Raw genomic sequence first — 57671 nt, 5'->3', positions numbered from 1 at the left:
CGCAAGCTTTTTGCGCGGCCATCAGTGGCGTCCGATCACGTTTCGGAGAAAGGCCTTCGAATGGGTTTCCGGCCAGCGACACAGCGGACGCTTCTGTTATTGCTGTGTCATGGATGTGTGGCAGGCCGGGAAAACGCACGATGATGCAAACGCTTGAGGCCGGTATGGCGCGTTCGATCCACCTTCGCGGCGTGACGCGCCGCTTCCCGAACGGGCCTGCCGCGCTGGATGACGTGTCGCTCGACATCCAGGCGGGCGAGTTCCTGGCTCTGCTCGGGCCGTCGGGCTGCGGCAAGACGACGCTGCTTCGGCTGATCGCCGGGTTCGAGGCGCCGACCGACGGCACGCTCGCTTTCGACGAACGGCTTGTCGCCGGGCCGGGCTGTTTCGTGCAGCCCGAAGCGCGGCAGGTCGCCATCGTGTTTCAGTCCTATGCGCTCTGGCCGCATATGAGCGTCGGCGAGAATGTCGGCTATCCCCTGCGCGTCAAAGGCCTGCGTGGGGCCGAGCGAGCGCGCAAGGTGGCCGAGGCGCTGGCGGCGGTGGATCTCTCCGGCTTCGAAGGGCGGCGTCCGGCCGATCTGTCGGGCGGCCAGCGCCAGCGCGTGGCGCTCGCCCGGTGCCTCGCGATGGAGCCCGGCATCGTGCTTCTGGACGAGCCGCTCGCCAATCTCGACATGCATCTGCGCGCCTCGATGGAGGAAACCTTCCGCGCCTTCCACCGGCGCACGGGCGCGACCATGGTCTATGTCACCCATGATCAGGCCGAGGCCATGGCGATGGCGGACCGGGTCGCGGTGATGGAGCGCGGGCGCATTCTTCAGGTCAGCGCCCCGGCGACCCTGTACCGCGAGCCTGCAACCGAGGCGGTCGCCCGCTTCATCGGCCATGGTCATGTGGTCGAGGCCGATATCCTTCTCTCGCCGGGACAGGGCCATGCCCGTGCCCGGCTGCTCGGTGTCGAAGCCGATCTGCGCTGCCGCCCCGGCCTGCGCCTGCCAGCCGGCGCGCGCGGACGCGTCTGCCTGCGGGCCGAGGATCTGGAAGCCGACGCGCCGGGCGGGTTCCTCGCCCGTGTCCTGTCCTCGACCTTCAAGGGCGCGCATTCGCGCCTTGTGGTGGAGCCGCTCGCCGCTCCCGGCCTGCGCTTGGCCGTCCATGCCGACGCGCCTTATGCGGAAGGCGAGAGCCTGCGCGTCGGCCTCAAGGGCGGTTGGTTGCTGCCGGAGGGCGGCGAGGCGGCGACCCTGCCGGTGCGGGAAGCCGCGCTCGCCTGATCGGCGGGGCTCGAAGAGCCGGCGCTCAATCGGTCCAGGGCAGCGCGCCCTTGGGCAGACGCGGGGCGAGCATCGAGCCGAGCGCCATGACGGCGAGGATCACCACCACGGTCACGCTGGCGAGCGCGGCGGCCAGCGGCGCGCGGCCGGCATCGTCCAGATTGAACACCGCGACGCCCAGCGTCTCGTTTCCGGCCGACCAGAGCAGCGCCGAAACGGTCAGCTCGTTGAAGGCCGTCATGAAGACGAGAATGGCCCCCGCCGCCGCCATGGGCGCGACGAGGGGCAGAACGATGGTGCGCAGGCGAAACAGGAAGCCTGCCCCGGTCATGCGCGCGGCCTCGTCCAGCGCGGGATCGAGCTGGCTGACGCCGGCCACCACCGGGCGCAGTTCCAGCACCAGAAAGCGCGCGAGATAGGCGAGGAAGATGATCCAGATCGTGTTGTAGAGGCTGAAGTTCAGAAGCGGCAAGGGCTTCAGAAACAGAAGGATCGCCGCGATGCCGAGCACGATGCCGGGCAGGGCATAGGGAATGTCGGCAGCCGCTGAGACGAGGCGCAGAAGCCGGCTTTTCCGCCAGACGAGAAGCACGCCGAGCGGGACGGTGAGGCAGGACAGAAGCAGCGCCGCGCCCAGCGACATCGCCGCAGAGTTGCGGAAGGCGCGGATCGTCATGTCCTGGCGCAGCAGCACTTCGGCATAGTTGCCGAGCGTCGCCGTGGCCGGGCCGAGCGGCACGCCGTAGGCCGTGACGAGGGAGGTCGCCAGCAGCCCGACGAGGGGCGCTGCGACCATCACCAGCATGAGGGCGACCACCAGCGCCTCCACCGCCCCGCGCCATCGGCCGAGGCGGAATGGCTCCAACGCCGCGCCCGAGCCGGACAGGCGATAGTCCCGCCCGCGCAGGGCCAGCCCTTGGAGTGCCAGCCCGCTGAAGGCGACGAGACCGACGATAACGGACAGAACCGCCGTTTCGCCGATGATCGCGGGGCCGAAGCCGGCAAGGCGCTGGTAGATCAGCGTCGGCAGGACGGTGTAGCCGGCGGGAATGCCGAGAAGCGCGGGAATGCCGAAATTGCCGACCGCCGAAACGAAGGCGATGGCAGCGCCCGCCACCAGCGGCGGCATCATGACCGGCAGGATGATCGTGGCGAGCACGCGGCCCCGGCCGGCCCCGCAGGCGCGCGCCGCCTCCACGAGATCGCGCGGCAGGGCGCGCAGGCCCGCGCGCAGCGACAGGAAGACCAGCGGCGCGTGCTGGACGCCGAGCAGCACCATGATGCCGCCCGCGCTGTAGAGCGGGTTGGGCGAGCCAAGCTCCGGGGCGAGACCCAGCGTGTTGAGAAGTGGGCTGGCCGGGCCGAACAGCTGCGCCCAGGCGAGCGCCGTCACCTGCGGCGGGATCATCGCCGGCAGAAGCGCGCAGAAGGTCAGCGCCTTGCGCCCGCGAATGTCCGTCAGCCCGACAAGAAGCGCCAGCGTCAGGCCGATCAGGACGGCGATCAGCGTGCCGACAGAGGCCGTCGCCAGCGTGTGGCCGGTGGCGATCCAGGTCGAGCGCGCTTTGAGCACGCCGAGCGCGGGGCCGAGATCCACCTGCCCACCGGGCAGAACGGCTTCCATCGCCAGCCGAACGAGCGGCAAGATTGACAGAAGGGCGACGATCAGGGCGAGCGCCCCGATCGTCCAGCGCTCAGTGGGCGTGGCTCTCAACGCGTCGTGCCTCAGCCGCCGAAGAGTTCGGAAAAGCGCTTCTTGTTCTCGGCCTCGTCGGCCAGCGCCTTGGCCGGGTCGAAGGGCAGGAGCTTGATCGTGTCGCGCGCGGGGAAGCCCGCCGGGCCTTCGATGCCGCTGCGCGCGGGCAGATAGCCTTGGCGAGCCGCCAGCTTCTGGCCGGCTTCGCTGAGCAGGAAGTTGACGAAGAGCTTGGCGCCGTCCGGGTTCTGGGCGGTCTTCAGGATGGCGACGGGCTCGGTCACCGCCGACACGCCTTCAGTCGGGAACACGAAGCTCACCGGCGCGCCCTTGGCCGCTTCCCGGATGGCGAGATAATCGACGATCACGCCGTAAGCCTTTTCGCCGCCGGCCACCGACTTCATCACCGCGCCATTGCCACCGCTGGCGCTCGTGCCCTCCTTGGCGAGCGTTTCCAGATAGGGCCAGCCGAACTCGGAATTCTGCGCCAGCGTCGCGACATGCACCAGCGCCGCGCCCGAGGTGAGCGGGCTCGGCATGGTGGTCTTGGCGGCGATCTCGGGCTTGAGCAGATCCTTCCAGGCGCGCGGCGCTTCGCCAGCCCGCATGTTGGCCACCAGGCCGGTGGTGATCAGCTTGGTGGAGAAATAGGTATGGTCCTTGTCTACCAGCGCGGCGTCGAAGCCCTTGGTGTCGGCCTCGGGGAAGGGCAGGAGCCGCCCGTCCCGCTTCAGGCCTTCCATGGTCACGCTGTCGGCGATCAGAAGCACGTCGGGCTGCGGCGCGCCGGCGGCGAACTCGGCCTGGAGCTTCGCCATCACCTTGGTCGTGCCCTCGCGCACCCATTCCACCGTGATGTCGGGATGCGCGGCTTTGAAGGCATCGACGGTCGCCTGCGCGTCCTCGTTCGGCTGGCTCGTGTAGAGCGTGAGCTTGCTCTCGGCCAAGGCGGGGCCGGCAAGAGCGAGGGCGGCAAGAGACAGGCTGGCGGCAAGGCCGAAGAGGCGTGACATGGACAAGTCCCCCATAGGTCGAATGCGCCCGGAAAGCGGGGGCAAACGGATCGTTTCGGCGGCCTTACGCAGCCCGCATGACATCAGCGTGAACCTCACGCGGGCGTGATCGACGCGCTGTGGGTCCATTCGAAGGCCAGAGATAGCACGCGGAAAGGCCATTGGGTCTGGCTGCATCCGATTACACACAGCATGGTCGGGGCGCTCGACCGCGCCGGCATGGGTTAAAGCGCGCTGCTCATGCTTGAAAGGGTTTGCCGAACCACCCGCGGTCCCGCGAAGGGCGCCGCCACGCGCCGGTCACCTTCAGCCGACAAGAAAAACATCGGACCACAGACAGTTGGAATGATTCAGGAATAGGTGTAATGGCGGGTACGCCCACCCGGGCACAGGAGGTTTTCATGCCCGCATATCGTTCCCGCACGACCACCCATGGCCGCAACATGGCCGGGGCCCGTGGCCTCTGGCGCGCCACGGGCATGAAGGATTCCGACTTCGGCAAGCCGATCATCGCCGTGGTCAATTCCTTCACGCAGTTCGTGCCGGGCCATGTGCATCTGAAGGACCTCGGCCAGCTCGTCGCCCGCGAGATCGAGGCGGCCGGCGGCGTCGCGAAGGAGTTCAACACGATCGCCGTCGATGACGGCATCGCGATGGGCCATGACGGCATGCTCTACTCGCTGCCCTCGCGCGAGCTGATCGCCGACTCGGTCGAATACATGGTCAACGCGCATTGCGCCGACGCCATGGTCTGCATCTCGAACTGCGACAAGATCACGCCGGGCATGTTGATGGCCGCCATGCGCCTCAACATCCCCGCCGTCTTCGTCTCGGGCGGTCCGATGGAAGCGGGCAAGGTCGTCTGGCCCGACATGACCGAGAAGAAGCTCGACCTCGTGGACGCGATGATCGCGGCCGCCGACGACCGCATCTCGGACGAGGACGTCAAGACCATCGAGCGCTCGGCCTGCCCGACCTGCGGCTCCTGCTCGGGCATGTTCACCGCCAATTCGATGAATTGCCTGACCGAAGCCCTCGGCCTGTCGCTGCCGGGCAATGGCTCGACGCTCGCCACCCATGCCGAGCGCAAGCGCCTCTTCGTCGAGGCCGGCCATCTCGTGGTCGATCTCGCGCGCCGCTATTACGAGCAGGACGACGCCTCGGTTCTGCCGCGCTCCATCGCGAGCTTTGCCGCCTTCGAGAACGCCATGACGCTCGACATCGCCATGGGCGGCTCGACCAACACGGTGCTGCATCTCTTGGCCGCCGCGCACGAGGCCGAGGTGGATTTCACCATGGCCGATATCGACCGCCTGTCGCGCCGCGTTCCCGTTCTCTGCAAGGTCGCGCCCTCGATCGCCAACGTCCATATGGAGGACGTCCATCGCGCCGGCGGTATCATGGGCATTCTGGGCGAACTCGATCGCGCCGGCCTTCTCGACACCTCGGTCGGCTCCGTCCATGCCGAAAATCTCGGCGCCGCGCTGGACCGCTGGGACATCAAGCGCACCGAAAGCCAGACCGTTCGCGACTTCTTCCGCGCCGCGCCCGGCGGCGTGCCGACGCAGGTCGCCTTCAGCCAGGATCGCCGTTTTGATACGGTGGACGACGACCGCGACGCCGGCGTCATCCGCAATCTGGAACACGCCTTCTCGCGCGACGGCGGCCTCGCGGTGCTTTATGGCAATCTCGCCGAGGACGGCTGCATCGTGAAGACGGCGGGCGTCGATGAATCGATCCTGAAATTCACCGGCCGCGCCCGCGTGTTCGAAAGCCAGGACGCCTCGGTGAAGGCGATCCTGTCCGGCCAGATCGAGCCGGGCGATGTCGTCCTGATCCGCTACGAGGGACCGCGTGGCGGGCCGGGCATGCAGGAAATGCTCTATCCCACGAGCTATCTGAAGTCGAAGGGCCTCGGCAAAGCCTGTGCGCTTGTCACCGATGGGCGCTTCTCGGGCGGCTCGTCGGGTCTGTCGATCGGCCACGTGTCGCCGGAAGCGGCGGAAGGCGGCTTGATCGCGCTCGCCGAGGAAGGCGACCGGATCGAGATCGACATTCCGAACCGCTCCATTCACCTCGCCGTGGACGACGCGGAACTCGCGCGCCGCCGCGCCGAGATGGAGGCCAAGGGCCGCGACGCCTGGAAGCCCGCCGAGATCCGCAAGCGCAAGGTGACGACCGCGCTCAAGGCCTATGCCTCGATGACCACCAGCGCGGCCAAGGGCGCGGTGCGCCAGCTCGACTAGCCCCTTGAAGCCGCGCCGACAGAGCGTGGCTTACCTTGAGATATGCGAAAGGGCCGGTCCGCCGCGAGTGGACCGGCCCTTTCGCATGACATAGGTCTGCGTCGATCAGGCGCTGACGCAGGCCCCTTGTTCGGTGGCATTGGCTTCGAGGGCCGCCGATGCGACCGCTGCGCTCGGCAGGGCTGCATCTGATCGACGAGGATGCACGAAGACACGCGTCACTTCGCGATAGGCCGCGATCTGATGGTGCCGGATGCCGCCCTCGGCCTGGTTGCGTTCCCAGACGGTGGACGGACGATGAACGATGCGAACAGTTCGTGACATGAGTTCCAAGGCTCCTTCTGAATCCCTAACCTCATGATGTCCTAACGAAAACGCCGCCCGATCGTTGCGATCCGAGACGGTGGCTGGCCACCGATTACAAGCTCTCGGTGTGACGTCGCGTCAGCTTGAGATCCGCCATGCGGTAGACCCTGCCGGCGCCATGCGAGCCGTTGATGTGCCGTTTTGTGTTGCGGATGTCGATGACGTCGCGATAGCCGCGCCTGTCGCTGAGGCCGTGCTCACCAATGTCGTGTACGGCCACTGAAAATCTGTTGGCGCCGCCGCGAAGCGAAAGCGGAGATCGCGGACGCGGACCTGCTCTTCGAATCGAACATCCCGCTGCGGATCGTATCATCCGCCCAGGCTGCGACGTATCGTGCGGGATGATGGACGGGCTTTCGCCTTGCGGTCCGGGGCGGTTGTGATCTCGGCGTCGAGAGGAGCATAAGCCCGGCCTATGGCGCGACGGTCGGTCAGGCTCGCCACGTGTTCAACTCGGCGCCGCGGAGAACCATTCAATCCGGTCTGGTGCATAAGACGCGCTGCCTCCTGCGTCGAAGCGGGCGCTCCCGTCCAACGGCATCTTGCGCAACGCGTACATGCTGAAACGGCGAGCGCATCGAAGCGCTCGCCGCTTATGGAGAGGCCGTTAGCCGGCTTCGTCTCTTTGATCCGCCTTAGCCCGCAGCGCGGGTCAGAACGCGGGCGAGACGGGCGGAGAAGCCGCGCGGGTCGAGGGGCGCTTCGCCGTCCGCGATGCGCGCCTCGTCGAACAGGAGATGGGCCGCGTCCTCGCGAAGGCTTGTCTCGCTTTCGCTGAGCCGGCTCAGTCGCTCCACCAGCTCGTGGCGCGGGTTGATCTCCAGGACGGGCTTCGACGGGGCGGGCGCGCGCCCGGCGCTCGCCAGAAGGCGCTCCAACTGCCGGTCCATCCCCGTGTCGGGCGCAACAAGGCAGACCGCGCTTTCGCGCAGGCGTTCGGACGCGCGCACATCCGACACGCTGTCGCCGAGCACCGTCTTGGCGAAGGCGATGAAGCCGCCGACCTCGTCGGACACATCGGCGCTGTCCGCCTCGCCCTCGGTCAGCTTGATCTTGCCGAGATCGGCAAGACCCTGCGTCACCGAGCGGAAGGGCTTGCCCTCGTATTCGATGCCGCCCGTGACCCAGAAACTATCGACATGATCGGGCAGGAGCAGAACGTCGATGCCGCGCGCCCGGAAGCCCTCCAGCTGCGGCGAGGCGAGAAGCCGGTCGAGATCGGTGCCGACCGCGTAGTAGATCGCGTCCTGACCTTCTTTCAGGTTGGCGACGTAATCCTTCAGCGAGCGCCATTCGCTCCCCGAACCCGTGGTCTTGAAGCGGGCGAGCGACAGCAGCGCCGCGCGGCGGCCGTAATCCTCGTAAAGGCCTTCCTTCAGCACCGGGCCGAATGTGTCCCAGATCTTCAAGTAGCGCTCGGGCTCCTTGTCGGCGAGCTTCTCCAGCTCCGACAGGACGCGGTTGGTGACGCCCTTTTTGATGGCGGCGAGCGCCGGGCTTTCCTGGATCATCTCGCGCGAGACGTTGAGCGGCAGGTCGGCCGAGTCCACGAGGCCGCGCACGAAGCGCAGATAGCGCGGCAGGATCTCCGCCTCGTCGGTGATGAAGACGCGCCGGACATAGAGCTTCAAGCGCCCGGCGCGGTCCGGGTCGAACAGGTCGAAGGGCTTCGATTCCGGCACGAAGGCGAGCACGGAATATTCGTGCAGGCCTTCGGCGCGGTAATGCAGCGTCAGCGCGGGCTCGTCGTATTGTCCAGCGAAGGAGCGGTAGAAGTCGGTGTAATCCTCCGGCTTCAATTCGGATTTGGGGCGCATCCAAAGCGCCGCGCCATCCGCGATCTGGCGCGGCTCGGCATCGGGCTTCTCCTTCAGCCAAATGGGCACCGGCACATGGCCGGACTGCGACTTGATCGTGGATTCGGCCGTGTAGGCGTCCGCGTAGGTCGCCGCGTCGTCTTTCAGATGCAGCGTGACGCGGGTGCCGCGCGCAGGCGCCTCCGCCACGTCCACCGGCTGGATCGTGTAGGTGCCGAGCCCGTCCGAGCGCCAGCGCCACGCCTGATCGGAGCCCGCGCGCCGCGTCACGACCTCCACCTCGTCCGCCACCATGAAGGCGGAATAGAAGCCGACCCCGAACTGGCCGATGAAATGGCTGCCTTCCGCCTCTTTCGAGCCGGCGACGCGCTCCATGAAGGCCTTGGTACCCGAGCGCGCGATCGTGCCGAGCGCCTCCGACAGGTCCGCCTCGCTCATGCCGATGCCATTGTCCTCGATGGTCAACTGCTTGGCCTCGGGGTCAAGCGTGACATCGATCCGGAACGGCGCTTCGCCCGGCATCAGGGAGGCGTCGCTCAGGGCCTCGAAGCGCAGCTTCTCGCAGGCATCGGCCGCATTGGAGATCAGTTCGCGAAAGAAGACGTCCTTGTCGGAATAGACCGAGTGCACCATGAGGTGCAGCAGCTTGGCGACATCGGCCTCGAACGGGCGGGTTTCGGGCGCAGCGGTTTCAACAGTCATGGTCGAGTTCCAATAGCCTCCGAATGGGGGGTCGTGGCGCGAGATGGCGGTACGGAGCGCGCTTTTCAAGCGGGGGCGCGGGGCGCGGCCCGCGTCGTCGCGCCGAAAGGCCTATGCTGCAGGGGCGGCGCGGGCTTCCCATTCTGGGGAAATGGCGCTCGGGCCCGCTTGGATTCAGGAAAATTTCAAGCCTGCTGTTGAAATTATCGAACGCTCTCTAGACCTCGAAGGTGGTATGCCGCTCGGCCCTTCCCGCAAGTCCGTATCGTTGAAGAGATGGCTTCGGCTGTCGCTGTCGGGCTTTGCGGCCAGTCTCATCCTGGCTATGGCTTGGGGCGTTTGGCCCCTTCTGCTGAAATTTCAGGAGGGCGAACGCAATCTCCATGCCATCAAAGCCTACCATCTGCTTCTGACGACCGCCAATCGCATCTCGGCCGAGCGCGGTCCATCCAACGTTGTCATGTCGATCGAACCGGGATCGGACGCCGCCGCAACCCGTCGACTGACCGAGTTTCGCGCCGTGACCGATCTGTCGCTGGACACTGCGCTCGGTATGGATCGGCAGTGGGCGAAGCCCTTCATCTTCCAAGCGATCGCCCAGACCATTTCAGACGCCCATGACGAACTGGTGGCCGCCCGTGCCGAGGTCGATCGAATCGCCGCCATGCCAGCCGGCAGCCGCTCGCGCGAGGGCGTGCGCCAGGCCGTGGATGGCATGATCGAGGTGGTGGACCATTACCAGGCCGCGCTCGACACGGGGGCGCAAGCCCTCGCGCTTCTGGGACCGATCGTGGCCGGTTCCACGATGGTGGCCCAAAGCGTCAGCGACCTGCGCGAGTTCGGCGGGCGCATCGCCTCCCATATCATTCCATCCGTCTCCCGCGGCGAAAGGCTGACGGAAGACGAGATCGAACGCTTCTATCGCACTGAGGGACGGCTTCTGGAGATCAATCGCCTGCTCGGTACGCAAAGGCTGTTTTCTGCCGATCCCGAGTTTCAGCCGCTGGCCCAGGACATCGGCCAGCAGTTCTTCGGGCAAGGGTTGGGACTTCTGCGCCGGATCGTGGCGGAAGGGAAGGCGGGGGCGTCCTATTCCATCGAACCGAGCCAGTTGACGGCGCTTTACGTGCCGCATCTCAAACCGCTCGAAGACATGCGCAATCTCTACCTGTCGCACATGATCGGCATGTTCGAGGAGCGCCGCGCGACGGCTTTGAGCCGCCTCGGCTTGACCCTTCTGGGTTCGCTCTTGTGCCTTGGCGCGGCATTCTGGTTCCTGGGTTCGGTTCGGCGCAAGATCCTGCTGCCGCTTCTGACCGCGCAGGAGGCGGTCGTCTCGCTGGCCGGCAATCGTTCGATCGAACGCATGAGCCTCGACAGTTCGATCAGCGAGATGCGCACGCTCTTTTCAGCCGTGTCCGTGCTGGCCACCAAGATCAACGAGCGTCGGCGGTTGATGGAGGATCTGCGCGTTCAGGCCGAAACGGATCGGCTGACGGAACTTGCCAACCGCCGGGGCTTCGACACCATGACGGAAGATGCGCTGCGCCATGGCAGGGCGGGGCATCTCGGGATCATGTATTTCGATCTCGATCACTTCAAGAGCGTCAACGACAAGCTGGGGCATCAAGCCGGCGACGCGCTTCTGGTCGAAGTGGCGAACCGGCTGCGTAGCCAGTGCGATGCCCGCGTGTGCCTGGCTCGCCTCGGCGGGGACGAGTTCGCCGCCCTCGTTCAAGGACTGGACGAGGGCGAGCAGCGCGGGCTCGCCAAGCGCATCGTCGGCCGACTGGCCGAAGCGTTCGAGATCGACGGCCATCGCACGCATATCGGCGTCAGCATCGGCATCGCCATCTGGCGCGATGCGCATCTCGATTTCGAAACGCTCTGTCGGCAGGCCGATATGGCGCTCTACGAGGCCAAGGCACAGGGGCGCAACGGGTTCCGCGTCTTCCATCCGCGCATGGAGATGGCCTTTCGCGAACGAGCGATCGAACAGGCGGCACGAATGGAGCACGAGCGTGGCGGCCTCGACGCCGCCGCGTGACGCTTGGCCCCGATCAGTGTCGAACAGGATTGCATCGGGTTCGTCGACACTCCCCGGACCTGCCCGAACGCGTCTCCCCGACCGGACGGCGAAAGGCGGCGCTCGACGTCGGCGTCCTCTTTCCGGCCCGTTGCCGAGCGTTTCCGCCGCTCTCGAACGAAGCCGTGATCGGGCCGCGCTTTGCGCCGCGCGGCCTCTGGGATAGAGCCTGCCGGGTGAGAGGCATCACTCGGCTTCGCTCATCCGACCCGGCTCTGCGCCGACCGACCCCCAGCGCCGAAAGGATCGGCTTCCCAGAGATTCTTTCGCGACCCCCCCTTATGGCTTCGATCCCGTTGATGCTGCGGTTCCCCCATGCGGCGTCCGTCTGCGTTGGGCAAGTTTCTCGCCGAAGGCGTGGTCTCCTCGCACCGAGCAGGGGCTTGCAATGTTATAATATAACATCGTAAAGCCCTTTTGCCGGTCGAGGTTCATTCCTCGCACCCAGCCTCACCCCCCTGTTCGTCCCTGACGCGCTCCCGTTCAGGCTCGAAAATCTGAAGTTCGCAGTGCCATGTCATCCAGCCCGCTCGCGCCCGGTCGCATCGATCTCGCCGGTATCGACTTCTGCGCGCGGGACGGGCGCGGCATCCTGCAAGGTCTCGATCTCGCGATCGAACCGGGCGAGCGGCTGGCCGTGGTCGGGCCCAACGGCGCGGGCAAGACCTCGCTTCTGCGCCTCGTCTTTGCGCGCCTTCAGCCGACGCGAGGCCGAGTTTCGATCGACGGGCGCGACCTCCAGGCGATCGCACCGCTCGAGCGGGCGCGTCGGATCGCGGTGGTCGGCCAGAGCGACCTACCGGACGGGAGGCTGACCCTCACCGACTATATCGGGCTCGGCCGCATCCCCCATCGTGCTCGCGCCACGGCGCGCGAGGATCGGGCGGCCGCGGGCGATGCCATGGCGCTGGTCGGCTTGTCCGGTCTCGAGAGCCGGCGGCTGGACAGCCTGTCGGGTGGCGAGCGCCAGCGCGCCGGCATCGCGCGGGCGATGGCCCAGCGCCCGTCGATCCTCGTTCTGGACGAGCCGACCAACCATCTCGACCCCCGCGCGCGGGCCGACATGCTGGCGCTGGCGCGCGGCCTCGGCATCACCGTGGTCGCCGTTCTGCACGATCTCGCGCTTGTCTCGCCCTTTGCCGATCGGGTTGCCGTTCTGAGCGCCGGGCGGCTCGTCGCCCATGGTCCTCCCATGCAGGCGCTGTCGGCCGAGACGGTGCGCGCCGTCTTCGCCATGGACTGCTTTCCCTTCACCAATCCCGCGACGGGCCGGTCGCTCCTCGTGTTCGACACCCCGCCCGACGCTTCCTCACGATAGGACGACGCATGAAGATTTCCGCCCTTCTGACCGGCCTTGCCGCCGCGCTCGCCGCCACCTCTGCCTACGCCTTTCCTGTGAGCGTCGAGAATTGCGGGCGCACGCTGACATTCGACAAGGCGCCGACGCGCGCCGTCGTCCACGATCTCAACATGAGCGAGATGGCCTTCGCCCTGGGTCTCCAGCCCAATATGGCTGGCGTCACCGGCGTTTCGGGCTGGTACAAGACGACGCCGGCCTTCGACGCCGCCAAGGGCTCGATCCCCGAACTCGCGCCCAAATATCCGACGATGGAGACCCTTCTGGCGGCCCAGGCCGATTTCTTCTTCGCGGGCTGGTACTACGGCATGAAACCCGGCGGGGAGGTGACGCCCGACACGCTGAGCGCCAAGGGCATTCCGACCTATGTCCTGACCGAAAGCTGCGCGCAGGTGGACAAGGCCCGGCCCCGTGCCTCGATGGACCTTCTCTACACCGACGAACTCGCCCTCGGTACGATCTTCGGCAAGGATGCCAAGGCGAAGGAACTCGTTGACGGCTGGGAAGCGCGCATCAGTAAGGTGAAGGAGGCTGTGAAGGGCGAAGCGCCGGTCTCGGTCTTCCTTTACGATTCCGGCGAGGACAAGCCGTTCACGGCGGGCAAGTTCGCCATGCCGACCGCGCTGATCGAGGCGGCGGGCGGCACCAATATTCTCGGCGATCTCGACATGAGCTGGGGCACGACCTCCTGGGAGGATGTCGCCGTCAAGAATCCGCAATTCCTGATCCTTCTCGATTACCAGGACGGCGCGGGCTACCGAAAGCTTTTGGACTTCCTCAAGGCTCATCCGGCGATGAAGGAAACCGACGCGGTGAAGAACGAGCGCTTCCTGCCGCTGCGCTACGAGCAGATCACGCCGGGTCCCGCCAATATCGACGCGGTGGAGGCGCTGGCCAAGGCGCTGCATCCCGCGCGCTTCCCCGCGAAATGACGCGCCGGGTCATCGGCCTCTGGAGCGTCGGAACGGCGCTCCTCCTCGCCCTGGCGCTCGCCGGCATCGCCTATGGCTCGACGCCGCTGCCGATCGCGCAGGTCGCGCACGCGCTGGCCGGCGCAGTCGGGCTCGGGCCCGAGGCGTCGGGGCCGGTGGCGCGCATCGTTCTCGACCTGCGCCTGCCGCGCGTGCTTCTGGCGATCTGTGTTGGCGCGGGATTGGCGGTGGTCGGGGCGCTGCTTCAGACCACGACCCGCAACGATCTGGCCGACCCGTTCCTGTTCGGCCTGTCGTCGGGGGCGGCAGCTGGCGCGGTCTCGGTCATCACCCTGTTCGGGGATCGGCTCGGCGTCTGGACGCTGCCGGTCGCCGCCTTTGCCGGCGCGCTTCTCTCGGCCGCCGCGGTTCTAGCGCTTCTGGCGCGCGAGGGCGGCAAGGCGCCCGAGCGGCTGGTGATCGCGGGCCTTGCCGTCTCCTTCCTCTTCGGCGCGCTCACCACCTGGCTCGTCTTTGCCGGAGACCAGCGCGCGGCCTATTCCGTTCTGTTCTGGACGGCGGGCGGCCTGGGGCTCGCAAGCTGGAGCAATCTGCCGCTGGGGTTTTTCGGCGCCGCGCTGGCGCTCGGAACCGGCTTGGCCTGCCGCAACCGACTGGACGCGCTTCTGGCCGGCGAGGAAACGGCCCATTCGCTCGGGATCGATGTGGCGCGCCTGCGCCTCACCATCTTCGCGCTTTCGGCGCTCTCCACCGCCGCGCTGGTCGCCCTATCCGGCGTCATCGGCTTCGTCGGGCTGATGGTGCCCCATCTCGCTCGCGCCTTGGTGGGCCTGCGCCATACCTGCCTGATTACGACCTCCGCGCTGATCGGTGCCATCCTGCTTCTGGCGAGCGATCTCGCCAGCCGCGTCGTTCTCGCGCCGCAGGAATTGCCGGTCGGCATCGTCACCTCGGCGCTGGGTGCGGCGTTCGTACTGGTTCTTGTCCTAAGACGATAGGCGGGTCGCCTTTTGTTTCACGTGAAACGCGCCGGTGGCTCCTTTCAGACAGCCTTGGCTTTCGTTCGCTTCGGCTTGGGCGGCGTCTTTGGCTTGCTTGCCGCGTCGGCCCGCTCCGCCGCGCATAATTCTTCGACCGTGCGCTCATAGGCCGTGGCGTCGATCTTGCGGATCGAGTTCTCGCTTTGATAGCGCACCGTTCCGAAGATCGGTCGCCGTGCCCATGGCCGGTCGTGCAGCCCATAGACCCAGGCGACATTGGTGAAGGAATTGGCGTCGCGCCCGTCGAGGAAGTAGCGGTTGTTGAGGCGCAGCGTGCGCTGGAAGCCCTCCTCCGGCGTCTTCGACCATTCGAGGATCTTCTTGCCCCAGTACATGCGCAGGTGATTGTGCATAAAGCCGGTCTCGCGCATCTCGGCCATCGCGACGTTCCAGGCATGGTCGTGCGTGCGCCCCTCCGCCAGCTCGTCGTCGCTGTAGAGATGGGGCCTGATGTCGCCGCTCTTTTCCTCCAGCGTCTGGCGCGCCCAGGCGGGCACCGCGCTCTCGTAGCGGTCGTAATGCTCGGTGTGGTGGACGTGGTTCATCGCCAGTTCGCGCCGCACCACGATCTCCTCGAGATAGGCGTCTTTGTCCTCGGCGCTGCCGGTCTTGGCGGCCCGCACGGCGAGCGCGATCTCGACCGGCGAAATCTGGCCGAAATGGAGATAGGGACTCATATGCGAGGCCGCGCCCGCTTCCGGCTTGCCGCGCTCGGCTCCATAGCGCGCGAACGGGCCGTCGAGATAGGCCTTGAGCCGCCGCCGCGCCTCGCTCTCGCCGCCGCGAAAGCGCTTCACCGGCGGCACGGAACGGTCGAGGCTCATGCCGGCCAGAACCTGCTCGGGGTCCGAGATGTCGATGGCGTGGGCGAAGCTCAAGCCCTCGGCGGAGTGCTTCACCTTGTGATGCGGCAGGGGGTTCACGAACTCGTCCAGCTGCTTGCGGATTTTGGGGCGCAGGGTGCGCGCGGCGTGCTCGTGCTTGGTGGAGGCTTGATCCACAGGCACGACGACATCGCCCTCCACTTGCACCACGCGGGTCTTCGCGCCCTTTACGATCTCGGCGTACCACTGTTTTTGGATCGCGAGATAACCCCGGTCGAGCACGAGAAGCGCGGCCTTGCGCGAGAGGTCCAGCGCGATCTCGGCAGGCGAGGCCTTGCGCAGGACGAAGCCGATGCCGCGCTCCGCAAGGCCCTTCGCTGCGTCAGCCAGCCCTTCCAGAAGAAAGGCGTAATGGCGCGCATTGGCCTCGGGAAATCCGTTGGACCCGTCCAGTAGGCCGAAGCAGGCGACAACCGGCAGGCCGAGCCGGTTCGCCTCCTCGATGGCGAGTTCCAGCGCCGGGTTGAAGCGCGAGCGGTTCGCCTGTTGCAGGAGATAGAGGACATAGCGCCCCGCCGCGTTCGGCTCGGCTTCGTTGAGAACGCGAATGCGCGCCGGCTCGATCGTCATGGGCAGGAGTCTCGCTGAATCAGGGCCTCGCGCTCTTTGTAGGGCGGCTCGGGACCGGCGGCAGGCCTCGCGGCGACCTGTCGCTTTCCAAGGCCCATCGCGTTCGCCGCCCGCCTCTTGGCGCTGGCCCGGTCCCGTGCCAGACTGCCGGGCAAAACGGGAGGACGGCGTATCGGCACTTGGGGCGGGATCGTCGCGGGAGGCCCTTGGCGGGCGGCCGGCGGTCCTGTCCCGGGCGCGACCGGCGCCGCGTTCGAGCCAATGGCAGCTGCGGCCGCGCATCAGCATATCCACGAGATCGAGACCGTCGCGCTCGGCGCGGCCTCGCGGCGGGACGAGGTGGTCAGCCATTCCTGGCGCCGCTGCATCGAGACCTATCGTCTCGACCCCTCGCGCGCCTGCGAGGCCTATATCCTGCCCGAGCCGCGCCTGCGCGAGCATCGACAGCGCTCCGAAGACCTGATCCGCACCGCTCGTTTCGGTCTTGAAACGTTGCACGGGCAGATGGCGGGGCAGGGCTATGTCCTGCTCCTGGCCGATGCGCTGGGCGTCACGGTGGATTTCATCGGCGATCCGACCTTCGACAACCAGCTGCGCCGCGCCGGCCTTTATCTCGGCTCGGAATGGTCGGAGCCGAGGGCGGGCACCTGCGCGGTCGGCTCCTGCCTCGCGACCGGCGAAGCGCTCTGCATCCATCAGAGCGACCATTTCGACCTGACGCACACGCCGCTGACCTGTTCGGCCGCGCCGATCTACGACACGGACGGGACGCTGGCCGCCGTTCTCGACATTTCGGCCCTGCGCTCGCCGGAAGCCAAGATCAGCCAGAACCTCGTCCTGCATCTCGTTTCCGCCACCGCGCGGCGCATCGAACTGGCCAATCTCATGGCGAGCGCGCGGGGCGAATGGGTGATCCGTTTCAGCCGCTCGCCCGAATTCCTCGACGTCGATCCCGACGGCGCGGTCTCGCTCGACGCCTCGGGCCGCGTGGCGGGGCTGACCCATGCCGCGCAGAAGCTTCTGGCCGGCGCGGTCGGGGCCGACTGGCGCGACCCCGGCGCCGTGCTCGGCCGTCCGATCGGCGACTTCCTCCAACTTGGCCTCGACGACCTGCCCGACCTCACGCGCGACCGGCCGAGCGAAAGCCGGCTTCTGGCGGGGCGGGACGGAAACCGCGTCTTCGCCCATGCCATCGCGCCGCCGCGCGCCTCGCCCCGCGCCTTGAAGCCCATGCCCAGCGCGCTGCCCCCGGCGCTGGCGGACCTCAGCGGCGGCGACCCGGCGATGGATACGCTCTTGGCCAAGGCCGCGCGGCTCGCCCGCGCGCCGCTTTCCATCCTGCTCCAAGGCGAGACGGGAACCGGCAAGGAGGTGCTCGCCCGCGCCATCCATCGCAGCCGAGGCGACGCCAAGCCCTTTGTCGCCTTGAATTGCGCGGCCCTGCCCGAAAGCCTGATCGAGGCGGAGCTGTTCGGCCACGCGCCCTCCGCCTTTACCGGGGCCAGCGCCAAGGGGCGGGCGGGTCTGATCGAGGCGGCCAATGGCGGCACCTTGTTTCTGGATGAGATCGGCGACATGCCGCTGTCGCTTCAGTCCCGCCTGCTGCGCGTTCTCGCCGAGCGCGAGATCGTGCCGGTCGGCGCACTCAAGCCGATCCGGCTGGACCTCAGCGTCATCTCCGCCTCGCATCGCGACCTCGGCGCGCTGGTGCGGCAGGGCGCGTTCCGCGAGGACCTGTTCTATCGCCTGAACGCCGCCACCCTGCGCCTGCCGCCGCTGCGCGAGCGGGAGGACCTGAACTGGCTGATCGAGCGGCTGGGCGGCGGCGCGAAGCTCGACCCCGCCGCGCGGGCCGCGCTCCTGCGCCATTCCTGGCCGGGTAATGTGCGCGAGTTGCGCAACGCCTTGGAACTCGGCGCGGCGCTGGCCGAGGGCGGCACGATCCGTCTCGCCGATCTTCCGGAAGCCTTGAGCGAGGCTCCGGCCGGGCCGGGGCCGCAGACTTGGCCCGCGCCGGAACCCGCGCTCACGCCAGAGCCCGCGCTCACGCCAGAGCCGCCCGAGCCGAGCGGGCGGGACGAGGCCGAGACGCTGCGCGCGCTTCTTCTCGCCTGCCGCTGGAATGTCTCGGAAGCGGCGCGCCGGCTCGGCTGCGACCGCACGACCGTGCATCGCCGGATGCGCCGGCTCGGCCTCGCGCAGCCGCAATAGCCCCGGTGCGCCACACCTGCGGCATCCGCCACAGGCTGCGGCGCACCGCACACGCCCGCCGCGCGGCCAAGGCCCGGCGCACCGGGCTTTCGCCACTTGGCATCGCGCTTGCAATCCCTGCGGCGGGAGGAACGCCATGACCATGCAAGCCCTAATTTTTCATGCCGCCAAGGATCTGCGCGTCGAGGAGATCGAGAAGCCGGGCCGGCCCGGCCCCGGCCAGGTCCGCATCCGCAACACGCGCGTCGGCATCTGCGGCACCGATCTGCACGAATATGCCTATGGCCCGATCTTCGTTCCCAAGGAGCCCCATCCCTTCACCGGCGTTTCGGGCACCCAGATCCTCGGCCACGAGTTCGGCGGCACCGTCACCGAGATCGGCGAGGGCGTGACCAGGGTGAAAGTGGGCGACCGCGTGTCCGTCCAACCGCTGATCATGCCGCGCGACAACGAATATTACGCCGATCGCGGCCTGTTCTTCCTATCGGAGAAGCTGGCGCTGGCCGGCCTCTCCTGGCCTTGGGGTGGCATGGCCGAAGCCTCGATCCTCAACGACTACAATGTCTATCCCATTCCCAATGCCATGAGCGAGGAGGAGGCGGCGCTGGTGGAGCCGACCGCCGTCGCCGTCTACGCCTGCGACCGGGGCGGCGTGCGCGCCGGCTCCAGCGTTCTCGTCACCGGCGCTGGGCCGATCGGCCTTCTCACCGTGCTCGCCGCCCGCGCGGCCGGGGCGACGCGGGTGTTCCTGTCGGACCCCAATGCCAAGCGGCTGGATCTGGCCCGCACCATCGACCCCGATCTCGTGACCATCGACCCGACCAAAGAGAGCGTCGCGGAGCGTGTGCGCGCGGGGACGGACGGCGGCGTCGGCGTCGATGTGGCGATCGAGGCGGTCGGCAACGAGCGGGCACTCGGCAATTGCGTGGAGGCCGTGCGCCGGCAGGGCGTCGTGGTGCAGGTCGGCCTGCACCCCGGCCCGTCCAAGCTCGACTGGTTCTCCGTCACCTGTAAGGATATCGATGTCCGTGGATCGTGGGCCTATCCGACAACATCCTGGCCGCGCGTCATCGATCTGATCGCGACGGGACGTCTGCCGGCCTCGAAGGTCGTCACCAAGCGCATCCAGCTGAAGGACGCCGTGCGCGAAGGCTTCGACGCCTTGCTCGACCCAGCCGGAACGCAGTTGAAGATCATGATCGATCTCACAAAGTAAGCCGGCTTATCTTTTCTTGATTGGTTCGTTTTGGGAGGAATGACCGATATGAGCGAAACTCTGGAACGCCCCGTCGCGGAGCGCGCCGCCAAGGCTCCAGCCCGCCAGAAGGCGGAAGACTGGTTCTCTCGCTTCGAAGCCGCGCTCGCCGCCAAGGACGCACAAGCCGCCGCCGCACTGTTCGCGACCGAAAGCTATTGGCGCGACCTCGTGTCCTTCACCTGGAACCTCAAGACAGTGGAGGGGCCGGAGGGCGTGCGGGAGATGCTGGAGGCGCAGCTGCCGCATATTGCGGCTTCGAACTTTCAGCTGGACGAGGAGCCGAGCGAGGACGGAGGCGTCGTCACCGCCTGGTTCAGCTTCGAGACGGATCAGGGCCGGGGGCGGGGCCTCCTGCGCCTCAAAGACGGCAAGGCCTGGACTTTTCTGACGACGCTGCATGAGCTGAAAGGCTTCGAGGAGCCGATGAACGAGCGGCGTCCGAAAGGCGCCGAACACGGCGTCCATGCCGACCGCCAGACCTGGGCGGAGCGGCGCGAGGCGGAGGCGCGCAATCTCGGCTATAGCGAGCAGCCCTATGTTCTGGTGATCGGCGGCGGGCAGGGCGGCATCGCGCTCTCGGCGCGGCTGCGCCAGCTGGGCGTGCCAACCATCGTGATCGACCGGCACGAGCGGCCCGGCGACCAATGGCGCAAGCGCTACAAGTCGCTCTGCCTGCACGATCCCGTCTGGTACGACCATCTGCCCTATATCGACTTCCCCAAGAACTGGCCGGTCTTCGCCCCCAAGGACAAGATCGGCGACTGGCTGGAAATGTATGCCAAGGTGATGGAGCTCAACTATTGGGGCTCCACCACGGCCAAATCCGCCCGCTACGACGAGGCCAAGGGCGAGTGGACCGTCGTCGTGGACCGCAATGGCGAGGAGGTGACGCTGCGCCCCAAGCAGCTGGTGCTCGCCACCGGCATGTCGGGCAAGGCGAACTGGCCGAGCTTTCCGGGCATGGACCGCTTCCGGGGCGAGCAGCAGCATTCCTCCGATCATCCTGGCCCGGACGCCTACAAGGACAAGCGCGTCGTCGTCATCGGCTCCAACAATTCCGCCCATGACATCTGCGCCGCCCTGGCGGAGGTCGGGGCCGATGTCACCATGGTCCAGCGCTCGACCACCCATATCGTGCGCTCGGAATCGCTGATGGAGCACGGGCTCGGCGATCTCTACTCGGAGCGGGCGCTCGCCAATGGCGTAACGACGCAGAAGGCCGACCTGATCTTCGCCTCGCTGCCCTACCGGATCATGCACGAGTTCCAGATCCCGATTTACCAAAAGATCGCCGAGGTGGACGCGGACTTCTATCGCGACCTCGAAAAGGCGGGCTTCCGGCTGGACTGGGGCGCGGACGGGTCCGGCCTCTTCATGAAATATCTGCGCCGGGGCTCGGGCTATTACATCGATGTCGGCGCCAGCCAGATGATCATCGACGGGCGCATCAAGCTGAAGGCCGGCCAGGTGGATGAGATCACCGAGACCGGGGTGAAGCTCGACGACGGCACCGAACTGCCCGCCGACTTGATCGTCTATGCCACGGGCTATGGCTCGATGAACGGCTGGGCCGCCGATCTCATCAGCCAAGAGGTGGCCGACAAGGTCGGCAAGGTCTGGGGCCTCGGCTCCGACACGCCGAAGGACCCCGGCCCCTGGGAGGGCGAGCAGCGCAACATGTGGAAGCCGACGCAGCAGGAGGCGCTCTGGTTCCACGGCGGCAATCTCCACCAGTCCCGCCATTACTCGCTGTATCTGGCCTTGCAGCTGAAGGCGCGGATGGAAGGGCTGGAGACGCCCGTCTATGGGCTTCAGGAGGTTCATCACCTGAAATAAGCCGGCAAAGCGGGAGCGAAGAGAGCGGCAATCCCGTTTTCTTCGCCTCATCGAACACGCGCGCCGCGCATGGACGCGGCGGGCGTTTGCTCCTATCCCTCACGCTGCTTCGACAGGGCGAAAGGGCAGGGCATGGCGCGCATCCAACTCATCACTACCGGCGGCACCATCGCTTCGCGGCCGGGCGGCGCGCGGGCCGATGTCGTGGCCGAGATGACGGGCGCGGACCTTCGCGCCAGCCTTCACGATCCGCTGGAAGGGATCGATCTGGCGGTGGACGATTTCTGCCGTGTCGGATCGTCCGCCATCGACCTGCCGCTCGCCCTCTCGCTCACGCGGCGTATTGCTGAGCATGTGGCGCGGCCCGATTGCGACGGCGTCGTCGTCACCCATGGCACGGATACGATGGAGGAAAGCGCCTTTCTGGCCGATCTCCTCGTGCCCGGCGACAAGCCCGTGGTCTTCACCGGCGCACAGAAGAGCGCCGACGCGCCCGATACGGACGGCCCGCGCAACATCGCCAATGCCGTGCGCCTCGCGGCCGCGCCACAAGCGCGGGGGCTCGGCGCGATGATCTGCTTCGACGACGAGTTCCACGCCGCGCGCGATGTCACGAAGACCCACACTTCCCGCACCGACACGTTCCGCTCCGGCGAGCACGGCAAGCTCGGCGAGGTGGACGGAACGGACGTGATCGTCCACCGCCGCCCCTTGATCCGCCGCACGTATGCCATGCCCGCACGGCTCGAAAGCGAGGTCGATCTGGTGAAGCTCGGGCTCGGCACGAGCGACCGGCTGCTCCGCGCGCTGGTGGCCGGCGGCACGAAGGCCCTCGTCATCGAAGGCTTCGGGCGCGGCAATTGCAGGCCCGTCGTGACGGAGGCGATCGGCGAGATCGTGCAGGGCGGCGTGCCCGTCATCATGTGCTCGCGCTGCCCGGAAGGGCGCGTGAAGCCGATCTACGGCAATGGCGCGGGCAAGGACGTGGCGCGCAATGGCGGGATCTTCGCCGGCGACTTGGCCGGCGTCAAAGCGCGCATTCTGGCCGCCGTACTGCTAGGCCTTGGCGAAGGGCCGGAGCGGCTGCGCGCGGACGTGCAGTTCTTCGGCGGGTGAGACCGCTGTCGGAGCCGGCAGGCGACGGCTATCATGCCGTCTCTTGGCATGAAAGTCGGAGGGGCGAACTCCTTCGATCATGAGCTGGTCGGCGCTTCGCCCTCTGCCGCCGATCTCGGATCGCCTCCGCAGCCCATCTCGTGAGGAAGGCTTCGAGCGTCTCACAGAATCTCGCGGGGTCGGTCTGTCGGTGGTTCGGCTCCATGGCGTCGTTGCCGATGCTTGGCCCTGCGCTGCATAGGGTTGTGCTCCGCTCATCGACTTAAGACCAAATCCCTTGACAGCCCTGCGACCCAAGGTTCTGTCCTCTGCTCTGATTCAGGTGCTCCCTAGACGGACTGAACCGCCTCGCTCTTCCCTCGCTATCTCTCGCCTCCCTTTGCTTTGCCCCGCCTTGATCCAATTGGGACGGGACGAGCGAAGGGGGAATGCGATGCGACGTTGGTCCTGGGTTCTGCAACGTTTGCGCCGCCAAATCTGGTTTCGGGCGGCCGTGATCAGTGCCGCGGGCATCGTGACGGCGGCGGTGTCGGGTCTCGTCGGACGCTATTTTCCCTATCAGTTTCCCGCCGATGTCGGGCAGGACGCGGTCGGGACGATCCTCGAAATCCTGGCCTCCAGCATGTTGGCGGTCACCACCTTCTCACTCACCGCCATGGTCACGGCCTATGGCTCGGCGACCCAGCTCGCGACGCCTCGCGCCACGCAGCTGCTGCGCGAGGACCCGACCTCGCAGAACGCGCTCTCGACGTTTCTCGGCGCCTTCGTCTTCTCCGTCGTCGGCATTATCGGGCTTCAGGCCGGCATCTACGGCAGCCAGGGGCGCTTCGTCCTGTTTGCCGGCACGTTGATGCTGATTCTCGTCGTGGTGCTGACGCTGCTGCGCTGGATTTCGCATATCACCACGTTCGGGCGCATGTCCGACGTGATCGACCGGCTGGAGGATGCCGCCGCCAGTGCGATGGAGCGCTTTGCGCAAGCGCCGCATCTGGGCGGGCGGCCTGCCGTCCCGGTGCCGCCGGAAGCGCGGGCGCTCTATCATAAGCGCACGGGCTATGTGCACCATCTGGATGTCCCGACGCTCGGGCAGATATCGACCGAGCGCGGCCTCGTTCTTCATGTCGCGGCTTTGCCGGGCACGCTCGTCCATCCCGGACGGCCGGTGCTCCATGTGGAGGGCGAGCTGGACGAGGCCGATATGGCCGCCTTGCTCGACGCCTTCACGATCGACCGGCACCGCACCTTCGATCATGACCCGCGCCTCGGGCTCATCGCCCTGTCGGAAGTGGCGAGCCGGGCGCTGGCCCCAGCCACCAACGATCCGGGAACGGCGATCGAGGTGTCGAACGCGCTGCTGCGCGTCTTGCTTCATCTACCCGCCGAGGAGCCGGACGCGGAGGCGCTGCGCGATGCGCCGAGCGTTCATGTCGCGCGGCCGGTGATGGAGGATTTCCTACGCGATGCCTTCGACCCGATCCTGCGCGAAGGTGTGGTCGAGGTCGAGGTGTCGCTGCGCCTGACCAAGACCTTCAAGGCGCTCGCCGACGCGCTGCCCCATGCGCGCGAGCCGGTCCGCGCCATGGCGCGGCGCTTGAGCGAGCGCGTCGAAGCGCGGCAGGACGATCGCGACGCGCTCCTGCGCTTTCATCAGGTGCACGAGGCGCTCTGGGACACGGGGGCGGAGCGCGCCTGAGGGCGACTACGCCCCCGTTTCGATCTCGGCGCGCACCTGCCCATGGGCCACCACGGCGAACAGGCCGGTGCCGCCGATCAGATTGCCGAGAAGCGCCGGCAGGATGAGCTGGATCAGGGCACCCGTAAGGTCGGTTTCGCCGACAAGAAACAGGAGCCAGGCTTCGACGGAGCCGGCGACGACATGGCTGAAGCCGCCGAGCGCGATGACATAGGTGATCAGCGCGATCACCCAGAACTCGCTGCCCTTCGCGTTGGGCAGAATCCAGGCGACCGAAGCGATCAGGAAGCCGGCGGGCATGGCGAAGAGCACGGTCTCTCCCGGCCCATGCGTGAGAAGGGTGCGGGATATGTCCAACGCCGCGCCGAGCGTTTCGGGTCCGATGATGACGCGGTGCGCGATCAGCGCGGCGACGAGCAGCGTGCCGGCCATATTGGCGGTGAAGACGGCCGTCCAAAGGCGCAGGAGCCGCGCCAGATTACGCACGCTCGGGCGCGTGGCGACGGGCAACACGGCCGTTACCGTGCTTTCGGTGAACAGCTGGAGCTTGCCGAGGATGACGATGACGAAGCCGACCGTGTAGCCCAGCAAGACGATGAGCTCGCGCCAGGGCGCGTCGGGCAGGCGTTGGTGCAGGAAGGCCTCCGTCAGCACCGAGGCGCTGATCGCGACGCCAGCCGCGAAGCCCGACAGGAGAAGCGAGCGGAGCGGGCGGTCCAGTTCTTCCTCGCCCCGCAGGCGCACGACCTCGTGCACCACCTTGGCGGAGCCCGAGCCTAGCGCCTTCACGGATGTCTTCTCGGTTTCGGACAGGGTGCCGGAGGGCTGCGTCGGCGCGCTGGAGGCGGGGTCTGACAAAGGGGGATCGCTTTCGGATGGGCCGGTTTCAACCCGGCCGGCTCCTGCGACGGCTCGCCCTTCCGAGAAGGGACGTCAGCCAAGCAGGCTCGCATCAACGCCCCTGCCGGGCCATACGATCCATGTTTGTCGCCCCAAGCGGGCCGCGAGTCCTTGGCTGGCTCGCGGCCGGAGCGTTTCGGCCAAGCTTTAAGGTCCGCCCCAAACGCTCCTGGCTCTTGTCTTTCGCTGGACAGACTCAGGCGTTCGCGAGCGCGTAGGTCTTGAGCGCGTTCTCGCGGTAGAAGCGGCGGAGGTCCGTGTCGGAGACGCCGGCGAGGAACCCGTCCAGCATCTCCACCCAAGCCTGATAGCTGGACGCGAGATTGACCACCGGCCAGTCGCTGCCGAACATCACGCGCTCGAAGCCGAAGCATTCGATCGTGTGATCGACATAGGGGCGGATTTCGTCCGGCCGCCAGTTGGCATGATCGGCCTCGGTCACGACGCCGCTGATCTTGACGGTGATATTGGGAAGCTCGGCCAAGGCGCGCATCTCACTCGCCCAAGGCTCGCGCCCGCCCGCCGCGATCGGCGGCTTGGCGATATGGTCGAGCACGAACTGCATGTCGGGGCAACGGCGCACCAGCTCGGTCGCGCTGGCGAGCTGATGATGGTAGATGCAGATGTCGAAGGCGAAGCCCGCCTTGCCGACCTCGCGCACGCCCTCCACGAAAGCCGGCGTCAGGCAATAGGCGGGGTCGGCATGGCCCTGGATCAACCGGCGCACGGCCTTGACCCGGCCGATCGCGGCAAGACGCTCCAGATCCTCGGCCACCGCCGCGCCCCGCTCCACCGGCGCGGAGGCGATGATGCCGCGAATGCGGTTGTCCTCGTTGGCCAGCTCATCGACGAAGCGCGCCTCGTCCAACTCCTGGCCGGGTGCTGCGTCCACTTCCGCAAAGACGATTCCCTCGACCGCGATGGCGCCGCGCGCCCGGTCGAACTCGGGCATGAGAAACGCACCCTGAATGGCCGGCACGGAGGCCAGCCAAGGATAGTCGAGCCGCGCCGGATCGTAGAGATGGACATGCGTGTCGATGATCGGAACGTTCGGCATCGGGGGACCTCCCAGTCTGGATGTACCCTTTGAGACCGCCGCGCGCCCCGGCGCAAGCCCCCGCACATGAGATGTGGGGGCCTGAGAACCCGGCGCGCCTTGGCGCGCTTACATCATGCGGTGATGGAGATTGGTCAGCACCCAGATCGTCCCGCCCGCCATCAGGAGGATGATCAGCGTCGTGAAGAGGATCAGTTGCAGATCGTCCCGCGTCGAGCGGTTCCAGCCGATATGGAGGAAGAAACGGAAATGGACGACGACCTGCACCAGGGCGCAGACGCCGATGACGCGCACCACCGTGTCGAAGGAGGCCCAGCCCGTCGCCACAGACAAGAACGGGATCACGGTGAGCACCACGGCGGCGACGAAGCCGGTGATATAGGAGCGAAGCTCGCGCGCCTTCTCGGCCCGCGTCTCGTCTTGTGTCGCGCTCATGCGAGCCCCCCGAGGTAGACGACCGAGAAGATGCCGATCCAGACGATGTCGAGAAGGTGCCAGAACAGGGCCAGCCGGATGATGCGCAGCTTGACCTCGCTGCGCAGGCCGAAGACCTGAACCTGAATCATCATCACCACGATCCAGAGACAGCCCGCCGCCACATGCAGGCCGTGCGTTCCCAGAAGCGCGGTGAGGGCGGACAGCCAGCCGCTGCGCGAGGGAACGGCGCCTTGCGCGGCCCATTGCGCGAAGTCCTTGAGTTCCAACCCCAGAAAGACCAACCCGAGCAGCAGTGTCACGCCCAGCCAGAGCATCAGGCGCTGGCGGGACTCGCCATATTTCATGGCGATCGAGGCCATGCCGAAGGTGAGGCTGGAAAGCAGCAGAACGCCGGTTTCCACCGCCGCGCCACCGATCTCGAAAATATCGTGCGGGCCGGGGCCGCCATCCGTCCCGCCGAGCATGGTGGCATAGGTCGCAAACAGAAGAGCGAACAGGACGAGATCGCTCATCAGGAAGACCCAGAAGCCGAACACGGTTTCTTCCGCGTCGATGTGGGTCTTGGGATCGGTCGCGCCGAGATTGATGCCGGGATGCCGGTTGAGGGAGGAACTCATACGCCGGCTGGCTCCGCGAGGCCCATATTGGTTGTTGCCGCTTCATCGTCGCGCGAGACCTGAGGCGTGCGATGGACGAGCGCCAGGAAGGCTTCGTCCTGCCGCCGGATCTCCTCGGCCGGGATGACGCGCATCGTATCAAGGTTAAAGGAGCGCGCGACGAGCGCGCCCAGCGCCACAAGGCCGCCCGCCACCACCAGCCACCACATCCACCAGATCAGGCCGAAACTGGCCGCAGCCAGCGCCAGCCCGAACACAACGCCGACGCCCGAATTCTTCGGCAGTTCGATCGGCGAATAGAAGCGGTGTGCAGGATAGGCCGTGCCGTCCTTCTTGGCGGCGTGGAAGGCGTCGCGCGCATCGACGATCGGCAGGACCGCGAAATTATATTCGGGCGCGGGGCAGGGGATGCCCCATTCCAGCGTGCGGCCGTTCCAGGGATCGCCCGCCGGCACGGCGAGTTCCGCGCGGCGACGAACAGAGACGACGAGCTGGATAAAGAGGCTCGCTAAGGCCGCCAGAAGAAACAGGGCGCCGATGCCGGCAACGATCGTGAAGGGCAGATAGGCCGGCTCGAAGAACTCCTGCGAGCGCCGGGGCATACCCATAAGCCCCAGCGGATAGAGTGGCAGGAAGGCGAGGCAGAAGCCCGTGACCCAACAGCCGCAGGAGACACGCCCCCACCATTCGTCCAGCTGGAAGCCGAAGGCCTTGGGGAACCAGTAGGTATAGGCCGCGATCATGCCGTAGAGCACGCCGGGGATGAGCATGTTGTGGAAATGCGCGACCAGGAAAACCGAGTTGTGCACCTGATAGTCGATCGCGGGGTTGGCGAGGAGAATGCCCGTCAGGCCGCCGATGGTGAAGAGAACCATGAAGGCGAGGGAGTAGAGCATGGGCACGGAAAACCGCACCCGGCCCCGGAACATGGTGAGAATCCAGTCGTAGATCTTTACGCCGGTCGGAATGCCGATCGTCATCGTGGCGATGCCGAATATGGCGTTGAGATCGGCGCTCTGGCCCATGGTGAAGAAGTGATGCACCCAGACCGTGAAGGACAGGACGGCGATGCACATGGTGGCGACGATCAGCGAGTCGTAGCCATAAAGAACCTTGGATGAGAAGTTGGAGATGACCTGCGAATACACGCCGAAGGCGGGCAGGATCAGGATATAGACTTCGGGATGACCGAACAGCCAGAACAGGTTGGCGAAGTTCATCATATTGCCTCCACCGTCATTGGTGAAGAAATGCATCCCGGCATAGCGGTCGAGCGCGAGCAGGCCGGTGGCGACCGTCAGCGGCGGCATGGCGAAGATCATCAGGATCGCCGTGCAGAGCGAGGTCCAGCAGAAGAGCGGCATCCGGAACAGCGTCATGCCGCCGCAGCGCTTCTTGTAGATCGTCACCGCGACATTGATGCCCGTCATGGTCGAGGCGATGGAGCCGAGCGTGATGGCGAAGATCCAGTAGTCCGGCCCGACGCCAGGGCTGTAGGTGATGTCCGTATAGGGCGGATAGCCGCTCCAGCCGCCGGTCGAGAACTTGCCGATCACCAACGAGATCATGATGAGGCCCGCGCCGCCCGCCGTCAGCCAGAAGGAGATCGAGTTCAGCAGCGGAAACGACACGTCGCGAGCACCGATCTGAAGCGGCAGCGCGAAATTGATGATGCCCGTGAGAAAGGGCATCGCCATGAAGAAGACCATGATCGAGCCATGGGTGGAGAAGAGCTGCGCGAAATGCTCGGGCGGGAGATAGCCGGGATTGTCCAGCGCGATGGCCTGCTGCGCGCGCATCATCGCGCCTTCGATCACGCCGCGCGAGAGCATGACCAGCGACAGGACGACATACATGATGCCGATCTTCTTGTGGTCGAGGCTGGTCAGCCATTCGCGCCAGAGCCAGCCCCAGCGCCCGGTCCAGGTCACGAGACCGGCCACCACGAGCGCGCCGATCACAACCAGGGAGGCGGCCGTCGTGGCGATGGCGCTGTAGAAGGGCAAGGCGTCATAGGACAGACGCCCGAATACGAAGCCCCACCATCCGTCATGGGCCGGCATGAGCATGTCCCTTGTCGTCGTTGTTTTCGTGGCGATGGGCGGCCTCGGGCCGATAGCGCGCGACGGTGCTAGAGAAGAGGTTCGGATCGAGGTCCGAGAAGAGGAGCCCCTTGGCCGGGTCGAAGGGGAAGCGCGAGCGCAGGTCCTTGAGTTCGCCCTTCTGCGAGACGATGGCGTAGGCGCCCTGATCCAGCGTACGGCCGGCTTCTCGCGCGCTTGTCACCCAGTGGTCGAAATCGGCCGGGGGCAGGGCGAGCGCGTCGAATTTCTGCGCCTGGAAGCCGAAGCCGTTGAACTGCGTGTTCTGCCCCAGAAGCACACCCGGCCGGTCGGCCAGAAGATTCAACTGCGTCACCATGCCGGCCATGGCGTAGATCTGGCTGCCGAGCGCGGGAATGGCGAAGGACTGCATCACCGTATCGCTCGTCAGGTGGAAGCGCACCGGCCGGCCTACCGGCAGCGCCATCACGCCAAGGCTCGCGATCTTCTGTTCGGGGTAGATGAAGAGCCATTTGTAATCGAGGCCGATCACCTGAACGTCCAGCGGCGGCTGGCTGGAAGAAATCGGAGCGTAAGGGTCGAGCGAGCGCGCCTTGCCGGCAATCAGCCCGGACAGCATCACCACGATCGCGATCGGAATGACCCAGACTGCGATCTCGAGCCCCCAGGAAAACTGCCAGTCCGCCTTGTAGGCCGAGCGCGTCGCCTTGCGCCGGTAGCGCCAGGCCACAAAAGGCACGAGGAACAGTGCCGGCAGAACCACCACCATCATCCAGAGCGTGACCTCAAAGAAGAGGTCGCGCTGCGTGGCGGCCACGGGTCCATAGGGGTCGAGAAAGCTGATGCCGGAGCCACAGCCCGACAGGAGCACCAAGGGCGCCAGAAGCGCCAACGCCCGGAGAGACCGCAATGGGTCGATGCGCTGAGGCGTGGGACGATACCGATCCTTCGCCGTCATGCTCGGGCGCGCCTGGGGCACATGCAGGGCAGGGAGGGTGACCACAGCCTTGGGGAACCTGCCGCCGGACAGCGCCGGAGCGCATCCATCGGCGATCGCCGCAATCTCGGCTGCCTGATGTCATGGACAATTTGAGGTAAAGTGGCGCGCGTCATCTTCTCTGCCCGACCCGATCCATAAGTGCGACCGACCCCGTGCCTAACTTGGCTGGGCATATGCGTTTTCAAGGTCGAGCAAAAATGATGGAACCCGATTGTAGCAGGATCGGTTTGATTGCCCTTTTAGGTCAAAACAACTTATATGATGAATAAATGAATATATTTCCTCATATTTACATCATATATCTTGAGAAGGTATCGCGAAAACTTGGTGAGCGGCGGTGGTGCGACATGATCGCTCCGCCCTTTGATGAGGCGGGGCGTGGATACCGGCTTTGAGAGTTCCCATAGTTTGCTGAGTTAGTATCCATAGCAATCGAATAGTGCCTGAATGGTATGGAGCCCTTCCTTGGCTCGCGTGCCCAACGGTCTTGTCGGGCCCAGGTAAGGCCTGGCTGCCAGTGTCTGTCACTCGAACGCAGGGACCGAGCCCCGGCTCATCGCAGGGCCATGAGGGGCGGTGCGCGCAACCGAACCCCATGACGACGCAAGTCTCTTCTGCGATCCCGGTGCGGCGATCATCGAGAGTCTAGGCCGAAAACGGGTGAAACCCGAAAGCATCGGCGGTGAAATGGTGCGCGGATAGGTTTGTGAAAGCTTGACTTTAGAACACCGAAAAGAGAAGCCAAGGGAACCGTGGCCTCAAAGTCGCACCGGGCATGTTTCCGCAAGGTTTCTGTTGCATGATCTTGCGACGGTCACACTGGGATGTCTAATCTCGCGGCGTTTCCGGAAGGGAAAGCTATGCCCCACCTGTATTTAAAATCTTTCGTTTTGCTTTCCGTAACCTGCCTCTGTCTTGGGCCGGCTTTGGCGGGAGATTTGGTTTACACGCCGATCAATCCTTCCTTCGGCGGCAATCCGTTGAATTCTTCGCATCTCTTATCAATTGCTGGCGCGCAGAAGAACGCGACGGCGAGCGATTACAAGAAACCGGTCGATACCTCGAGCACGACCGGGTCCGGGTTGTCCAATTCAAGAGACTCGGATGCCGATCTCTTCGTGCGCCAACTTCAGGGGCGCCTCCTTTCGGCCCTCGCCAGCCAGGTGACGGACGCGATCTTCGGCCAGAATCCGCAGGACAATGGCACGGTTCAGTTCGGCGATACGAAGGTGACCTTCGAGCGCACTTTGACGTCCATTCGTCTTCGCATCGAGAATTCGACGGACGGCACCGTTACGGACATCGTGGTTCCGCAGCTCGTGACGTCCTCTCCCACGACGACGGCTTCGACGGGGATATCGTCAACCGGCACGTCATCGACGGGAACAGGCACGGGCACGTCGTCGCGGTCCAGTGTCTCATCGCTCTTGAACCAATCGGCTCTCACGCCGCTCGGCATCAATTAAGCCACGCGTTCAGTCGGCTTTGTAGGAATCTTCTGATGGCCATGCGTTTCCGCTTGGCGCTCGCTTCGCGTGCGTTTCTTCTGGGTGCGTCTGCGGTTACGCTGTCGGGCTGCGTCACAAACGAGTCCAAGCTGGACCCCGCGCCCATCGTGGCTCCGGTGACCAAGCAAGGCGACCTCCTGCGCAGCCTGCCGCCGCCGCGCGAGAAGACCGTGGTCGCCGTATACGACATGGAAGACCTGACAGGCCAGTTCAAGGAGCGCGACAACGTTCAGTCGCTCTCGCGGGCGGTCACGCAAGGCGGCGCGGCGATTCTCATCAAGGCCATGCAGGATGCCGGCGAGCGCCGCTGGTTCACCGTCTTGGAGCGCAAGGCGCTGGAAAACCTCCTGCGCGAGCGCCAGATCGTCACCGAGATGCGCCGCATCTACAAGAACGAGACGGCGGTAGACCCTTCGGCCCTGCCGCCTCTGCTTCATGCCGGCATCATCATCGAAGGCGGCATTATCGGTTACGACACCAACATCACGACAGGCGGCGCCGGCGCGCGTCTCTTGGGGATCGGCGGCGACGCCAAATATATCAACGATGTCGTGACCGTGACCCTGCGCGCGGTGTCCACCAAGACCGGCGAAGTCCTGGCCAGCGTGACCAGCCGCAAGGCGGTCGTGTCCTATTCCTTGACAGGCGGCACCTTCCGCTACGTAAAGCTGGACAGCCTTCTGGAAGCCGAAGCAGGCGTGACCTATAACGAGCCCAAGCAGATCGCCGTCCAATCCGCCATCGAGCAGGCGGTTCTGTCGCTGATCGTGGAAGGGTCGGAACTCAAGATCTGGTCCTTCGCGAACCCGCAGGCCGGCGCTGAGGCGGTCGCGGCTTACCGCGCGTCCAAATATGGCGACTATCTCGACCCGACGGCCCCGCCACCGCCCCGTCCCGCAACCGAGAACGCCGCGAAGATAACCCCGACCGTGCCCTCCAAGCCCCCGCAGGTCACCGTCCGCACCCTGTCGCCCGGCGCGGTCACCAGCACGACGCGGCCCGTGTCGCGCGCTGCGCCCCAGCCCGCAGGGCAGACCGGCATCCGGCAGGTTCCAGGCGTCGGCCCCGTTCCGACCGATCAGAACCAGCCGCCACAACTCCCGCCGGCTCCCACACCGAACGAACCCTCGCTGGGCTCGATCCCGTCGACGGACACGAAGAGCGTCGCCAGCCTCTGAGTTCGTCCAGCCGAAGCGCGCGGTCTCGCCGCGCCTCGCCCGTCAGTGCCTCATCGGCCCGTTCTTCCGCCGCGTCGAAATCCACAAGGGGTTTCGGCGCGGTTTTGCTTTGGCCGGTCGGTGCGGTCGTGAACGGCGCGGGTGGACGACCGGCCGCATGGGGGCCTCGCTCCCTGAAGAGCTCATACGTGCTTGCCTGATCCACGTCATGGAAGGCGCGAGGGTTCGGCCAGCGCCGAGCCCTCGGGGCGATTCAGCGTATCTCCGTTCACCGGCAAGCTGACGCCGGCGTTCCTGCGCTCCCCCCATCGAACACACGCCTCGATTGGGTGATTCGGCGCGGGGGCGACAGGCGCGCCGACAATTTGCCGGAATCGACCGCCACCTCGTTTTGAAGAAAATTCGAAGGAATCCGGTTCCTGAAAAGCCCGCTGTGCTGGGGTTTCCAGTCGCGGGAAGCTTTGTCGCGCCATCTCGATTCAGGTTGCATTTTAATGATCAGGATGACGCAAGGTCATGGCTTTAGGGCCACTGTTAACGTTATGATTTCGTTGCCGCGCTGCGTGATCCCTTATGCATTGACGTAAGCGGCTATGTTATCGTAAATGAATTGTTAAGACGACCCGCTAAGTTCAGGATGCTCCCCCAGGTTGCGGATTGGACGATCGCGCGACGGTCCCGTTCCCGGTTTTCGCCGGATCGGTGCCGCCGAAGCCAGACGAGTGGTTGTCACAGGGAGGGTTAGTCGCAGAGGAGCAACTTGTCTGGATGCGCGCATCGAACGCGCCACGGACAAGCTTGGCCGAAGCGTCCACCCATCACGAATTTGCAACGTCCGATTGTGGGCGATTGCCATGCAGGCTGGCGCGATCGTTCGATCCGCCGGAGGGAAGCTTAGATCTTGCGTGAAGCCCGTGCGGCCCGCGAGACGCATACCAAAGGGTGACACATGACCGTTTTCAAGACGACGCTTCTCGCGGCCACGGCGCTGACGTTCCTGACCGGCGCGGCGCTGGCCGGCGACAACAATCGGACTTTCGTGTTCCAGGGCGATGCGGTCGGCAGCGGCGCGACCGTCCGGAACAATGGCGCGTTCATCACCCAGCAGGGCGGCGACAACCAGGCTGGTAGCGAAGCCAATTACATGCTGCAGAATGGTCGCGACAGCAACATCTCGATCGACCAGTCGGGCGATGAGAACCTCGTCGGCGTGTCGGGCCGGGGTGTGGAGCAGTATGGCGCCCTCAACGCACTCGGCGTCATCCAATCGTCCAACTCGAACGAAGTCGGTCAGGTCATCCAGGAAGGCACGTTGGGCGGCAACGAAACCCGCAACCGGCTGAACATCATCCAGCAGGGTTCGGGCGAGAACAAGGTTCTCGACGTTCTGCAGCGCAAGAGCGAATACGGCAACGAGAACCGTTCGAGCGTGACTCAGAACGGCAGCAAGAATATCGTTTGGCAGATCGAGCAGAAGGGTGCAGGCAACACCTCGACCCTCGACCAGTCCGGCACCGGAAATTATATCTACGAAATTCAGGTCGGCAAGAACAATACCGATATCGTAACCCAGACCGGTACCGATAATACCGCCGACATCAAGGCGGTCGGCAACGCGAACGAAACGACGGTTGTTCAGTACGGCCAGGGCGGCGACGCTTACGTTACTTCTGGAGACACGGGTCTTGCCAGCAACAACAACGTCGTTCGCATCGATCAGGGCGTCAACGGAACGGGCGACAAGGCTTATATCGGCTTGTACGGCAGCGACCGGAACAACGTGGATCTTCGCCAGGATGGCGCCAACGATACCCAGGTTCAGCTGTCGGGTGGGCGTGAGAACCAGCTGTATATCGACCAGAACTTCGGTGGTTCGGCTCTGACCAGCACCGCGACGGTCGAGGGCAAGAACAGCTCCTACAACACGCTGGAGGCAAGGCAGCTGAAGAACAGCAAGCTGACGCTGACGCTCAATAACGCCAACTCCAACGGTGTCTATTCCTACCAGAACGGTCAGAGCATCGCCGTCGTGAATCTCGACGGCAGCTCATACAACAAGGTCGGTCTTACCCAGGTTGGCGACCATACCGCAACGATCAACGCCACGGACGGCGCGGATCGCAACACTGTGGCCGCCCTCCAGTTTGGCGGCTCGGGCAACGCTTCGACCATCACCATCAAGGGTGGCGACTCGAACCTTCTCGCTACGATTCAGAACGGCACCGGCAACCGCGTCGACGCAATGCTGACGGGAAGCTACAACAACTCCGATGCCAACTCCGCAAGCTTCAGCGGTACGCAGGCCGAGTTCGCGGCGAACTCTCTCGGCCTGAGCCCCATCAGGGGCATCGTCTACCAGGAAGGCAGCGGGAATCAGGTCGATCTGAACGTCAAGGGCAGCTACAACGCCTTCCAGACCGTTCAGTCCGGCAAAGGCAACCAGATCGACGGTTCGATCGGCGGCAACCGCAACACGGCTTTCGTCGCTCAGGTGAGCGGCGGCAACGTGGCGACCTTCGTGCAGAACGGCAACGGCAACAGCCTCGGCGTTGTCCAGGGTACGGTTGCTCGTCCCGCCCTGTAAGATACCAGGCCGACCGGCCGCGAGCGATCGCGGCCGGTTTTTTCCCGTTTGAGGGGCATGCGCATGAGCCGTCATCTGGTCTTGTTGGGAAGCGTCGGCCTTGTGGCAACGCTCGTCTCCACCCATCCGTCTCTGGCGCAGAGCGCCGCGAGCGAAACGGGCACGGCATCCAACGAGGTCTTTCTCGGCCAGACGGGCGATACCAACACCGTCACCATCACTCAGACCGGCAGCGGCCATTTGGTCGGCGGAAACAGCGACACCTTGCAGCTCAACCAGTTGGGCGATCGTAATACGGTCACCATTCTTCAGGTTGGCGCCGATAGCGGCATCGGCCGCAGGAACATGATCGGCCAGCCTGGCGGGCTCACGGGTCTCGTGGGCACGGCGACCGGCCTGTTCCAACGCGGCGACAACAATGGGCTCGACATCATTCAACGCTCCCGACGCGATGCGGAGGGAAGCCAGATCGGCGCGATCGAACAGAACGCGCCATCGCGCAGCGGTCTGATGCCCGCTGACGGCAGCGCCAACCGGGCGACCATCCGCCAGACCGGCGGCGAGTATCTTCCCCTCAGCAGCGACCGGGGGGAATCGACGGGTGTTGCGCGGCATGTGATCCGTGAAATTTCCCAGACCTATAGGCCGACGGCCATCAATGTCGCGCCCAATACCATCGACGTGTCACAGACCGGCGAGCGGCAGGAGGTCGGCCAGTTGCGCCAAGCCGGCACCGGCAACAGCCTGACGCTGACGCAGGAGGGACTCGCCAACAGTCTTCGCATCAGCAAGCAGATCGGCGAGAACAACCTCTCCAGCATCCGGCTGACCGGGCAGAGCAACACGCTCGGCAATGCGGAGCAGGACGGCGTGTCCAACCGCGTGAGCCTGCGTGTGGACGGCTCGGGAAACTTCATCGACCAGACGGTTCAGGCGGGCCTCGGCGGCGTGGGGGCGGGGCGCGGCAACGTGATCACCGCATCGATCGTCGGCGACGACAATGGCGGCGAGGGCACGGGCGGCTACCGCGCGCTCAGCGCGCAAGAAACGGTGGCGGGCGCTTTTGCATCGTCGCTCGAACAATATGGCGACGGGAACGCCCTGTCGCTGACCATCGGCGCCGAAGGGATCGGCCGCGCCGACGGCAACTATTTCTCCTCCGCGCAGCGCGGCTCCGACAATGCCGCCTATGGGCTGATGACCGGAGACGGAAACGAGTTCGCCCTGTCGCAGGATGGCGATGGAAACCAGCTCGACATCACGCAGGCCAGCAGCGTGATCCGCTCGACCGGAGACAGCACCCGCGCTGGCAACACGGCGCATCTTCAGCAGATCGGCGACAACAATCTCGCCGATCTCAAGCAGTCCGGGGCGGGCAATCGCCTGGATATGGAGATTGGCGGCGACCGCAACCTTCTGGCGACCTCACAGACCGGCTCCGGCCATCGCATCGATCTGCGCATCGAGGGTTCGGACAATCTGCGGCCCGAGTCGCGCGCGGGGCGCTTGCCCACCAGGGGCGATGCGCTGGTGAGGTCGATCGTGCAGGAGGGCATCGGCCATGTCGCATCCCTCGACATCACGGGCGATGAGAATGTCGCGCTGATGCGCCAGACCGGCACTCGGAACATCGTGTCCGGCACGGTCAAAGGCACGGCCAACACGGCGAATACGAGCCAGACGGGCGCCAATCAAGTTACAATTTTTAGACAATTCGGTGATCTGAATTACCTGACCGTTCGGCAACAATAACAGACAAGTTTAAATAAACAGAAACTGGAAATATCCGGCGGCCAAGCTGCAACTCAACACATCCAAGTGGAGAGTTCCATGCGCCTTCTTGCAGCGACCGTCGTTTCTCTTCTGCTCGCGTCGCCCGCTCTGGCTGGCTCCGGCAACGTCCTGACGATCGCAGCCGATCCGAGCGCCGCCAACCGGATCGATGCCTTGCTGACGGGCGATGACAACCGCCTCACTCTGTCCCAGACCCGGATCTCTTCGGAGGGCGAGGCCAACACGATCAACGTGCGCGTCAACGGCCATCGCAACGGCACGGGGCGCGGCCAAGCAACGCTGATCGCCGATCTGCCATGGGGAACGCTGACCCAAAGCGGAAACTCCAACGTGATGGATGTTTCCATCACCGGATCAGACAATTTGCTGGCGGCCGTCCAGCGTGGCTCCAGCAACGTGATGAAAACGTCCATTTCGGGTGATGCCAACTGGGCGGCAATCAGTCAAACAGGACAAAACAATCTGGCGTCCTTTTCTCAGACCGGGAATGGGAATATGATCGCGATCACGCAAAGATCTTGGTAAGAACCACGTCGCCGCGACATGTCGCTAAGGGAGATAAGTATGCCTTCTCTGATCTGCAGGACGCTGGCGATCGCTTCTCTCGCGGCGATCCTCCCCGCAGCGCAGACGATGGCCGACTCGAACATCCTGTCGATCCTGCAGGAGGGCGGCCGCAATACGCTGACGGTGGATCAGTCGCAAGCATCGGATAGTAAGGTCGGCGGCCTTTCGATCAGCAATACTTTGGACAGCCTGTCCTTGACGGGGCAGCTCGATGCAGGGGCGCTGGGAACGTCGAACGGGACCCTGATCACGTCCGGCTCCCGGCAGATGGATGTGCTGCGCGCATCCTCAAAGGCCGAGCTGCCGGCTGTGCAGGACGGCTCGAACAACAGCGCCACTGTGACCCTTTCCGGCTCGAATGGTTTCGTTGGGCTGCTCCAGCAATCTCCCTTGAACGGGACCGGCAACCGGGCGACGGTCAACGTATCAGGCAATGGTCAGGCGCTGGTCGGCCAGCTCGGCGGCAACAACGAGGCCAAGGCCATTCTGGGCGCGGGCGCGAGCCAAGCGGCGATCCTGCAGAAGGGCAACGGGAATTTCGCCGATCTCTCCGTCACCGGCAGCAATGCCAGCGGACAGATCAACCAGATCGGCAATGGGTTGAACAACAGCCTCGCCGTCACCGGCGCGAACACGAGCGCGGCGTTGATTGCCAATGGGGTCAGCAACGGCACCTCGACGCCCGTCACCGTGCAGTCGAACGGCGCCAGCGTCACCATCACGCAGAGCAAGATGTGAGGGGCGTCCATGCGTTTGTCGGCTGCGTCCTGTCTGGTCGGCTGTCTTCTGATGGCTAGCCCTCTTCATGCGCAGGATGCGCCTGTCGCGATTGCCTCGATCGCGGTCGAGGGCGGCGCGGGCATGGTGCGTCTCACCGGCCATGCGCTGGGCGTCACCGCCGGGCATGTCGATGCGCGCATGACGATCGAAAAAGGCGGAGCGTCGGGCCGGACCTCCACCACGCAGGGCGGCGCGCTGGATCTCGCCGCCGGGCAGGATGCCACGGTCGCCTCGGTCGGCTTGTCGATCGGCGCGGGCGATCATCTGACGGTCGATCTGGTGCTGATGGATGGCGAGCGCGAGGTCTCGCGCAGCCGGCTCAGCGTCGGTTCCTGACCCCGCCGCGCCATTCGCGCACGCTCTCTTCGACCATTTGCCGGCAAGGCTCCCTGATGGCGGGCAGCCTCTCGGACCCAAAGCGCTTTTCAAAGGACCACGATGCGCAAGACATCAGCCGCGACGATCCTTGTAGGGGCCATGATGCTGGCCGGTCCGGCCTGGGCCCAGAGCGAGTCGGACTTCGTTCGCGCGTTTGCGGGCGAATGGCAGACGCTCGATCCAGCGCTGTCCAAGGACGGGGCCTGCCGGGTGACGCTCGAGGCCGCTTCCAACGCGGCGGGGCATCAGGTGCAGGCGAGCCATTGCACCGGCGCGCTGTCGGATCTCGCCAACTGGAAGATCGTCGATAGTCAACTGGGCCTGATCGGCGCGGACGGGGCCGTTCTGGCGCGCCTCGGCGGCAACCAGATCCGCGTGAGCGGCTCCTTGGCCAAAGGTGGCACGGTGGTGCTGGAGCGCCTCGCGCCGGGAACGGCGGCGACGGCGGCAGCCGTCGCGTCCAATCCCAATAGCTGCGTCTTCTACGGCTATACGGCCAGCTGCGCCCCGGCCGAAGCGCGCCAGACGCCGGTGCCGAGCGGCAGCGACGAGAAGGCGCGCGCCTCCGTTCTGGTGCAGCTCAACGCGCGCGCCGAAGCGCGCCCGGATGCGCCTGTCGTCGCGACGATTCCCGCCGGAACCTGCGTCGTGATCGATCAATGCACCACCGCGTCCGATGGAAACTGGTGCAAGGCCTCGGTTTCGAATTTCTCGGGCTGGATCCGGCAGCAGGCCATGCGCGGCAATCGCTGGCCCGTCCTGACCTACGCCCCCGGCTGCTCCGCGCCCCAAGCCCAGCGCTGAGCGTTTCTCGTCCGACACGATGACGAGCGCTCTCGATCCGGCACGCCCGTGCCGGACAGGGAGCGCTTCGTGCTGTTCTGGTGAACGGGCTACGGCCTGGAAACCGGAGCGAAAGCGCTGCGGCGGGACGGGCTCTGGCCGACCGCTCTGACTGCATGATCCGCCGGGAAAGCGTATCCGCTCGATCCGCTCAAGTTTCGCCGCCTTGCCTTCGCGCGAGAGGCGGGCCTGAAAGCCGATCCGGCTTTCAGGCGAGATGCGCCGGCTGGTGCCGTCAGTTGGGCTGATCCGAGCGCAGACGCGCGCCTTCGGGATGGAAGAAGCGCGCGTCGTCCAATTGGAAGCCGACCTCGAGGCGATCACCCGCGCGGGGCGCCGGCCCTTCGCGCTTCTCGACCACGACCGCCTCGCCGGTGGAGGTGCGGCCATAGACGAAGCTCGTGCCGCCGAGATTCTCCACGACATCCACGACGATCATCAAATGGGCCGCAGCCTCCGGCACGCGGTCGAAATGCTCCGGCCGAATGCCCAGCACGATCTCGCCGCCGCTCTGCGAACTTTGCGCGAGCCAGGCCGGCATGGGCAGGAAAGCCCCCCCGCATTCCAGAAGGGGACGGTCGGACCTGGTGAGGCGGCCCTTGAGGAAGTTCATCTTCGGGCTTCCGATGAAGCCGGCGACGAACAGGTTGGACGGGTTCTCGTAAAGCTCCAGCGGCGTGCCGACCTGTTCGATCTGCCCCGCGCGCAACACCACGATCTTGTCGGCGAGCGTCATCGCCTCGGTCTGGTCGTGCGTGACATAGATCATCGTGTTGCCGAGCGCCTGATGCAGCTTGGCGATCTCGACGCGCATCTGCACGCGAAGCTCGGCGTCGAGATTGGACAAGGGCTCGTCGAACAGGAAGACCTTGGGATCGCGCACGATGGCCCGGCCGATGGCCACGCGCTGGCGCTGGCCGCCCGAAAGCTGTGAGGGCTTGCGGTCCATCAGCGCGTCGAGCTGGAGGATGCGGGCGGCCTCGTTCACGCGCGCGGCGATCTCCGCCTTGTTGCGGCCCGCCATGCGCAGGCTGAAGCTCATATTCTCGCGCACGCTCATATGCGGGTAGAGCGCGTAGTTCTGGAACACCATGGCGACGCCTCGGTCGGCGGCATCCACATCGTTGACCACTTCGCCGTCGATCGACAACTCGCCCTTGGTGATCGACTCCAGTCCCGCGATCATGCGCAGAAGCGTCGATTTTCCGCAGCCGGACGGGCCGACGAAGACGCAGAACTCGCCGTGCTGGATATCGAGGTCGATGCCGTGGACCGTTTCCACGCCACTATAGGATTTGCGCACGTTGCGCAGTGCGACGTCGGCCATGATTATTCCTCCCCGGCGCGCTCTGCGCTCATCTGCGTCTCCAGGTGCGGCAGCGCCCGCGCCGGTCGCAGCGCGAACACGCGCGCGCTGGCAGCGGTCCCCGAAGCGAGGCGCACGGCCCTCACCGGCTCGTCGCTGTCGATGCGTTTGGTGCCGCACCAGCGCCCGTCATCGGCATAGATTTCGACCAGCCCGACATCCACGAAGACGCGCAGCCGCGACAGGTTCGAGACCGGCGTCGCATAGCGCGGCACGACGCGCGCGCCCGGCGGCTCGAACAGGAGTTCCAGGCTCGCGCCGTCGCTGATGAGGGCGAGGCGATGGGTCGGATGGTCCAGCTCCAGATGGAAGGGCGCACCGGGCTCGGCGAGTTCGATCAGGATCTCAGCAAGGCCCGCCGGCAGCGCGATTCCATCAGCGAGGGCAGCGGGGCTCTCGGTGAGGAGGGGGGCTCGCAGCTCGGCCACCGTCTCGACCGGAGGGGTGAGAAGCGCGCCGCCCTGCCAGACGAGGCGGCGCGGAAAGGCCATGGCGCTCGGGAAGTCCCGGTCCTTGAAGAAGTCGGTCCAGTTCGCGGCCCAGGCGAGGCCCATCGGCCCGTGCTCGCCATGGACGAAGCCCTGGAACGCATAGGCGTCGGCGATGAAATCGAGCTCCTGACGCGCGATCGGCTCGAAGCTGCGACCGTCGAAGCGGCCGGTGAGCGCGAAGGAGAGATTGCGCCGGCGCGTCGGCCCGTCGCGATAGCCGATCAGGCCGAAGATCAGAACGAAAAGCCCTTCGCCTTCGCCCGTCAGCGGCACCATGCAGGGGCACTCGACCGGCAGGCTGGGCGAGGAGGGCTCGGCATGGATCGCACCCACGAAGCGCCAATCGGCCATGCCTTCGGCGTGTTCGCTCTCGTAAAGAAGCACGAGGCCGCCCTTGGCGTCCGCGCCGCCGAGCAGCATTTTCCAGAGCCCGTCCGGCCCCCGGAAGACATAGGGATCGCGCAGGTCGCGGCCGAACGCCTCGATGGGCGGCGCGTCCGTGAGAAGGGGTTCGGCCGGGCTGGCGGTCAGAAGATCGCGCGAGGACGCGCCCATCTGCCATTCCATGCGCGGCGCGCGGTCGTCGTCGCGATCGGTGAAGAAGACGGAGACGCTCCCGTCCGCCTGCGGCTGGATGGAGCCAGAGAAGGCGCCGCCAACCTTCCTGTCGTCGGCCAGCATATGGGCGGGTGGGTCGAGGAAGATCGGCAGATGCACCCAGTCCACGAGATTGCGCGAGACCGCATGGCCCCAATGCATCGTGTTCCAGCGCTTTCCGTGCGGATAATGCTGGAAGAAGGCATGGGTGACGCCATCGCGCTCGAACAGGCCGTTCGGATCGTTCATCCAGCCGAAGGGCGGCTGGAGATGAAGCGGGAAGCGGCGGCCCTCGTTGTGGTTGCGCTCGGTCGTAAAGAGAAGGCGGATGCCCTCCTCCATGACGCTGGCGGGCGTATAGGCATAGGCGAGCGAGAGTTCGGTGGTCGCCGGGTCGAAGGAGAGGCGCGCCTCGCCGCTCTGTTCCAGCCGGCAGGTCTGACGCTGGAAGTCGTCGGTCGCCCCGCCCTCGATCTCGCGCCGGATATCCCCGAGTTCGACGAGAAGCCGGGAGCGCTGCGAGCCCTTGGCGGGGCGCAGCCAGAGGTCCAGAAAGTCGCCGGCGCGGAAAGTTGTGGTGAAATGCATCATGACGGACTCGCCGGCTGGAGCGGTTTGGAAGAGGGAGGCGGTGTGAAGGGTCATGACGCTCAGCCCTTCACGGCCGAGCTGATCAGCGAACTCACGAACCAGCGCTGGAACAAGATGTAGAAGAGAAGCACGGGGGCCATCATCAGCACGGAGGAGGCCATCGCATGATTCCAGTAGATGGAATCGCTGCCGAAATAGCTGGCGATGCCGACCGAGATCGGGCGCGACCAGTTGGACTGCGTGATCATCAGCGGCCAGAGATACTGGTTCCAGGTCTCGATTCCGAGCAGGATCGCGACGGTGGCGAGCGCCGGCGCGCTCATCGGCAGGAAGACCGACCAGTAGATGCGGAAGGGCGATGCCCCATCGATCACCGCCGCGTCGTAAAGCTCGCGCGGGATCTGGATAAAGAACTGGTAGAGCAGGAAGATATAGAGCGGGCTCGCGAGCCAGGGCAGAATCTGCGCCGTGAACGTATCGGCCAAGCCCATCTTGATGACGATGTTGAGGAGCGGCAGGACGATGGATTCCTGCGGCACAATGTAAAGGCCGATCATCAGGGTGAGGATCAGCGCGCGGCCGGGCAAGCGGCCCCAGGCGAGCACGAAGGCCGCCATGGAGTTGACGAGGATGCCGCCGATGACGGTAACAGTAAGGATCACCACCGAGTTCAGGAGATAGCGCGCCATGGGCAGCGGCCCGTCGAAGGTCGCGACCTCGCGGTAGTTCTGGAGCGTCGGGTCCGAGACCCAGAAGGCGCGGAAGCTGCCCATGTCGGCCAGAATCTGGAAGCGGTCGGGCTTCAGGCTGGCGACGGCCAGGAGGATCAGTGGCGAGACGACGACCAGCGCGATCACAATCACCGAGGCGAGCTTGACGAGATCGACCACCGGCTTTCCGAAAAGCGTCGCGCGCTTGGGCCTGCGGCGCGGGGCGGTGGCCGTGCGGGTGGGGCTTGGCTGCGCGAGGCTCATGTCCGGTCCTTCACGATGGCGCGCTGAACGAGCGAGATGACAAGAACGATCAGGAACAGGATGATCGAGACGGCCGATGCGAGGCCGAGGCGCTGATCCACGAAGCCGGCGGAATACATGTACTGGACCACCGTGTTGGTGGAGCCGCGCGGCCCGCCCTGCGTCAGGATGTTGACCTGCACGAAGAGCTTGAAGGCCTGAATCGTGGTGATGATCAGCACGAAGATATTGGTCTGGCGCAGGCCCGGCCAGGTGACGTTCCAGAAGCGCTGCCAGGCATTCGCGCCGTCGAGCCGGGCCGCCTCGTAGAGCGATTCCGGAATGTTCTGGAGACCCGCCAGAAACACCACCATCTGGAAGCCATAGGCCTGCCAGGCCGACAGGAGCACGATCGAGACCATGGCCCAGCGCGGATCGCCCAGCCAGTCGATCGGCTCCACCGCGCCGACGGTGACGAAGGCGAGGATCTGGTTCAGCGGCCCGGACGGGTACTGGAACAAGGTCGCCCAGATGACGCAGACCACCGCCATGGAGGTGATGGCGGGCAGAAACAGGACGCCCCGGAAGAAATTGCGCATGGGCAGGCGCTGGTTGATCAGAAGCGCGAGGCCGAGCGCCAGACCGCATTGGATCGGCAGCACCATCAGCGTGAAGCGCGCGACGTTCCAGAGCGCCTGCCAGAAATCGGGGTCGGTCAGAACGCGCGTGAAGTTCTCGATGCCGACGAAGCGCGTCGGTACCGGGCGCGGGATCAGGCGCTGGTTGGTGAGCGCGAGTTCGAAGGACGACAGAAAGGGCAGAAGCAGGAAGACGGCCACGAGCAGGCAGGCGGGCGCCAACATGCCGATTTCCTGAAGACGCCGCTTCGCCCGCCGGCTGCGGCGTCTGGGGACGGGCCGCGCCCCGCCGGGCGCAGCGCCGGCCGCTGTGATCTGGTTGGCCATGGTTCCTCCCCGTGGATCGCCCCGCCGGCGAACCGGGCGGCGGGATCGTCTGCCCACTGGCGAGCCTCCGGTGAAACGAGGGTTCACCGGGCATGCGCCAGCCGTTTGGATTTTCGAAGCGTTGTCAGGCGGAACGGGGCGCGTTCGGCCTTGGGATCGTCCGGTGCGATCAGGGGATCGCGAGCCCATCCGGCGCACTGAGCGCGCCGGATGGGTGCTTGATGCCGTCAGTTGCCGCCGAACGGGGCGTAGCCGTCATTGTCTTCGATATCGGCGTCGATCTTCTTGGCCGCCTTGGTCAGCTCGTCCTTCGGGTCGGCTCCGTCGAAAATGTCCGTCATGGCCTGCTGGAAGGCGAGCGTGATGGTCGGATAGGCCGGGTGCGGCGGGCGCGGCACGGCGCTTTCGCTGGCCTGCGCGAAGGCGACCGCCATCGGGCCACCGGCGGCATAGACCGGCGAGGCGGCGGCGAAGGATTTCAGGCCCGGAAAGCCCGTGTGTTCTTCGTAGGCTTTGCGGTAGTCGGCGTCCTTCAGCATGAAGCCGACGAACTCGCCCGCGAGCTTGGGCTCGGCCGATGCCTTATTGATGCCGAAGATCCAGGTGCCGTTCGGGCTGGCGCTCTTCTGCCCGAACTTGGGCAGCGGCATCGCGACGAGATCGTCGCCCATCGTGGCCTTGGCCTCGGCATAGACCCAGTGCCCGCCCCAGGCGAGCGCGGCCGGGCGGCCTTCGGCATAGAACTGGTTGGTGCCCGCCGATTGCGGCACGACCCAGCCGGCCTTGACCCAGCTCTGCATCATGGTCGCGGCATCGACGCAGGCCTGATTGTCGAGCGTGCCTTCCGACTTCCAGGTCGTGCGGTCGATGAGATCGCAGCCCATGGATTCCAGGATCGGCTCATAGGCGTAGGTAATCCACTCCGTCTTGGTGCCATAGCCACGGAAGAGATCGATCGGCCATTTCGACGAGGCGGAGAGCGTCTTCAGCGCGCCCTCGAACTCCTCGCGCGTCCAGGCGTCGGCGACCGAAGTCGGAATGCGGATTTTGGCCGCTTCCAGCTGCTTGCGGCTGCCGTAGAGAACCACGGTCGAGTCGGTGAGGCCGATGGCGTAGAGGCCCTTGTCCGGCGGGTAGGTGCCCTGCGAGACGTTGGAGGGCGTCATGTCGTCGATCAGGGCCTGCTCGACGAGGCCGGTCACGGGCTGGAGATAGCCGGACCAGACGTAGTTGGCGAGGAAGGGCGCGTCGAGCTGGATGATATCCGGCAGGTTGCCGGTCGAGGCCATGGCGCCGAACTTCTCGTTATAGGCGTCGTGCGGCGTGTTGATCAGCTCGATCTTGGTGCCGGGATGGGCCGCCTCGAAGCGAGTGGCCGCGCCCTGGATCGCCGCGATCTCGAACGGGTCGCCCTGGAACATGATCTTCAGGTCGGCAGCCTCAGCCGCGCCTGACGCCAGCGCCGCGAGCGAAGCGGCCCCTGCCAGGACGGCAAGAGCCTTTTGATGAATGCGCATCGGTTTTCTCCCATCAGGCTTTCGCTTGGGCCTCAGACCGAGGCGCGTTCCACAAGGCGAAAGGGCACTTCCTCCACGGTCGCGGGCAGCGCGCGCTGCCCGGACAGCATCTCTCCGGCAAGCCGTCCCATCTCCCGGTGGGGCAGCGCCATGGTGGTCAGCGGCGGGTCGAGCCGGGCCGCGATCTCCACCTGATTGTCGAAGCTCGCGACGGCGACATCGCCGGGCACATCCAGCCCGGCGCGGCGCAGCGCATTATAGGTTTCGAGCGCCACGCGGTCGTTGCCGCACAGGATCGCGTCGGGCCGCTCGCCCGCACCCGCGAACCAGTCCGCGATGTGGCTGCCAACAAGGCTCGGGGCGCGGTCGGAATAGAGCTCGGCGGTGGCCGGGCGCAGCCATGTCTCGTTCGGCTGGAGACCCGCCTCGCCATGCGCGTCGCGAAAGCCGCTCTCGCGCAAGCTGGCGGCGACGAGGCCCGGCAGGTTCAGAAAGGCGATCCGACGCCGCCCGCGCGACAGGAGATGCGCCGTCACCATGCGCCCCGCCGCGCGCTCGGCCGGTACGAGGGCCGGCACGGCGTCGCTCGCCTCGCGGCAGTTCACCATCAGCGCGATCGTGTCGGTGAGCGAAGCGGGCAGCGTCACCGTGCGATGGTACATGCTGGCATAGACAATGCGCTGGGGCATAAGCCGCTTGAGTTCGGCCACCTCCGCCTCGACATCGTCCCGTCCGCGCAGGTTCGACACGATGAGGCGCAGGCCGCCGAGGCGCAGCACATTGTCGAAGCTGCGCACGATCTCGGTCGCGAAGGGCTGGGTGATGACGCCTTCCGCCACCATGCCGACGATCGGCAAGGTTCCCTGCCGCATTCCGCGCGCCACGAGGTTCGGGACATAGCCGAGTTCGTTGGCCAAAGCCCGGATGCGGTGGCGCGTTTCATCCGACATGCGGATCGACGGGTTGTGCAGCGCCCCCGACACCGTCTTCACCGACACGCCGAGGCGGGTCGCTATGTCCTGCATGGAAACACGGGATCGGGTCATATCATCACTTGGGTTATCGATTACTCATTTCGATAGCCGAGTACGGAATGTCCGTCAATATGGATAGGCCCTCTCGCGATGGCCGGCTGCTCGCGATCCGGGGTGCAAGTGTTTCCGAGGCGGATGAGGGGGCGGAGTCGAAGGGTGGCCGACCGATGCGGCCCACAAATCAACATAAGGAGAGCGTCATCAACTTTTCGGGAACTGCGGAGAGCTCATCCGCGTTTTCAGGGCGACGAAACCACGCCTGCGTCACTTGGAGGTTCCCATGCGCAAGTCTGCGACGATCGCTCTGTTTACCGCCCTCACACTCGCGGCTGGCCCGTCTTACGCCGCAGGTTGCCTCAAGGGCGCGGCTGTGGGTGCCGTTGGCGGCCATTTCGTCGGCAAGGGACATTCGGTGGCAGGTGCGGCACTGGGCTGTGCCGTCGGCCATCATCGGGCCAAGGTCGATGCGCGCCAGCAGGCGCAGCAGCAAAAGGCGCAGGCTGCTCAGCAGGCCCCCAACCAGCCGGTGCCCAACAAGTAGAAATCTTCGAGCCTCGCATGGGACGCGTATCGGCGTCCCGAGTCCGTTCCGATGTGAAGCCTGATGGCAAACGGAGCCTCGCCATAGCGAGGCCCATTCCCCATCTTTCAGGCTTCTGGCGCTGGCGGCGATCTTTGAGGGCATCTCTCACGGCAACGCGCCTCCGATCGGCCGCGTAACGCTTCAGATTTGGCGCGGCCGCACTCCTCGCTCGGCTACACTGCCCCGGCCGCATTCGCTGGCTGGCTTGAACAGCAACGGGCGAGTTTAACCCCGCCCGTTGCTTCAATTGCGCTCATGCGCGACAACACCAGTCGGTCTTTGGTTGCCGCTGAATGAAAGACTGGGTCGCGTCAGCATCAACGTGCCGACCGTAACGCGAGCGTCACCGCCACAGGTGCGGATAGACTCATCGATCGCCCCATCCAGATTGTCCTTCAACGACAGGTCCGTGAGCCGTTCCACAATTCTCGACATGGCACCGCCTCATGAATCCATACGCTGATCATGACGCCGAACGGCCTTGCCGGAAAGACCATGTTCCTATTTTGTTCATAAGTTAGGAACGGGGTCCGCGTATGGTGCAGGCGATACGGAGTTTCGAGGAAGGGCTGCGCAAAGGCTTGGGCCTCGTCATACGCTGCGATCCGTGCAACGCGCGGACCATCTATCGCTGCATCGACTTCCAAGGGTTCATCGCGCCGGGCGCCGACATCGAGGCGTTGAACTGGCGGTGCTCAGGTTGCCGGACTCGGGCCGCCTACGTCCGTTACACGCTTCTAGGCGATTGGGAGCGCGAGAGTTTGGCGCAGTGGAAGGCACCCAAATGGATGCAGCCGCGCTGAGGGGGGCGGAGTCATGCAAATCAGCCTTCCACGATCGGCACGCTATCGCCTCATCGCCCGACCTCGACGGGTCACGATTGGCTCTGAAGCGGCAACAGGACGACCTTGGGTCGCTTTCCCAAATCGGCGCTCACTGAAACGTTGCGGCCATCATGTTTGGCTTCATACAGCGCCCGATCCGCCCGAGCGTAGGAGGCCATGACTTCCCCTTCGCCGATCCTTGCAAGGCCGATGCTCGCGGTCACCGAAAGATTGGTTGGCAATTGAGGTCCGCCGACCCGTGAAACCCGTCCACGCAAGCGATCCGATATGTGAAGCGCCTCAATCGGCGTCACACCATTCAGCGCGATAGCAAACTCCTCACCGCCGACGCGTCCCACGAAATGCGGGGCCTTGAGTGCTTCGCTCAGGGAGCGACCGACCTCTGCGATCACGAAATCGCCAACGAGGTGACCGTAGGTATCGTTGATCCGTTTGAAATGATCGATATCCACGATGCCGAGCGTCATGTCGGCACCCGACGCTTGAGCTTGATCCAAAAGAGCGAAAAAGCCCCGACGGTTCAGCAGCCCTGTCTGGATGTCCGTGACAGCCAGCGTTTCGAGACGGTCCTTGAGTTCGAACAAACGAAGGTTCGCGCGTGCCAGGAGGCTCAAGAACAAGAGCGACATTGCTGACGCGAGCAGAGTTGTCTGGACGAACGACGGCCAGATCCGATCGGGCTGCGTATAAAGATTGATCAAGGCATCCGCGCCGTCTGTCGCCGCGACGATCACTAACGTCGCAAACGCGACCTTGGCTCGCATCTCCCGGCGGCTTCGGATCGCCGTCAGTTCCGTCAAGCTGAATGCCATGATCCGAAATCCCCGTTTGAGGGATCCTAGGCCATGCCTCTTTCTGAACCCTGAATGGCCCTGACATGCTGTGTCTTGGCGGGGAACCCGGGTATGCCGGAACGGGATCGTGCGATCAGGGCTTCGACGGCATGAAACCGACGGTGCCTGTCCGGAGCAGGGTCGATCTCATATGCGCAGAGACGCGAAAACGCCCCTGCCGGGGGAGGACCGGCAAGGGCGTTGAGAGAAGCCGAAGGGTGGGAGGAACCGTTCGGCCGGTTCGCTTCAGATGGGGAGGACCAGCTGAAGCGAAAGGGAGAAACTTAGGAGCGGACCGCCTGACGGGCGATGGCCGGGATGTCGGAGCGTGCAATACCGAGGTCCGAGAGTTCGCGCCGCGAGAGACGGTTCAGCTCGGCGGCCGTGTTGCGATACTGGCGCCAGGTGCTGAAGGAGCGAGCGAGGGACATGGGTAGCTTCCTTTCGTGTCCGGCCTCTCATCGGTGGTGGCCGGCGTGTGCGTGTTCTTCCGATGCGCAGAACCTACGCCTCTCGCTCATCGGGCAGTAGCGCAAAGCTCGAAGAGGAGCTTTGCAACCCTTCGCTATCGAGCGCCCGCACGTCCGACATGCGGCTGGCGCATGGATCGGGCCACGTATCCCATCTCGCAAAAGGGGCTTCCTCTCGCCCGGCTATCCGCCGATCTCGGCGCCGCCATGGACTCATGCTGCCATGTCGGCAAAGCCCTTGCCAACGAGCCGGAGCGCATCCGATCCCTCTCCGCAAACCCATACTGGCAACAGGTTCGTGCAGAGGCGCGGCGGTATAAGGACTGGGGCTGAAACCTCGGCGGGACGTTGCTTCACTCGGTCCGCTCGAGGGTTAAGCCCCAGTTCCAACAGAGAGACCTACTCACTTCTTGTGAGTTTCGTCACGCCGGGGAGCCCTCGAGCAGCGAGGCAACGAACGCCGTGTTGAACTGGCCGTCTCTGAAACGAGGATGATCAAGGACGCGCTTGTGGAACTGCGCTGTCGTCGTGACGCCATCGATAACAAGTTCATCGAGTGCGAGCAGCATCCGGGCGATGGCCTCGTCTCTGTTGTTTCCCCAGCAAATGAGTTTGCCGACCATACTGTCGTAGAACGGCGGGATCACATAATTGGTCTCGATGTGAGTATCCAGCCTGACGCCGAAACCACCGGGCGCACGAAAATTATGAATTGTCCCGGGGCTGGGTGCGAACGCATGGTCGGGATCCTCCGCATTGATCCGACACTCGATGGCGTGACCTCTGAGACGGATGTCCTCCTGACGCAGTGCAAGCGGAATGCCGCTGGCGATTTGCAGCTGAAGCTTTATGAGATCGACACCCGTGACCATCTCGGTGACGGGATGCTCCACCTGGATACGGGTGTTCATCTCGATAAAGTAGTATTGACGCTCTATATTATCGAAGACGAATTCGACAGTTCCTGCATTGCGATAGCCAACCTCATTACAAAGAGCAACGGCAGCCGCGGCCAACCCTTCTCGCAACTCGGGGTTAAGGGCGAACGAAGGCGACTCTTCGATCAGCTTTTGGTTCCGTCTCTGCGCCGTGCAGTCACGCTCGCCTAAGTGCAACGTCTGCTCGCCATCCGAGATCACTTGGATCTCGATATGGCGAATGTCGACCAAGTAACGCTCGATATAGACGGAAGGATCGTTGAAGGCGACTTCCGCCTCCGACATGATCTCCGACAGGTCTTTCTTGAGCGTATCGGGCGAACGCACGACGCGCATACCGCGACCGCCCCCGCCGGCGGCCGCCTTGATCAGCAATGGATAACCGACGTCGCTCGCGACCGCCAAGGCCTCCTGATAGTCGGAGATAGCACCGATGGAACCGGGCACCGTTGGAACCTTCGCGCGGTGCGCGATCTTTTTGGCTTCAATCTTGTCGCCCATGCTGCGGATGACGTGACTGGCCGGGCCAACAAAGCATACACCCTCCTTCTCGCACATCTCGACGAAATCGGCGTTCTCAGAGAGAAAGCCGTAACCGGGGTGAATGGCATCGATTTTGAAGGCGAGCGCCGCACCCAGAATGGCCTGCGGATTGCGATAGCTCGACTTCGGATGTGCAGTGCCGACGCAGACGGCCTGATCGGCAAGTCGCACCGGCAAGGAGTTCGCATCCGCCTCCGAATGGGCCAACACGCTTCGAATCCCAAGCTCCTTGCAGGCTCGGATGATGCGCAGCGCGATCTCGCCCCGGTTGGCGATCAGCACGGATTTCAAAAGCTGCGGCATTCCGTCTTTCCTCTGCGCCTAGAACCCGTCACGCATCACGCTTGATGACAATGAGCGACTGCCCGAACTCAACCGCCTGCTCGTTTTCCACCAAAATGCGCGTCACAGTTCCTGAAACACCCGCCTCGATATTGGTCATCAGCTTCATGACTTCGACGATGCACACCACCGTATCCGCGCGGACCTTATCGCCGACTGCCACGAAGTCTTCCGCCCCGGGTTTTGGCTTGGCGTAGAAAACGCCAACCATAGGCGCTTTGACGATGACCTCGTCGTCGGCGAGCGCGTCTTTGACCGCTTGCTTGGCGGCTTGGGGCATCGGATTCGTGTCAGGGGCAGGCTGCGCGACCGGCGCAGGCGCCGAAGGTGGGATAGCGGCTATCTGATGGATGGGGGGTGAGTCCCCTCGCTGCTCACGAGACAGAAAGATCTCGACATCGGCGAACTTCAGTGAGAACTGTGAAATATTGTCCGTTACGCTGATCCAGTCGACGATAGCCTTGAGTTCTTTCAGATCAGGCGACTTATCCGGCATTTTCTAACCCCTTCTTCAGGCTGATTGAAAGCTCTGCGGACCGAACGGCGGTCGTTCCCACGCTCATTTTCCCGTAGAGCGATTGGACGAGTTCAAGCAGAGGATATTGCCGCTCGCCTCCGGAAACGTGCGAGGCTACAGTCTTCTTCATCTCATCGACCTGCGACCCCGGGAACATTGCGCGCAGCAAAAGATGATCTATATCCTCGTCTGGATATTGCTTTCTGAGACTTGGCAACATCGGCTCTATAAGCGACGGCTCCAGCGGGATATCCGAGGCGCCGTTGGCGATGATGCGAGCACGAAGATCAGGGGCGATAGGCGCAAGCAGCTTGCCATAGTAACCAAGCACGTATTTCTTGATCTCGTTTGGAACAATGCCGTAGCGCTCGCCTGAAATGACATTCATCACAGCTTGTGTCCCCACGAACTGGGCGAATGGCGTGATCATGATTGGATAGGCGAGTTCCTCTCGTACACGCCCGACTTCGTGAAGAAGTTCGTCAAAACGATGCGAGAGCCCGGCCGTCGCGAGTTGCGAATGAAAATTCGATAGCATCCCGCCGGGTAGTTGATGCATGTAGTGGAGGCCGTCATAGGCCACCGGCCTTCCAAGGGGCTTCTCCTCGGTCTCGGCAATCTCGGTCAGTCTTTTACCGATAGCATCGATCCGTGCGTCATCCACATGGACCACATAACCGAGCGCACGCAGATCGCGCACAATGGCTTGGGTTGCAGGCTGCCCGTTACCATTGGCGAGAGGCGCAATCGACGTGTGAAGCACATCAGCGCCGAGTTCGACCGCCTCGAGATAGACAAGAGGAGCAAGGCCCGTCAGGCAATGGCTGTGGATCTCAAGCGGTCGGTCACCGATGACGTCCTTGATGGCGGGAACCAAGGTCCGAATACGCTCAGGCGTCAGAAGACCCCCGGCATCCTTCAGCATGATCGCATCGACATCCGTCTTTTCCAGGTACTCCCTTGCCTTTTCAATATAAAGGGCATCGGTGTGAACCGGACTTTCGCAGAAAGCGAGTGCACCGAAGGTTGATGCGCCCAACTTTTTCGCTTGAATTAGACCCGGCGCAATATTGTCGATATCGTTCAGCCCATCGAACGATCCGATGACTCGGAATCCATTAGCGTAGAGTCGGTCCACCCACGCTTCAATGACATCATCGGCCAGAAAGTCGAACGAGGCGATATTCTTCGACCGGATGAGCGCCCGAAATTTGGCATTTGGCGCATGCCGATGAGCCAGGCGAACCCGCTCCCATGGATCCTCCTTGAGATAACGAACCGCGACATCGAACTGAATTGGTGCCATCAGGTCCACCTGATGGAAGTTCGCGGCGTCGAAATCTTCTGTCATGGACAGAATGTGATCGGTTCGCATCCGCGTAGCCCAAAGGCTCTGATGGGCGTCGCGCAGCGTCGTATCAACGATCTTGATCTCACGGCGACTCCCTGCTGGTCGCCCCCCCTTGCTCATGAGCGATGCGATTGTTTCCGAAGTGCGCACGTGCGGCCTTTCTAAGAGTCTCGTGTCTTGAGTTGCTAATCGACTACTGAGACGCCGGAATTCGAACGGATAAGCGAGAGTTTTCCGGCCGGCGGGTCGGAGCAAAGACGCCACTTAATATTATATGATACTGCATTTTTTATTGGTGGCAGCTACGCCCCGCATTGCGCACGCGGATATGACCGATGAGCAATGTCCTTCAGCAAAGAGGCCTCTCGCTATTGTTCCATATATTGAACTTAGATCATTAGGTTGAATGATACGATGGGCCGCTTGATTGTCAAGCTGGTCGGTCGGGCTTTCCGTGGTTTCGCGCATAGCGACGGATGAGGCCAACCTTGGGTAAGAATGATGCCGCCGAGAATCGCCTGCAGCGGGTAGGGCCGGGGCGGGGGAATTGGGGAGCGCTGGGTCAGAGTAAATTTTTGAAGCGCCAGCGCTCGATGCCGTGTTCGGTGTCTCCCCTTTATTCGGCGTGCTGAGGTTCTAGCGCTCCTGAGCAGGCGTCTCGTCTTGGTGCCGCCGGTTGGTAAGCGCTCCGGGGCATCGGGCCGGTGCTGTCGCCGGCCTTTGTCGTCATAACCGACGATCCCGGCCGGTTCTCGAACTGGAAGGCCGTCGGGTCCGCTCCGGTGCTGGTGCCTCGGCTCAACCCATCCGGGGAAATGGAGCGCATCTCGCGCTACGGCGACGCGATGATGCGCCGCCTTCTGTTCGAAGCGGCCCCGATGCTGCTGACCCCTGGCCGCGGATGGTCAGGGCTGAGAGCCTTGGCAGCGAACCTGCCCCAAGCGGCACGGGACGAAACCAGCCATCGTCGTACTATCGCGGCGCTTGGCCGTCATCCTTCACCGCTTCTGGGGATGGGAGCGAGTTTCAGTGGACACGGGCAACGGCCGGAGCTGCGCCTGGCGAGAAGAAGCGCCTTCAAGAGTAGACCGATTAATCGACGAGCCGCCCCAACGAGAATGTGCTCCCTGCGAGGCGGGGAATGAGGCAGCTCGCACCGGCTCTCGAGCCGATCATGCCCATCGCGCGATAGGCAAGCGCAACAGATGGAACTGCCTCGCTCATTCCGATCCCATCAGGGGAGAGCCCACCCGGTTCGATCCGAAGAGAAGCGCGACAGCCAAGGGATCACACATCAGCCAAGGCGAGGCGTCAGCTCAGGGGCGCTCGACCTCGACACACCGAATAGAGAAGAGCCCGAGAGGGAGCGTTTTACGCCACTGGACTATCTGGACCTGCAGTAATACCCATGCGTTGTGACAATCTGCCGGCGATCGAGATCATTCGGGCGCCGAGTTCTTCAATGATTTCCTGTGTCGAATCGCTGCGAAGCAGACTGGTCGCTATGCCTGCAATCACCTTGCCAGAATGATCGCGGATAACAGAGCCGATACAGATGATTCCGGCACGCACCTCGCCATCATCAATAGAATAGCCGCGTTGGCGTATGATCTGCAATTCTTTCCTGAGTTCATCAAGCGAGGAAACGCTTTGCGCCGTCATGGGGGCTGGAAAACGACCACCAAGCATCTCAACCAGGTCTGCGTCGGGCAGCTGTGAGAGAAGCATCTTGCCCGTTGCCGTAAAGGGAGCAGGCAGACGCATGCCGATCCTGAATGTCAAACCCAAGGGCTGATTGGAGTTTCGACATCCGATGTAGACGACGTGATCGCCATCCAGAACCGCCAGCGTAATCGTATACTGCGAAAGGGCTGTATCCACGGCAAAGAATTCTTGAAATGCCGATACAACATCGACCTCTGCCAGAAAACCGTGTGCCCAGCGCATCAGGTGAGGGCCAAGCTTAAATGAGCCATTTGAACTTCTCACGAGGACGTTGAGTTCAACCATGACTTTCAAAAGTCCATGCACGGTACTTTTGGGTAAGGAAAGACCTCGGGTTATCTCCGCGGCGTTCAGTGATCCGTCGGAGCCGGCTACGAGGTCAAGAATCTGGAACGCTCGGCGCAGTGCGGGAACATTTTCCTCCGTGCGACCCTCGATCCGGCTTGTGAGAGCCTCTCTTGACATCGTCATTTTCTCCTCAGTATAGTTCATTTGGTCGATCATAGTTCAATATGATGAACCACACAAGCGTAGAGGTTGGAGTGTGAAGCGGTCGCCCGATCGATTGATCATATGCTCGCCGAATACTGTCAGCCCGAAAATTAGCCTCGGAGCTTGTGCTGTCAAACAGCTGTTGTCGTTTCATCCAAGCGAGCGCAAGTCGTTTCAGCAAGATCGGTGCGTCCAGCAAACGAAACTGATCCAATCGAAAAAGAGATAGGGGAGGAGAATGAATATTTCTGGCGATGTAATAGTCGTAACGGGTGGCGCGAGCGGCATTGGCGAGGCGTGTGCATCCGTTCTTGCGCAGTCCGGAGCGAAGGTAGCGATCTTGGATCGCAATCTTGATCTGTCGGAAGCCGTCGCGAAGAAATTGGGCGGCCGTGCCTTCGAAGTCGATGTGACCGACGAGAAAAGCGTTATCGCTGCCATCGAAGCGGTGGAACGTGAGTTCGGACCGATTGCAGGTGGTGTTACCTCGGCCGGTATTGTTCAGCCGCCTTTTCCGGCCGCAACGTTACCCCTGGACATCTATGATCGCGTCCATGCCATCAATACACGGGGCACATTCCTGTGTTTGAGAGAGATGGGGCGTCATATGCTGAAGCGCGCCTCTGGTAGCCTTGTAGCGATCAGCTCAATTACTGCAAGATGTTCCACACCTCTGCATTCTTACGGTCCCGGTAAAGCCGCGATATCAAACCTTGTTGCGGGCCTAGCGGTCGAATGGGGCAGAGGCGGATTGCGTGTCAATTCCGTGGAGCCCGGGTACACCCGCACCCCCGCGCTGCAAGCGCAGATCGACAGCGGAATGCGCGATGAGACGCGCATGACTGCCAACACGGCGATGGGCCGAATGGTGGAAACGACCGAGGTCGCAAATGTCGTGGCCTTTCTAATTTCGAGTGCATCGTCAGCTGTCACTGGTGTTTCCATTCCCGTCGATGTGGGCTTTGCATTAGCGGGAAGCTGGGCTCCTTATGGGGGTGTTCCAGGCGCGGATAATAGGGTCTTCGGCAAGATGTCTGGCGCGTAGGCCGACACCCCTTTTAAGCCCCTGCCGCAGAAGTCTGATGGGACGATGCTCCCGCAGGACGGTTAGAACTACAGTTGCGTTTCATGTTTGATATGAGATGCACGCGCGACGACGTGATGTTCCTCCCCAGAGCGACCCTCGTGGCGGCGTGGCCGACGTTGATACGTCGCCTCGCCAGGCGACAGGCGACGCGGCGGATTTCCTGAACGGACCAGCCGATCATCGAGGAGTTCAAGGCTTTGGCTTTGAGCTCCTTTTTAACCGGTATCACACTATCGGCCTTGTGACGGATCGCACTCATTAGGGCGAAGGCCAGCATGACGAGCGAGACATGGCGGTGCCAGCCGTGCCAGGAACGCGTTTCATTGTGGTCGAGGCCGAGTGCGGTCTTGGCCGTCTCGCAGCTGTTCACGATCGCCCATCGCTAGCCGTCGACCTTGCCCAGCGTCTCGATCGGCGTGCCGGCGGGGCACCAGATGGTGAAAAAGACCAGTTCCCCGTCAGCGAGGTGGCGACGGATCAGAAATCCGCGCATTCAAAGACCGGACAGGCGCTCGTCGTACCCGGCACCCTCGAGGTCGAACGGTTCCAGATTGTCCAGTCGTGCAGCCGCTCGCCCTTCGTATCAGTGCTCACCGACAATCGGCGTCATACCAACGGGTGTTG

At 64.5% G+C, this 57671-nt stretch carries 46 protein-coding genes and 2 pseudogenes; 23 read left to right on the top strand and 25 right to left on the bottom strand.

All coding sequences use genetic code 11. The annotated features are described in order from the left end of the window. The first annotated feature begins 164 nt into the window (after nt 1-164). The gene (locus NS365_RS03275) at nt 165-1277 is read left to right on the top strand and encodes an ABC transporter ATP-binding protein (RefSeq protein WP_058598920.1); all 1113 of its coding nucleotides are present in this window, start codon (nt 165-167) and stop codon (nt 1275-1277) included. A 25-nt stretch (nt 1278-1302) separates the two neighbouring features. On the opposite strand, the gene NS365_RS03270 is transcribed toward NS365_RS03275, so the two are convergent. Next, a complete protein-coding gene (locus NS365_RS03270; protein ID WP_082684400.1) occupies nt 1303-2901 on the bottom strand; it encodes an ABC transporter permease in 1599 nt (532 codons plus the stop codon). 101 nt (nt 2902-3002) lie between these two features. Next, nucleotides 3003-3986 (bottom strand): ABC transporter substrate-binding protein, encoded by a 984-nt coding sequence (locus NS365_RS03265; protein WP_058598919.1) that lies wholly within the window; start codon nt 3984-3986, stop codon nt 3003-3005. 401 nt (nt 3987-4387) lie between these two features. Between NS365_RS03265 and ilvD the strand changes: the two genes are divergently transcribed. Further along, nucleotides 4388-6232: a dihydroxy-acid dehydratase gene (ilvD, locus tag NS365_RS03260; RefSeq protein WP_058598846.1), complete on the top strand. Its 1845-nt coding sequence runs from the start codon at nt 4388-4390 to the stop codon at nt 6230-6232. Nucleotides 6233-6337: 105 nt separating this feature from the next. On the opposite strand, the gene NS365_RS03255 is transcribed toward ilvD, so the two are convergent. The 3 genes from NS365_RS03255 to htpG all read right to left on the bottom strand — a co-directional run bounded on the left by NS365_RS03255 (nt 6338) and on the right by htpG (nt 9117). Continuing rightward, nucleotides 6338-6556, bottom strand: coding sequence for a hypothetical protein (locus NS365_RS03255; protein ID WP_058598845.1), 219 nt, complete (start codon nt 6554-6556; stop codon nt 6338-6340). A 94-nt stretch (nt 6557-6650) separates the two neighbouring features. Then, the gene (locus NS365_RS24375; RefSeq protein WP_193753375.1) at nt 6651-6818 is read right to left on the bottom strand and encodes a hypothetical protein; all 168 of its coding nucleotides are present in this window, start codon (nt 6816-6818) and stop codon (nt 6651-6653) included. A gap of 415 nt (nt 6819-7233) precedes the next feature. Continuing rightward, nucleotides 7234-9117, bottom strand: coding sequence for a molecular chaperone HtpG (gene htpG / locus NS365_RS03250; RefSeq protein WP_058598844.1), 1884 nt, complete (start codon nt 9115-9117; stop codon nt 7234-7236). A 268-nt stretch (nt 9118-9385) separates the two neighbouring features. Here htpG and NS365_RS03245 point away from each other — a divergent pair, with 268 nt between their 5' ends. The 4 genes from NS365_RS03245 to NS365_RS03230 all read left to right on the top strand — a co-directional run bounded on the left by NS365_RS03245 (nt 9386) and on the right by NS365_RS03230 (nt 14490). Beyond that, nucleotides 9386-11164, top strand: a complete 1779-nt coding sequence (locus tag NS365_RS03245; RefSeq protein ID WP_193753374.1) for a GGDEF domain-containing protein — start codon at nt 9386-9388, stop codon at nt 11162-11164. Between the two features lie 553 nt (nt 11165-11717). Next, nucleotides 11718-12521, top strand: a complete 804-nt coding sequence (locus NS365_RS03240; protein ID WP_058598842.1) for an ABC transporter ATP-binding protein — start codon at nt 11718-11720, stop codon at nt 12519-12521. Nucleotides 12522-12535: 14 nt separating this feature from the next. Continuing rightward, nucleotides 12536-13492, top strand: coding sequence for an ABC transporter substrate-binding protein (locus NS365_RS03235; protein ID WP_062223601.1), 957 nt, complete (start codon nt 12536-12538; stop codon nt 13490-13492). Next, nucleotides 13489-14490 carry a FecCD family ABC transporter permease gene (locus NS365_RS03230; protein WP_058598840.1) on the top strand — a complete coding sequence of 334 codons (1002 nt, stop codon included), beginning with the start codon at nt 13489-13491 and terminating at the stop codon, nt 14488-14490. The genes NS365_RS03235 and NS365_RS03230 overlap by 4 nt, the downstream gene beginning before the upstream one ends. Nucleotides 14491-14534: 44 nt before the next feature. On the opposite strand, the gene NS365_RS03225 is transcribed toward NS365_RS03230, so the two are convergent. Further along, nucleotides 14535-15986: a deoxyribodipyrimidine photo-lyase gene (locus tag NS365_RS03225; RefSeq protein WP_082684385.1), complete on the bottom strand. Its 1452-nt coding sequence runs from the start codon at nt 15984-15986 to the stop codon at nt 14535-14537. Nucleotides 15987-16247: 261 nt separating this feature from the next. Here NS365_RS03225 and NS365_RS03220 point away from each other — a divergent pair, with 261 nt between their 5' ends. The 5 genes from NS365_RS03220 to NS365_RS03200 all read left to right on the top strand — a co-directional run bounded on the left by NS365_RS03220 (nt 16248) and on the right by NS365_RS03200 (nt 24100). Continuing rightward, nucleotides 16248-18197 carry a sigma-54-dependent Fis family transcriptional regulator gene (locus tag NS365_RS03220; RefSeq protein WP_058598839.1) on the top strand — a complete coding sequence of 650 codons (1950 nt, stop codon included), beginning with the start codon at nt 16248-16250 and terminating at the stop codon, nt 18195-18197. Nucleotides 18198-18339: 142 nt separating this feature from the next. Next, nucleotides 18340-19413: a 2,3-butanediol dehydrogenase gene (locus NS365_RS03215; protein ID WP_058598918.1), complete on the top strand. Its 1074-nt coding sequence runs from the start codon at nt 18340-18342 to the stop codon at nt 19411-19413. A 48-nt stretch (nt 19414-19461) separates the two neighbouring features. Then, nucleotides 19462-21291 (top strand): flavin-containing monooxygenase, encoded by a 1830-nt coding sequence (locus NS365_RS03210; RefSeq protein WP_058598917.1) that lies wholly within the window; start codon nt 19462-19464, stop codon nt 21289-21291. Between the two features lie 132 nt (nt 21292-21423). Next, the gene (locus NS365_RS03205; RefSeq protein ID WP_058598838.1) at nt 21424-22407 is read left to right on the top strand and encodes an asparaginase; all 984 of its coding nucleotides are present in this window, start codon (nt 21424-21426) and stop codon (nt 22405-22407) included. Between the two features lie 433 nt (nt 22408-22840). Next, nucleotides 22841-24100 carry a DUF2254 domain-containing protein gene (locus tag NS365_RS03200; RefSeq protein ID WP_082684384.1) on the top strand — a complete coding sequence of 420 codons (1260 nt, stop codon included), beginning with the start codon at nt 22841-22843 and terminating at the stop codon, nt 24098-24100. Nucleotides 24101-24106: 6 nt separating this feature from the next. On the opposite strand, the gene NS365_RS03195 is transcribed toward NS365_RS03200, so the two are convergent. From NS365_RS03195 to NS365_RS03170, 6 genes are all read right to left on the bottom strand, one after another. Next, on the bottom strand, nt 24107-24958 hold the full coding sequence (locus NS365_RS03195; RefSeq protein WP_244498343.1) for a formate/nitrite transporter family protein: 852 nt from the start codon (nt 24956-24958) through the stop codon (nt 24107-24109). A 238-nt stretch (nt 24959-25196) separates the two neighbouring features. Next, the gene (locus NS365_RS03190) at nt 25197-26057 is read right to left on the bottom strand and encodes an amidohydrolase family protein (protein ID WP_058598837.1); all 861 of its coding nucleotides are present in this window, start codon (nt 26055-26057) and stop codon (nt 25197-25199) included. A gap of 108 nt (nt 26058-26165) precedes the next feature. Then, nucleotides 26166-26492 carry a cytochrome o ubiquinol oxidase subunit IV gene (gene cyoD / locus NS365_RS03185; RefSeq protein WP_058598836.1) on the bottom strand — a complete coding sequence of 109 codons (327 nt, stop codon included), beginning with the start codon at nt 26490-26492 and terminating at the stop codon, nt 26166-26168. Next, nucleotides 26489-27112 carry a cytochrome c oxidase subunit 3 gene (locus tag NS365_RS03180; RefSeq protein ID WP_058598835.1) on the bottom strand — a complete coding sequence of 208 codons (624 nt, stop codon included), beginning with the start codon at nt 27110-27112 and terminating at the stop codon, nt 26489-26491. The genes cyoD and NS365_RS03180 overlap by 4 nt, the downstream gene beginning before the upstream one ends. Continuing rightward, nucleotides 27109-29181 (bottom strand): cbb3-type cytochrome c oxidase subunit I, encoded by a 2073-nt coding sequence (locus NS365_RS03175; protein WP_082684383.1) that lies wholly within the window; start codon nt 29179-29181, stop codon nt 27109-27111. Before NS365_RS03175 ends, NS365_RS03180 begins: the two co-directional genes overlap by 4 nt. Continuing rightward, complete coding sequence (locus NS365_RS03170) at nt 29162-30133, bottom strand: hypothetical protein (protein ID WP_082684399.1); 972 nt, start codon at nt 30131-30133, stop codon at nt 29162-29164. Before NS365_RS03170 ends, NS365_RS03175 begins: the two co-directional genes overlap by 20 nt. An 866-nt stretch (nt 30134-30999) precedes the next feature. Here NS365_RS03170 and NS365_RS03165 point away from each other — a divergent pair. The 8 genes from NS365_RS03165 (at nt 31000) to NS365_RS03130 (ending at nt 39768) form a co-directional block, all read left to right on the top strand. Next, nucleotides 31000-31641 carry a curli assembly protein CsgF gene (locus NS365_RS03165; protein WP_206612115.1) on the top strand — a complete coding sequence of 214 codons (642 nt, stop codon included), beginning with the start codon at nt 31000-31002 and terminating at the stop codon, nt 31639-31641. Nucleotides 31642-31676: 35 nt separating this feature from the next. After that, nucleotides 31677-32861, top strand: coding sequence for a CsgG/HfaB family protein (locus NS365_RS03160; RefSeq protein WP_058598834.1), 1185 nt, complete (start codon nt 31677-31679; stop codon nt 32859-32861). 949 nt (nt 32862-33810) lie between these two features. Continuing rightward, nucleotides 33811-35445 carry a hypothetical protein gene (locus NS365_RS03155; protein ID WP_058598833.1) on the top strand — a complete coding sequence of 545 codons (1635 nt, stop codon included), beginning with the start codon at nt 33811-33813 and terminating at the stop codon, nt 35443-35445. A 63-nt stretch (nt 35446-35508) separates the two neighbouring features. Next, nucleotides 35509-37197, top strand: a complete 1689-nt coding sequence (locus NS365_RS03150; RefSeq protein ID WP_193753373.1) for a hypothetical protein — start codon at nt 35509-35511, stop codon at nt 37195-37197. 78 nt (nt 37198-37275) lie between these two features. After that, nucleotides 37276-37764, top strand: a complete 489-nt coding sequence (locus NS365_RS03145; protein WP_058598831.1) for a hypothetical protein — start codon at nt 37276-37278, stop codon at nt 37762-37764. Nucleotides 37765-37803: 39 nt separating this feature from the next. Then, nucleotides 37804-38544: a hypothetical protein gene (locus NS365_RS03140; protein WP_058598830.1), complete on the top strand. Its 741-nt coding sequence runs from the start codon at nt 37804-37806 to the stop codon at nt 38542-38544. 51 nt (nt 38545-38595) lie between these two features. Next, nucleotides 38596-38922, top strand: coding sequence for a curli-like amyloid fiber formation chaperone CsgH (gene csgH / locus NS365_RS03135; RefSeq protein ID WP_153003634.1), 327 nt, complete (start codon nt 38596-38598; stop codon nt 38920-38922). 102 nt (nt 38923-39024) lie between these two features. Next, nucleotides 39025-39768 (top strand): SH3 domain-containing protein, encoded by a 744-nt coding sequence (locus NS365_RS03130; RefSeq protein WP_058598828.1) that lies wholly within the window; start codon nt 39025-39027, stop codon nt 39766-39768. A 274-nt stretch (nt 39769-40042) separates the two neighbouring features. On the opposite strand, the gene NS365_RS03125 is transcribed toward NS365_RS03130, so the two are convergent. From NS365_RS03125 to NS365_RS03100, 6 genes are all read right to left on the bottom strand, one after another. After that, nucleotides 40043-41134, bottom strand: a complete 1092-nt coding sequence (locus tag NS365_RS03125; RefSeq protein WP_058598827.1) for an ABC transporter ATP-binding protein — start codon at nt 41132-41134, stop codon at nt 40043-40045. 2 nt (nt 41135-41136) lie between these two features. Next, nucleotides 41137-42906, bottom strand: a complete 1770-nt coding sequence (locus NS365_RS03120) for a GH32 C-terminal domain-containing protein (protein WP_058598826.1) — start codon at nt 42904-42906, stop codon at nt 41137-41139. A 5-nt stretch (nt 42907-42911) separates the two neighbouring features. Next, nucleotides 42912-43826 (bottom strand): carbohydrate ABC transporter permease, encoded by a 915-nt coding sequence (locus NS365_RS03115; protein WP_082684381.1) that lies wholly within the window; start codon nt 43824-43826, stop codon nt 42912-42914. Next, the gene (locus NS365_RS03110; protein ID WP_058598825.1) at nt 43823-44770 is read right to left on the bottom strand and encodes a carbohydrate ABC transporter permease; all 948 of its coding nucleotides are present in this window, start codon (nt 44768-44770) and stop codon (nt 43823-43825) included. The genes NS365_RS03115 and NS365_RS03110 overlap by 4 nt, the downstream gene beginning before the upstream one ends. A gap of 227 nt (nt 44771-44997) precedes the next feature. Then, nucleotides 44998-46287 (bottom strand): ABC transporter substrate-binding protein, encoded by a 1290-nt coding sequence (locus NS365_RS03105; protein ID WP_153003633.1) that lies wholly within the window; start codon nt 46285-46287, stop codon nt 44998-45000. Nucleotides 46288-46319: 32 nt separating this feature from the next. Beyond that, on the bottom strand, nt 46320-47333 hold the full coding sequence (locus tag NS365_RS03100) for a LacI family DNA-binding transcriptional regulator (RefSeq protein WP_058598824.1): 1014 nt from the start codon (nt 47331-47333) through the stop codon (nt 46320-46322). Between the two features lie 268 nt (nt 47334-47601). On the opposite strand from NS365_RS03100, the gene NS365_RS03095 reads away from it, so the two are divergent. Beyond that, nucleotides 47602-47862, top strand: a complete 261-nt coding sequence (locus NS365_RS03095) for a hypothetical protein (RefSeq protein WP_058598823.1) — start codon at nt 47602-47604, stop codon at nt 47860-47862. A gap of 195 nt (nt 47863-48057) precedes the next feature. Continuing rightward, nucleotides 48058-48201: pseudogene (locus tag NS365_RS24890) on the top strand (IS3 family transposase); the annotation flags it as partial. A 577-nt stretch (nt 48202-48778) separates the two neighbouring features. Here the strand turns inward: NS365_RS24890 and NS365_RS03085 are convergent. The 5 genes from NS365_RS03085 to NS365_RS03070 form a co-directional block, all read right to left on the bottom strand. Next, entirely contained in the window at nt 48779-49561 is a 783-nt protein-coding gene (locus NS365_RS03085) for a GGDEF domain-containing protein (protein ID WP_058598821.1), read from the bottom strand. 305 nt (nt 49562-49866) lie between these two features. Next, a complete protein-coding gene (locus tag NS365_RS23435) occupies nt 49867-50013 on the bottom strand; it encodes a DUF1127 domain-containing protein (protein ID WP_082684380.1) in 147 nt (48 codons plus the stop codon). A gap of 461 nt (nt 50014-50474) precedes the next feature. Beyond that, nucleotides 50475-51836: an acetyl-CoA carboxylase biotin carboxylase subunit gene (gene accC / locus NS365_RS03080; protein ID WP_058598820.1), complete on the bottom strand. Its 1362-nt coding sequence runs from the start codon at nt 51834-51836 to the stop codon at nt 50475-50477. 28 nt (nt 51837-51864) lie between these two features. Then, nucleotides 51865-52371 carry an acetyl-CoA carboxylase biotin carboxyl carrier protein gene (gene accB, locus NS365_RS03075; RefSeq protein ID WP_058598819.1) on the bottom strand — a complete coding sequence of 169 codons (507 nt, stop codon included), beginning with the start codon at nt 52369-52371 and terminating at the stop codon, nt 51865-51867. Beyond that, nucleotides 52361-53893: a pyruvate carboxylase subunit B gene (locus NS365_RS03070; RefSeq protein ID WP_206612114.1), complete on the bottom strand. Its 1533-nt coding sequence runs from the start codon at nt 53891-53893 to the stop codon at nt 52361-52363. The genes accB and NS365_RS03070 overlap by 11 nt, the downstream gene beginning before the upstream one ends. Nucleotides 53894-54438: 545 nt before the next feature. Between NS365_RS03070 and NS365_RS25290 the strand changes: the two genes are divergently transcribed. Next, nucleotides 54439-54888, top strand: a complete 450-nt coding sequence (locus NS365_RS25290; RefSeq protein WP_082684379.1) for a transposase — start codon at nt 54439-54441, stop codon at nt 54886-54888. 226 nt (nt 54889-55114) lie between these two features. Here the strand turns inward: NS365_RS25290 and NS365_RS03065 are convergent, their stop codons facing one another. Continuing rightward, entirely contained in the window at nt 55115-55960 is an 846-nt protein-coding gene (locus tag NS365_RS03065) for an IclR family transcriptional regulator (RefSeq protein WP_244498342.1), read from the bottom strand. A gap of 238 nt (nt 55961-56198) precedes the next feature. On the opposite strand from NS365_RS03065, the gene NS365_RS03060 reads away from it, so the two are divergent. Next, nucleotides 56199-57005, top strand: a complete 807-nt coding sequence (locus NS365_RS03060) for an SDR family NAD(P)-dependent oxidoreductase (RefSeq protein WP_082684378.1) — start codon at nt 56199-56201, stop codon at nt 57003-57005. 253 nt (nt 57006-57258) lie between these two features. On the opposite strand, the pseudogene NS365_RS24885 reads toward NS365_RS03060, so the two are convergent. Next, nucleotides 57259-57653: pseudogene (locus NS365_RS24885) on the bottom strand (IS701 family transposase); the annotation flags it as partial. Nucleotides 57654-57671 lie beyond the last annotated feature (18 nt).

Source organism: Aureimonas ureilytica, from assembly GCF_001475935.1.
Lineage (GTDB): Bacteria > Pseudomonadota > Alphaproteobacteria > Rhizobiales > Rhizobiaceae > Aureimonas > Aureimonas ureilytica_A.
The sequence above is the reverse complement of the archived record's forward strand: the minus strand, read 5'-3'. Positions and strand labels throughout refer to the sequence as shown.

Excerpts from the sequence above, each read along its gene's own strand:
- NS365_RS03275 (WP_058598920.1), top strand. The coding sequence starts at position 165 with ATGGCGCGTTCGATCCACCTTCGCGGCGTGACGCGCCGCTTCCCGAAC.
- NS365_RS03270 (WP_082684400.1), bottom strand. The coding sequence starts at position 2,901 with ATGGAAGCCGTTCTGCCCGGTGGGCAGGTGGATCTCGGCCCCGCGCTC.
- NS365_RS03265 (WP_058598919.1), bottom strand. The coding sequence starts at position 3,986 with ATGTCACGCCTCTTCGGCCTTGCCGCCAGCCTGTCTCTTGCCGCCCTC.
- ilvD (WP_058598846.1), top strand. The coding sequence starts at position 4,388 with ATGCCCGCATATCGTTCCCGCACGACCACCCATGGCCGCAACATGGCC.
- NS365_RS03255 (WP_058598845.1), bottom strand. The coding sequence starts at position 6,556 with ATGTCACGAACTGTTCGCATCGTTCATCGTCCGTCCACCGTCTGGGAA.
- htpG (WP_058598844.1), bottom strand. The coding sequence starts at position 9,117 with ATGACTGTTGAAACCGCTGCGCCCGAAACCCGCCCGTTCGAGGCCGAT.
- NS365_RS03240 (WP_058598842.1), top strand. The coding sequence starts at position 11,718 with ATGTCATCCAGCCCGCTCGCGCCCGGTCGCATCGATCTCGCCGGTATC.
- NS365_RS03230 (WP_058598840.1), top strand. The coding sequence starts at position 13,489 with ATGACGCGCCGGGTCATCGGCCTCTGGAGCGTCGGAACGGCGCTCCTC.
- NS365_RS03225 (WP_082684385.1), bottom strand. The coding sequence starts at position 15,986 with ATGACGATCGAGCCGGCGCGCATTCGCGTTCTCAACGAAGCCGAGCCG.
- NS365_RS03220 (WP_058598839.1), top strand. The coding sequence starts at position 16,248 with ATGGCAGCTGCGGCCGCGCATCAGCATATCCACGAGATCGAGACCGTC.
- NS365_RS03215 (WP_058598918.1), top strand. The coding sequence starts at position 18,340 with ATGCAAGCCCTAATTTTTCATGCCGCCAAGGATCTGCGCGTCGAGGAG.
- NS365_RS03210 (WP_058598917.1), top strand. The coding sequence starts at position 19,462 with ATGAGCGAAACTCTGGAACGCCCCGTCGCGGAGCGCGCCGCCAAGGCT.
- NS365_RS03205 (WP_058598838.1), top strand. The coding sequence starts at position 21,424 with ATGGCGCGCATCCAACTCATCACTACCGGCGGCACCATCGCTTCGCGG.
- NS365_RS03200 (WP_082684384.1), top strand. The coding sequence starts at position 22,841 with ATGCGACGTTGGTCCTGGGTTCTGCAACGTTTGCGCCGCCAAATCTGG.
- NS365_RS03190 (WP_058598837.1), bottom strand. The coding sequence starts at position 26,057 with ATGCCGAACGTTCCGATCATCGACACGCATGTCCATCTCTACGATCCG.
- cyoD (WP_058598836.1), bottom strand. The coding sequence starts at position 26,492 with ATGAGCGCGACACAAGACGAGACGCGGGCCGAGAAGGCGCGCGAGCTT.
- NS365_RS03180 (WP_058598835.1), bottom strand. The coding sequence starts at position 27,112 with ATGAGTTCCTCCCTCAACCGGCATCCCGGCATCAATCTCGGCGCGACC.
- NS365_RS03175 (WP_082684383.1), bottom strand. The coding sequence starts at position 29,181 with ATGCTCATGCCGGCCCATGACGGATGGTGGGGCTTCGTATTCGGGCGT.
- NS365_RS03170 (WP_082684399.1), bottom strand. The coding sequence starts at position 30,133 with ATGACGGCGAAGGATCGGTATCGTCCCACGCCTCAGCGCATCGACCCA.
- NS365_RS03165 (WP_206612115.1), top strand. The coding sequence starts at position 31,000 with ATGTCTAATCTCGCGGCGTTTCCGGAAGGGAAAGCTATGCCCCACCTG.
- NS365_RS03160 (WP_058598834.1), top strand. The coding sequence starts at position 31,677 with ATGGCCATGCGTTTCCGCTTGGCGCTCGCTTCGCGTGCGTTTCTTCTG.
- NS365_RS03155 (WP_058598833.1), top strand. The coding sequence starts at position 33,811 with ATGACCGTTTTCAAGACGACGCTTCTCGCGGCCACGGCGCTGACGTTC.
- NS365_RS03150 (WP_193753373.1), top strand. The coding sequence starts at position 35,509 with ATGAGCCGTCATCTGGTCTTGTTGGGAAGCGTCGGCCTTGTGGCAACG.
- NS365_RS03145 (WP_058598831.1), top strand. The coding sequence starts at position 37,276 with ATGCGCCTTCTTGCAGCGACCGTCGTTTCTCTTCTGCTCGCGTCGCCC.
- NS365_RS03140 (WP_058598830.1), top strand. The coding sequence starts at position 37,804 with ATGCCTTCTCTGATCTGCAGGACGCTGGCGATCGCTTCTCTCGCGGCG.
- csgH (WP_153003634.1), top strand. The coding sequence starts at position 38,596 with ATGGCTAGCCCTCTTCATGCGCAGGATGCGCCTGTCGCGATTGCCTCG.
- NS365_RS03130 (WP_058598828.1), top strand. The coding sequence starts at position 39,025 with ATGCGCAAGACATCAGCCGCGACGATCCTTGTAGGGGCCATGATGCTG.
- NS365_RS03125 (WP_058598827.1), bottom strand. The coding sequence starts at position 41,134 with ATGGCCGACGTCGCACTGCGCAACGTGCGCAAATCCTATAGTGGCGTG.
- NS365_RS03120 (WP_058598826.1), bottom strand. The coding sequence starts at position 42,906 with ATGACCCTTCACACCGCCTCCCTCTTCCAAACCGCTCCAGCCGGCGAG.
- NS365_RS03115 (WP_082684381.1), bottom strand. The coding sequence starts at position 43,826 with ATGAGCCTCGCGCAGCCAAGCCCCACCCGCACGGCCACCGCCCCGCGC.
- NS365_RS03110 (WP_058598825.1), bottom strand. The coding sequence starts at position 44,770 with ATGGCCAACCAGATCACAGCGGCCGGCGCTGCGCCCGGCGGGGCGCGG.
- NS365_RS03105 (WP_153003633.1), bottom strand. The coding sequence starts at position 46,287 with ATGCGCATTCATCAAAAGGCTCTTGCCGTCCTGGCAGGGGCCGCTTCG.
- NS365_RS03100 (WP_058598824.1), bottom strand. The coding sequence starts at position 47,333 with ATGACCCGATCCCGTGTTTCCATGCAGGACATAGCGACCCGCCTCGGC.
- NS365_RS03095 (WP_058598823.1), top strand. The coding sequence starts at position 47,602 with ATGCGCAAGTCTGCGACGATCGCTCTGTTTACCGCCCTCACACTCGCG.
- NS365_RS03085 (WP_058598821.1), bottom strand. The coding sequence starts at position 49,561 with ATGGCATTCAGCTTGACGGAACTGACGGCGATCCGAAGCCGCCGGGAG.
- NS365_RS23435 (WP_082684380.1), bottom strand. The coding sequence starts at position 50,013 with ATGTCCCTCGCTCGCTCCTTCAGCACCTGGCGCCAGTATCGCAACACG.
- accC (WP_058598820.1), bottom strand. The coding sequence starts at position 51,836 with ATGCCGCAGCTTTTGAAATCCGTGCTGATCGCCAACCGGGGCGAGATC.
- accB (WP_058598819.1), bottom strand. The coding sequence starts at position 52,371 with ATGCCGGATAAGTCGCCTGATCTGAAAGAACTCAAGGCTATCGTCGAC.
- NS365_RS03065 (WP_244498342.1), bottom strand. The coding sequence starts at position 55,960 with ATGAACTATACTGAGGAGAAAATGACGATGTCAAGAGAGGCTCTCACA.
- NS365_RS03060 (WP_082684378.1), top strand. The coding sequence starts at position 56,199 with ATGAATATTTCTGGCGATGTAATAGTCGTAACGGGTGGCGCGAGCGGC.